Annotated in this window: 53 protein-coding genes and 4 pseudogenes (1 of these 57 cut by a window edge); 37 read left to right on the top strand and 20 right to left on the bottom strand. The window is 66.9% G+C overall.

Going from position 1 to position 56596, the window contains the following annotated elements:
* Positions 1-111: 111 nt before the first annotated feature.
* The 5 genes from E3O62_RS06355 to E3O62_RS06375 all read left to right on the top strand — a co-directional run bounded on the left by E3O62_RS06355 (position 112) and on the right by E3O62_RS06375 (position 4763).
* Positions 112-981, top strand: a complete 870-nt coding sequence (locus E3O62_RS06355; protein WP_134397918.1) for a hypothetical protein — start codon at positions 112-114, stop codon at positions 979-981.
* Between the two features lie 308 nt (positions 982-1289).
* Entirely contained in the window at positions 1290-1904 is a 615-nt protein-coding gene (locus E3O62_RS06360; RefSeq protein WP_134397919.1) for a recombinase family protein, read from the top strand.
* Positions 1905-2078: 174 nt separating this feature from the next.
* Positions 2079-2597: a hypothetical protein gene (locus E3O62_RS06365; RefSeq protein ID WP_134397920.1), complete on the top strand. Its 519-nt coding sequence runs from the start codon at positions 2079-2081 to the stop codon at positions 2595-2597.
* A 353-nt stretch (positions 2598-2950) separates the two neighbouring features.
* Positions 2951-3229, top strand: coding sequence for a hypothetical protein (locus E3O62_RS06370; RefSeq protein ID WP_134397921.1), 279 nt, complete (start codon positions 2951-2953; stop codon positions 3227-3229).
* 1105 nt (positions 3230-4334) lie between these two features.
* A complete protein-coding gene (locus E3O62_RS06375; RefSeq protein WP_134397922.1) occupies positions 4335-4763 on the top strand; it encodes a hypothetical protein in 429 nt (142 codons plus the stop codon).
* A 253-nt stretch (positions 4764-5016) separates the two neighbouring features.
* Here E3O62_RS06375 and E3O62_RS06380 read toward each other — a convergent pair whose 3' ends face one another.
* Positions 5017-6183, bottom strand: coding sequence for a hypothetical protein (locus E3O62_RS06380; protein ID WP_166786431.1), 1167 nt, complete (start codon positions 6181-6183; stop codon positions 5017-5019).
* A 41-nt stretch (positions 6184-6224) separates the two neighbouring features.
* On the opposite strand from E3O62_RS06380, the gene E3O62_RS06385 reads away from it, so the two are divergent.
* Positions 6225-7415, top strand: coding sequence for a hypothetical protein (locus E3O62_RS06385; protein WP_166786432.1), 1191 nt, complete (start codon positions 6225-6227; stop codon positions 7413-7415).
* 336 nt (positions 7416-7751) lie between these two features.
* On the opposite strand, the pseudogene E3O62_RS06390 reads toward E3O62_RS06385, so the two are convergent.
* Positions 7752-7955 (bottom strand): annotated as a pseudogene (locus E3O62_RS06390) (IS256 family transposase); the annotation flags it as partial.
* A gap of 302 nt (positions 7956-8257) precedes the next feature.
* Between E3O62_RS06390 and E3O62_RS06395 the strand changes: the two are divergent.
* The 5 genes and pseudogenes from E3O62_RS06395 to E3O62_RS06415 all read left to right on the top strand — a co-directional run.
* Positions 8258-8893: a recombinase family protein gene (locus tag E3O62_RS06395; RefSeq protein ID WP_370448891.1), complete on the top strand. Its 636-nt coding sequence runs from the start codon at positions 8258-8260 to the stop codon at positions 8891-8893.
* Entirely contained in the window at positions 8796-9368 is a 573-nt protein-coding gene (locus tag E3O62_RS06400) for an ABC transporter permease (RefSeq protein WP_370448892.1), read from the top strand. Before E3O62_RS06395 ends, E3O62_RS06400 begins: the two co-directional genes overlap by 98 nt.
* Entirely contained in the window at positions 9365-10210 is an 846-nt protein-coding gene (locus tag E3O62_RS06405) for an ABC transporter permease (RefSeq protein WP_166786433.1), read from the top strand. The genes E3O62_RS06400 and E3O62_RS06405 overlap by 4 nt, the downstream gene beginning before the upstream one ends.
* Positions 10207-11781, top strand: coding sequence for an ABC transporter ATP-binding protein (locus tag E3O62_RS06410; RefSeq protein ID WP_134397926.1), 1575 nt, complete (start codon positions 10207-10209; stop codon positions 11779-11781). The genes E3O62_RS06405 and E3O62_RS06410 overlap by 4 nt, the downstream gene beginning before the upstream one ends.
* Before the next feature lie 2 nt (positions 11782-11783).
* A pseudogene (locus E3O62_RS06415) lies at positions 11784-11932 on the top strand (ISL3 family transposase); the annotation flags it as partial.
* Positions 11933-11939: 7 nt separating this feature from the next.
* Here the strand turns inward: E3O62_RS06415 and E3O62_RS06420 are convergent.
* Complete coding sequence (locus E3O62_RS06420; RefSeq protein WP_134397927.1) at positions 11940-12209, bottom strand: hypothetical protein; 270 nt, start codon at positions 12207-12209, stop codon at positions 11940-11942.
* 793 nt (positions 12210-13002) lie between these two features.
* Here E3O62_RS06420 and E3O62_RS06425 point away from each other — a divergent pair.
* Positions 13003-13464 (top strand): SRPBCC domain-containing protein, encoded by a 462-nt coding sequence (locus E3O62_RS06425; protein ID WP_166786434.1) that lies wholly within the window; start codon positions 13003-13005, stop codon positions 13462-13464.
* Between the two features lie 368 nt (positions 13465-13832).
* On the opposite strand, the gene E3O62_RS06430 is transcribed toward E3O62_RS06425, so the two are convergent.
* Together E3O62_RS06430 and E3O62_RS06435 are read right to left on the bottom strand one after the other, a co-directional pair.
* Positions 13833-14666: a shikimate 5-dehydrogenase gene (locus tag E3O62_RS06430; protein WP_134397929.1), complete on the bottom strand. Its 834-nt coding sequence runs from the start codon at positions 14664-14666 to the stop codon at positions 13833-13835.
* Between the two features lie 60 nt (positions 14667-14726).
* Positions 14727-15737, bottom strand: a complete 1011-nt coding sequence (locus E3O62_RS06435; protein ID WP_134398089.1) for a LacI family DNA-binding transcriptional regulator — start codon at positions 15735-15737, stop codon at positions 14727-14729.
* A 223-nt stretch (positions 15738-15960) separates the two neighbouring features.
* On the opposite strand from E3O62_RS06435, the gene E3O62_RS06440 reads away from it, so the two are divergent.
* The 10 genes from E3O62_RS06440 (at position 15961) to E3O62_RS06480 (ending at position 27730) form a co-directional block, all read left to right on the top strand.
* Positions 15961-17496 carry a sugar ABC transporter ATP-binding protein gene (locus tag E3O62_RS06440; protein WP_134397930.1) on the top strand — a complete coding sequence of 512 codons (1536 nt, stop codon included), beginning with the start codon at positions 15961-15963 and terminating at the stop codon, positions 17494-17496.
* Positions 17493-18539 carry an ABC transporter permease gene (locus tag E3O62_RS06445; protein WP_134397931.1) on the top strand — a complete coding sequence of 349 codons (1047 nt, stop codon included), beginning with the start codon at positions 17493-17495 and terminating at the stop codon, positions 18537-18539. Before E3O62_RS06440 ends, E3O62_RS06445 begins: the two co-directional genes overlap by 4 nt.
* On the top strand, positions 18532-19695 hold the full coding sequence (locus E3O62_RS06450; RefSeq protein WP_134395327.1) for an ABC transporter permease: 1164 nt from the start codon (positions 18532-18534) through the stop codon (positions 19693-19695). The genes E3O62_RS06445 and E3O62_RS06450 overlap by 8 nt, the downstream gene beginning before the upstream one ends.
* A 2-nt stretch (positions 19696-19697) precedes the next feature.
* On the top strand, positions 19698-20768 hold the full coding sequence (gene rhaS / locus E3O62_RS06455; protein WP_134397932.1) for a rhamnose ABC transporter substrate-binding protein: 1071 nt from the start codon (positions 19698-19700) through the stop codon (positions 20766-20768).
* A gap of 123 nt (positions 20769-20891) precedes the next feature.
* Complete coding sequence (locus E3O62_RS06460; RefSeq protein WP_134397933.1) at positions 20892-22352, top strand: L-fucose/L-arabinose isomerase family protein; 1461 nt, start codon at positions 20892-20894, stop codon at positions 22350-22352.
* Positions 22353-22355: 3 nt separating this feature from the next.
* Entirely contained in the window at positions 22356-22742 is a 387-nt protein-coding gene (locus E3O62_RS06465) for an L-rhamnose mutarotase (RefSeq protein ID WP_134395324.1), read from the top strand.
* A 7-nt stretch (positions 22743-22749) separates the two neighbouring features.
* Complete coding sequence (gene rhaI / locus E3O62_RS06470; RefSeq protein WP_134395323.1) at positions 22750-23916, top strand: L-rhamnose isomerase; 1167 nt, start codon at positions 22750-22752, stop codon at positions 23914-23916.
* A gap of 129 nt (positions 23917-24045) precedes the next feature.
* On the top strand, positions 24046-26082 hold the full coding sequence (locus tag E3O62_RS06475) for a bifunctional aldolase/short-chain dehydrogenase (RefSeq protein WP_134397934.1): 2037 nt from the start codon (positions 24046-24048) through the stop codon (positions 26080-26082).
* A complete protein-coding gene (locus tag E3O62_RS16540) occupies positions 26079-26222 on the top strand; it encodes a hypothetical protein (protein WP_166786435.1) in 144 nt (47 codons plus the stop codon). Before E3O62_RS06475 ends, E3O62_RS16540 begins: the two co-directional genes overlap by 4 nt.
* Positions 26223-26284: 62 nt before the next feature.
* Positions 26285-27730 carry a rhamnulokinase family protein gene (locus E3O62_RS06480; protein ID WP_134398091.1) on the top strand — a complete coding sequence of 482 codons (1446 nt, stop codon included), beginning with the start codon at positions 26285-26287 and terminating at the stop codon, positions 27728-27730.
* A gap of 180 nt (positions 27731-27910) precedes the next feature.
* Here E3O62_RS06480 and E3O62_RS17075 read toward each other — a convergent pair.
* Both E3O62_RS17075 and E3O62_RS06490 read right to left on the bottom strand, forming a co-directional pair.
* A pseudogene (locus E3O62_RS17075) lies at positions 27911-28078 on the bottom strand (MBL fold metallo-hydrolase); the annotation flags it as partial.
* A gap of 16 nt (positions 28079-28094) precedes the next feature.
* Positions 28095-28985, bottom strand: a complete 891-nt coding sequence (locus E3O62_RS06490) for a hypothetical protein (protein WP_134397935.1) — start codon at positions 28983-28985, stop codon at positions 28095-28097.
* Positions 28986-29076: 91 nt separating this feature from the next.
* Here E3O62_RS06490 and E3O62_RS06495 point away from each other — a divergent pair, with 91 nt between their 5' ends.
* The 3 genes from E3O62_RS06495 to E3O62_RS06505 are packed head-to-tail and all read left to right on the top strand — an operon-like array spanning position 29077 to position 32891.
* On the top strand, positions 29077-29694 hold the full coding sequence (locus E3O62_RS06495; protein ID WP_134397936.1) for a hypothetical protein: 618 nt from the start codon (positions 29077-29079) through the stop codon (positions 29692-29694).
* Positions 29695-29741: 47 nt separating this feature from the next.
* Entirely contained in the window at positions 29742-32624 is a 2883-nt protein-coding gene (locus tag E3O62_RS06500) for a bifunctional diguanylate cyclase/phosphodiesterase (protein WP_166786436.1), read from the top strand.
* Positions 32625-32639: 15 nt separating this feature from the next.
* Complete coding sequence (locus E3O62_RS06505; RefSeq protein ID WP_134397937.1) at positions 32640-32891, top strand: hypothetical protein; 252 nt, start codon at positions 32640-32642, stop codon at positions 32889-32891.
* A gap of 15 nt (positions 32892-32906) precedes the next feature.
* Here E3O62_RS06505 and E3O62_RS06510 read toward each other — a convergent pair whose 3' ends face one another.
* The 4 genes from E3O62_RS06510 to E3O62_RS06525 form a co-directional block, all read right to left on the bottom strand.
* Positions 32907-33380: a Dps family protein gene (locus E3O62_RS06510; RefSeq protein WP_104102258.1), complete on the bottom strand. Its 474-nt coding sequence runs from the start codon at positions 33378-33380 to the stop codon at positions 32907-32909.
* A 97-nt stretch (positions 33381-33477) separates the two neighbouring features.
* Positions 33478-33858: a hypothetical protein gene (locus E3O62_RS06515; RefSeq protein ID WP_134397938.1), complete on the bottom strand. Its 381-nt coding sequence runs from the start codon at positions 33856-33858 to the stop codon at positions 33478-33480.
* Positions 33851-34447 (bottom strand): Asp23/Gls24 family envelope stress response protein, encoded by a 597-nt coding sequence (locus E3O62_RS06520; protein ID WP_134397939.1) that lies wholly within the window; start codon positions 34445-34447, stop codon positions 33851-33853. The genes E3O62_RS06515 and E3O62_RS06520 overlap by 8 nt, the downstream gene beginning before the upstream one ends.
* On the bottom strand, positions 34444-35022 hold the full coding sequence (locus tag E3O62_RS06525) for an RNA polymerase sigma factor (RefSeq protein ID WP_134398093.1): 579 nt from the start codon (positions 35020-35022) through the stop codon (positions 34444-34446). The genes E3O62_RS06520 and E3O62_RS06525 overlap by 4 nt, the downstream gene beginning before the upstream one ends.
* A gap of 311 nt (positions 35023-35333) precedes the next feature.
* Between E3O62_RS06525 and E3O62_RS06530 the strand changes: the two genes are divergently transcribed.
* Positions 35334-35507, top strand: a complete 174-nt coding sequence (locus tag E3O62_RS06530) for a CsbD family protein (RefSeq protein WP_134397940.1) — start codon at positions 35334-35336, stop codon at positions 35505-35507.
* Between the two features lie 19 nt (positions 35508-35526).
* On the opposite strand, the gene E3O62_RS06535 is transcribed toward E3O62_RS06530, so the two are convergent.
* The 3 genes from E3O62_RS06535 to E3O62_RS06545 form a co-directional block, all read right to left on the bottom strand.
* Positions 35527-36501: a magnesium transporter CorA family protein gene (locus E3O62_RS06535; protein WP_134397941.1), complete on the bottom strand. Its 975-nt coding sequence runs from the start codon at positions 36499-36501 to the stop codon at positions 35527-35529.
* Positions 36502-36537: 36 nt separating this feature from the next.
* Positions 36538-38028, bottom strand: a complete 1491-nt coding sequence (gene gtfA, locus E3O62_RS06540; RefSeq protein ID WP_134397942.1) for a sucrose phosphorylase — start codon at positions 38026-38028, stop codon at positions 36538-36540.
* Positions 38029-38164: 136 nt separating this feature from the next.
* On the bottom strand, positions 38165-39655 hold the full coding sequence (locus E3O62_RS06545; RefSeq protein ID WP_166786437.1) for an HNH endonuclease signature motif containing protein: 1491 nt from the start codon (positions 39653-39655) through the stop codon (positions 38165-38167).
* A 136-nt stretch (positions 39656-39791) separates the two neighbouring features.
* On the opposite strand from E3O62_RS06545, the pseudogene E3O62_RS06550 reads away from it, so the two are divergent.
* From E3O62_RS06550 to E3O62_RS06590, 9 genes and pseudogenes are all read left to right on the top strand, one after another.
* Positions 39792-40261 (top strand): annotated as a pseudogene (locus E3O62_RS06550) (IS982 family transposase); the annotation flags it as partial.
* A 337-nt stretch (positions 40262-40598) separates the two neighbouring features.
* Positions 40599-41342: a TetR/AcrR family transcriptional regulator gene (locus tag E3O62_RS06555; RefSeq protein WP_134395170.1), complete on the top strand. Its 744-nt coding sequence runs from the start codon at positions 40599-40601 to the stop codon at positions 41340-41342.
* 154 nt (positions 41343-41496) lie between these two features.
* Positions 41497-42678: an acyl-CoA dehydrogenase family protein gene (locus E3O62_RS06560; RefSeq protein WP_134397944.1), complete on the top strand. Its 1182-nt coding sequence runs from the start codon at positions 41497-41499 to the stop codon at positions 42676-42678.
* A gap of 252 nt (positions 42679-42930) precedes the next feature.
* Positions 42931-43134: a hypothetical protein gene (locus tag E3O62_RS06565; protein ID WP_104171714.1), complete on the top strand. Its 204-nt coding sequence runs from the start codon at positions 42931-42933 to the stop codon at positions 43132-43134.
* 228 nt (positions 43135-43362) lie between these two features.
* Positions 43363-45063 carry a chromosome partitioning protein gene (locus E3O62_RS06570; RefSeq protein WP_134397945.1) on the top strand — a complete coding sequence of 567 codons (1701 nt, stop codon included), beginning with the start codon at positions 43363-43365 and terminating at the stop codon, positions 45061-45063.
* Between the two features lie 215 nt (positions 45064-45278).
* On the top strand, positions 45279-46241 hold the full coding sequence (locus E3O62_RS06575; RefSeq protein WP_134397946.1) for an FKBP-type peptidyl-prolyl cis-trans isomerase: 963 nt from the start codon (positions 45279-45281) through the stop codon (positions 46239-46241).
* A 176-nt stretch (positions 46242-46417) separates the two neighbouring features.
* The gene (locus tag E3O62_RS06580; protein WP_134397947.1) at positions 46418-47413 is read left to right on the top strand and encodes an ATP-binding cassette domain-containing protein; all 996 of its coding nucleotides are present in this window, start codon (positions 46418-46420) and stop codon (positions 47411-47413) included.
* Positions 47410-48237 (top strand): ABC transporter permease, encoded by an 828-nt coding sequence (locus tag E3O62_RS06585; RefSeq protein ID WP_134395165.1) that lies wholly within the window; start codon positions 47410-47412, stop codon positions 48235-48237. The genes E3O62_RS06580 and E3O62_RS06585 overlap by 4 nt, the downstream gene beginning before the upstream one ends.
* Before the next feature lie 31 nt (positions 48238-48268).
* Positions 48269-48964 carry a GyrI-like domain-containing protein gene (locus tag E3O62_RS06590; protein ID WP_134397948.1) on the top strand — a complete coding sequence of 232 codons (696 nt, stop codon included), beginning with the start codon at positions 48269-48271 and terminating at the stop codon, positions 48962-48964.
* 24 nt (positions 48965-48988) lie between these two features.
* Here the strand turns inward: E3O62_RS06590 and E3O62_RS06595 are convergent, their stop codons facing one another.
* Together E3O62_RS06595 and E3O62_RS06600 are read right to left on the bottom strand one after the other, a co-directional pair.
* Entirely contained in the window at positions 48989-50230 is a 1242-nt protein-coding gene (locus tag E3O62_RS06595; protein WP_134397949.1) for a GAF domain-containing protein, read from the bottom strand.
* Between the two features lie 6 nt (positions 50231-50236).
* Positions 50237-51031: a LysR substrate-binding domain-containing protein gene (locus E3O62_RS06600; RefSeq protein WP_198410605.1), complete on the bottom strand. Its 795-nt coding sequence runs from the start codon at positions 51029-51031 to the stop codon at positions 50237-50239.
* Positions 51032-51127: 96 nt separating this feature from the next.
* Between E3O62_RS06600 and E3O62_RS06605 the strand changes: the two genes are divergently transcribed.
* On the top strand, positions 51128-51565 hold the full coding sequence (locus tag E3O62_RS06605) for a DUF5997 family protein (protein WP_174720118.1): 438 nt from the start codon (positions 51128-51130) through the stop codon (positions 51563-51565).
* 133 nt (positions 51566-51698) lie between these two features.
* Here the strand turns inward: E3O62_RS06605 and E3O62_RS06610 are convergent, their stop codons facing one another.
* Together E3O62_RS06610 and E3O62_RS06615 are read right to left on the bottom strand one after the other, a co-directional pair.
* On the bottom strand, positions 51699-52439 hold the full coding sequence (locus tag E3O62_RS06610) for an alpha/beta hydrolase (RefSeq protein WP_134397950.1): 741 nt from the start codon (positions 52437-52439) through the stop codon (positions 51699-51701).
* Between the two features lie 406 nt (positions 52440-52845).
* Positions 52846-53199, bottom strand: a complete 354-nt coding sequence (locus E3O62_RS06615; protein WP_134397951.1) for a hypothetical protein — start codon at positions 53197-53199, stop codon at positions 52846-52848.
* Positions 53200-53601: 402 nt separating this feature from the next.
* Here E3O62_RS06615 and E3O62_RS06620 point away from each other — a divergent pair, with 402 nt between their 5' ends.
* Positions 53602-54189, top strand: coding sequence for an NUDIX hydrolase family protein (locus E3O62_RS06620; RefSeq protein ID WP_134395159.1), 588 nt, complete (start codon positions 53602-53604; stop codon positions 54187-54189).
* A 42-nt stretch (positions 54190-54231) separates the two neighbouring features.
* Here the strand turns inward: E3O62_RS06620 and E3O62_RS06625 are convergent, their stop codons facing one another.
* Positions 54232-54765, bottom strand: coding sequence for a GNAT family N-acetyltransferase (locus E3O62_RS06625; protein WP_134397952.1), 534 nt, complete (start codon positions 54763-54765; stop codon positions 54232-54234).
* Between the two features lie 311 nt (positions 54766-55076).
* Positions 55077-56596: the 3' portion of a DEAD/DEAH box helicase gene (locus E3O62_RS06630; RefSeq protein ID WP_134397953.1), read on the bottom strand. Its footprint extends 49 nt past the window's final position; 1520 of the gene's 1569 nt are visible here — the last part of the coding sequence; its start codon lies beyond the right edge, outside the window — the gene reads right to left on this strand; its stop codon occupies positions 55077-55079.

Genomic DNA, 56596 nt, shown 5'->3' on the forward strand with positions numbered 1-56596 from the left:
CCGCCGCGTGACAACGGGCACAAACTTCCGATAACCTAACCCCGCGACCTGGGGAGCTTCGATGAGCAGGACTGGGGAATTTCGCTGAGCGCCGTCACCTTCCATGAACACTTGGTTGAACAGCGGAAATTCGTCACATTCCTGTCGCTGATGTTCGGGACTTCCCTCTCGTTTCGAGGACATCGCGTGAGGGATGACCGCTACACGACCAAAACCACGGGGGGTCAGATAATGGACTATCCCTCCGTTGAGCTCATCAGTCGGCAAACTATCCGCGAATACTCCAAACCTTTGCCGCCCAAGAAGGAACTGGACTACCCACTTGTTCGGATGCCTCAGCTTCAGTCCGAGTCTCTTTCTCGATGGTCTGACAACTACGACCAATGGGAGAGGTTCATTCTGCCTATCTCAGGGGTCTACCGGGTGCCAACGTCTATGTCATTCGTGGAGAACATCGCCCTCAACTCCGCAATGAGCCTCGAGGCGCTCGGCTCTGTCCTCGTCGGCTACGTCGAGGGCGAGGAGGCCACCTATCAAGAGGGCAAGCGGACGGTCGAATTCGCGACGAAGATGAAAGATCCGACGACGCCAAAGAAGGTGTCTTCTCGCTGGAAAACGGTGGCTACAGACATCTACCGTGGCATCAAGCCCCTCGGTCTCAACTGGACACAGATCGCCGCGTCAGAGATTGGCTTGGCACGGGCGGTAGCGAACAACTACAACACCCTCAAGCATCCAAGCAAGGGCTCGTTCCCCGATCCCCTTCATACACGGCTTCTCAGCGATATTTCGTCAGGGATTGTTCGGCTCAATGCTCTCAAGCTAGTAACAGACGATGAGGGTCTCCTTACGGGGTCGCAGTCCTCCCAGCTGTTCCGACGCACACTGAGCATTTTCGCTGATGAGCGGCTGTTCGTTGCGGATAACGGAGAGATCGTCTCGCTCGATCCAGAAGTTCCAACGGCCGATGAGGGGTCGTAACGGCTATGCGCCGCGACTTTGCGGGATACCACGTGCTGGCAAGCGGCCAGAGTCTCACAACTGAAGTGCCTCACATGCCATGGGATACAAGACGCTGAAGCTCGCTCGGGATCGCCGAGGGCCTTAGATTCGATGCGCCAAATAGCGATCACAGAACGCCGCCACAAAGCACAAACAGTCACATTGGACGATTTGGTCGTCGTTTGCAGCACGCAGAATAGATGACTGGTTGTGTGACAATTTTTGAGTGCGTTGAGATGACGATCACGTTGTCACGTAATCGGACGTTTAAATGACAGGGGTTGAGCATGCTCGTCGGATACATGCGCGTGTCAAAAGCTGATGGTTCGCAGAGCACTGATCTACAGCGAGACGCACTCCTGGCCGCCGGCGTCGCGGCAGAGGATCTCTACGAGGACAAGACATCCGGCAAGAAGGACGACCGGCCACACCTGGCGGCCTGCCTGAAGGCGCTGCGTCATGGTGACACGCTCCTGGTTTGGAAGCTGGACCGGCTCGGCCGAGACCTGCGTCATCTGGTCAATACGGTGCATGACCTCACCGACCGTGGCATCGGCCTCAAGGTGCTCACCGGAGAGGGGGCAGCGATCGACACCACGACGGCACCTGGGAAGCTCGTCTTCGGAATCTTTGCTGCTCTCTCCGAGTTCGAGCGGGCGCTCATTTCTGAGCGCACTGTCGCCGGGCTTGCCGCAGCTCGAGCACGGGGGAGGACGGGTGGGCGGCCGTTCAAGATGACGCCGGCCAAGGTCCGCCTGGCCATGGCCGCGATGGGTCAGAAGGAAACGAAGGTTGGCGACCTCTGCAAGGAGCTCGGGATCACCCGGCAGACGCTGTACCGCCATGTCTCACCTACGGGGGAGCTGCGGTCGGACGGTGCGAAGCTCCTATCGAAGAAGTAGTGGCCCCACCTGGTCACTGTCAGAAGGGAAGGCCCACCGCGTCGAGATCGGGCATCACGCCGTGCAGCACGCACGGTGTCGACGCGATGGCCCGCTTCGCTCTTCTCGGACCGCAATGTGACTTGTAAAGTAATCCTCAACATCAGTTCGGCACGCCCAGGTAGAGGACCCTGCATGCAAACACCGCGCGACAGTGAAATGGTAGGTCTCGTCGATCGTTGGGGTGCCCACTTCGGTTGGTTCGACGGCAAGATCGACTTAGGAATTCATGATTTCAGTGCGTTCGCGACATCCGATTGCACCGTCACCGCCCACGCCCCGCTGTGGGGCACCAAGGAGGGCGCGGAACGGGCGATTCCGATCCAAGACGTCCGCCAGCAACTCGCCCGCCTCCTGAAATGGGCGCGTGTCACCCGTCGCGACATGCAGCTGGCCATCCATCCGGATGGTGACGCACTGGGCATCTTCGTCCGAGTCGAGGGCCGCCTCCCGCTCCTGCCAATCACCGTACGCACCATGCGGTTGGCGTTCGTGGTCACGGCCGCCAAGACTGCCGACGGGCTCAGAATCAGCAAGGTCGACGAGTGGTCCGCTGCTGATCCCGAAGCAGCGCGCCGGATACTCGTGGATCACCACGACTGGCCGGCCGACACAGCCTTGCATCCACAGGTGGCCTTCGGAGCAGTGTCATGATGCTGACAATCTAGAGAGTGCCTCAACGACGGGCTACGCAGGCCAGCCCCTCGGAGACGTTGCTGTGCACGGCCTGCGAGGCGAGGTGGCCAGGCACATGGAACTCGCGTTTGGCGCAGAGGGACCACGGCGCCGATGCCCCGGGGGCCAAAGAAGACTTTGCTGGGTGGTGTGTTCTTGCAGGCCTATGCTCCATGCCGGGAGACCATGATCTTCGATTTGTGCCATGTCCGAACGTACGCACGGTGGCGTGCATCCCGTGAGCCTGTCGACCAATCCAGGCTGTTGAACAGAGGTCCCTCTTGAACCGATCGTCCGGCCGCACGACCGTTCGCCTTCTCAACGATGGACCGATGAAGTGGCCACTGTGGTTTGGCAACGCGATTGCTGATGATCGAAGCCGGCAGCCGATCTCTGGTGCTCTTGAGCTGGAGCTTCTGGAATGGACCAGGTTCTACCACGAGCACTATGACGACGAGTGGGACAGCAACGAGAACTCGATGCGCTACAACGAGACGGGGCGTGCTGTCGCACTACGAGTCTCCGCGGAGCTCGGCTCGGAATATCGCCTTCTTGTGCAGCTTCAGCGGACGGCATCAGAACCGCAGAGGTGGATCGAGGTGGGCGTATAGGCTCTGACCCGACGCGCGCCAGGTATCAATCGTCACAGGTGATCCGCCCTCAACTCACCTGGCACGTAGGGATTTGCTGTCCATTGAGGAACCTTCTGCGGGCGTTTGTTGGTAAGTGGCCTGCGAGCTTGGCAGTCTTGTCGAGATGCATCGGAGCCGGAGCCTTGGGTTGGGTATGCAGGGCCGCGGCAATAGGCTGTGGCTAACCGAGGGGGACATCGGGGAATCGCTTTGGGTCCTCCGCTCGCATCCCACCTGTTCAAAACAGTTACGTGATGTGGCCGGGACGGAGCTCAAGAAAGGATCCTCGCAGTGGAGATTGTGACCGCATTCGCTGGGGCCGTGCTCTCACTGGTCGTCCTTGGAATCGCGCTCTATGCGGTGACCCTGGCAACCAAGCTGTTCAGATATTGGCGACTGGCTCGCTCTGCGGAGCGAGAGCGGAGAAGGCACGAGCTTTCCGATGCGGGGATTCGCGATTCGCTTCAGGTGGCTGGATTCAAGGACTCGGAAATCGAAGATGCTCTCCGGAACTCCGGGAGCGTTGGGCCACCGACACCTCAGGAGTGAGACGCTGACGGGAACCTTGACGAGGACAACGCGACTCGCACGTTCGAGACGATAGAGTCGCGAAAACTGATTGGATCATCACATGCGCAGCAGAAGAGGCAGCATTATTGGGTTGGTCGTCGGAGTTCTGATCGCGTTGGGTGCGGCCATCTTCCTTACGAACACGGGAATCCGCGTCGATGAGCTGGGCACTTCCCCGACGCTGGGTGAGCAATTCCTTGGCTGGGGCGGCTTGCTAGTCGGAACAGTCCTAGCCGTTGCATCCATCATCAGGATGCTCGTTTCGAACGAAGGCACGCGCACAGGCTCATAGGCCTGCCCTCCCCGCCAAGGCGGAGGCGCTTGCGAAATCGACGTGCGCGGCTCACTCGCTGGCCCATTCGGTCTCAGGGAAACCCGTTGCGAGTGGTCATCCCAAGACGATCGAGACTCTCACCGGGGGCGGCCGCGCGGCCGGCATCGCGTGGTTGGACCGCGGCCGGCCGACGCGGTCTCAATGAAACGTTTTCGGAACAGTGGCTGCAATGATGTGGAAATGGACAAGCAAAGTCGCTCCATCAGGGCTCTCGCAACGCTGCTGGTCGTTACATCAGCAGCGTTGCTTTCGGCGTGCAGTCAGCAGCCAGGTACTGAGGTCACTGCGCTTGGACGCGCTCAGACTTCAACGGATGAGTTGCCGGCCGGCCTCGACGCCGACGAAGAATTGGGAGTGGCACCCGACTCCTCTCGTCTGCTTTCGGAGCAAACAGGAGTGGACTACTTCGCAGCGCGCTCCGCGTCAGGCAAGGAGGTCTGTTTCATCGTGTTCGCGTCACTCTCTGCATGGACAAGTGCGTGCTCGACTGAGTTGCCGATTGAGCTCTACTTGGCCGGGGTTGGATCTGCGCAGTTGATCTCCGAGTCCAACCTTCCCTCGTCAGATAACTGGACCCAGGTGGCGGACAATCTTGCTATCGGCAAGTGAGCACCGGCGATTCAGGCAACAACGTGTGCTGGGGTGCCCGTAAGCCGGACCCTCATGGGCACAGAGCCAAGGTCCGTGGTGGCGTAAATGAGCGGTGCATGCGAGTGTGGAATTTGTGCTGCCGAGTATGGAAATCGACACGAAACGGCCAGGGAGCTTCTGCTGAAGGGGCCGTCCCGTTTGCTCCGCCCGGGAGAATTCGCAGTCAGGCGCGTCTAAAGGAACGCCGGTCCCGTGAATAGCGTCGGGAACTTCAGGCTCTCCGTCTCCACATCTGGATGACATTGTCCGCGGCCTCCGTCTCGACCACAACCCGCTCCCGTTCTTGCTCTGCGGCCTGGCGTGCTCGGACTTTCCCTGCCACGTCGAGTAGGTCCCACATTTGCTCGCCGGTTACTGACACGCCGCGGGCGCCGGTGCGCCGGGTGCGGCCACGGATGAGGGCGTAGTGGGTGCGGAACACGGGTGCCCCGATCGCAGCTTGGGCGTCGTGGAAGAACACCACGTTGGATACCGGCCCACTGCCGTCGTCGAGGGAGAGGAAGACTACGCGTTTGCCGCTGCGCATTGGGGGTGTGTGGGTGGCGCGTCGGACCCCGGCGACGAGTACCTCGGTGCCGCCCGGCAGGTTGACGAGCTCCGACGCGGGGGTGACTCCGAGTTCTTTGAAGAGTGGGTAGAAGCGGGTCATTTGGTGCTGGCTGACGGGGAGGCCGAGGTCGCGGAGTTCGACGTCTGTTTGGGTGCGGCCGCGGAGGTCGAGGGCGGTGACTGCCCGGTAGAAGTCGGGCAGGGGGAGTTCGATGTCGAAGGCGAGCTGGTCGGGGCCGACGGGCAGGGCCTTGCCGCCGAGGCCTTGGATGTGGGCGAGGAGGTCGCCGCGGCGGGCGCGGTCGTAGCCGATGAACGAGTCGAGGGCGCCGACCCGGGCCAACGCTTCGAACGTGCGCCGGCGCGGCCGCACCCGGTCCCGGAAGTCCTGCAGGGATGAGAACGGTTGATGCTCCGCGATCCGCTGCCGCTCCACCGCACTGGACCCGGCGAGTTCGGGCAGGGCGAGGCGGATGGCGAGCTGCCCGTCGCCCAGCTGCTCGACCCGGTAGTCCAGTGCGGATTTTTGGACGTCGAGGCCGAGGACGGGGACGCCGAGGTTGCGGGCTTCGGCGACGATCAGGTCCTTGGGCCAAATGCCGGGGTCGTGGGTGAGGAGCCCAGCGAAGAACGTGGCTGGGTGGTGCGTTTTCAGCCAGGCGCTCTCATAGGTGGTCCGGGCGAATGCGGCCCCGTGTGCTTTGGCGAACCCGAAACTGCCGAACCCGGACAGAACCTTCCACGCCCGGTCGACGGCAGGCGCCGGAAACCCTGTTGAATCTTTTCCGTCGACCGAGCTTGTTACTCGAGTAGATTGGCCCGAGGACATTACTAGAACAACTAGGGAGAAGTATGAAAAGCACGTGCAGCATGAAAAACGCTGTCGGGGGAGCACTGCTAGGCGTCGCCGTGCTCGCGCTCGCTGCATGCGGCGGGACCACGACCGCCGCGGGTGAGGCAACGACGGACGCGGGCGGCGGGGACGGCGTCGAGATCAAGTTAATCGACGCGCAGCAGGATTTGCTCAGCTTTCCTTCCAACCGCGACCCCCTGAAGTGGCCATTTCGTCAAGACAGCATCTGGAACCTCCCCCTCTCGGACAGCGCCGTCTACCTCCCTGCCGATATAGGGAAGGCCACGGAGTGGGGAATGACCACCGACGAAGACCTGATCATCCTGACGCCGGATGCGCCGCTAACCGACGTCTTTACGAACTATAAGGACTGGTCCCCCAACCCAGACGGCAACCTCCGCTGCGCTGCCGAAGGTCCCCTGCTCACCCAATTGCCCATCCCCGCCGAGTGGACTAACGACCAACCCGCCGGCACCACCCCCAACGCCTCGGCCGCCGTCCTCAAGCAAGACGGCCTCACCCTATTCCAGACCCAGCCCCTCCACCGCTGCACCGCTGGTGGCTACGCCACCTCGCACTACGTTTTCAACGAAATGAACATCAAAACTGGTGACGGCATAGAAGGCTCACACGGTGGCAGCCGGATGAGCTCTATCGGCGGCTCAGTTCGCATGGGTGAACTGGCGCCGGGGGGCGTGATTCGTCACGCCCTGAAAATCAACCTCTTCGGCAAACTCAACCTGTTCTGCGCGTCCGGTGAGAGTGACGGCAAAGATGGCTACCGTTGGCCGGCGCTGGCGTCGGACTCCGGGGCGTGCAGTGGGGTGTACGGGGGCACCAACCCGGCGTTGCAGCAAGGGTCGCTGCTCGCGCTGCGACCCGACTTCGACGCTGGCACACTGGAAACCGAGCCTGCCAGGATCGTGGCAAGTGCGCTGCGCGATTACGGGGCGTACGTGGTGGACGACACGGGCTGGAATGTATATGCGCTGATGACCGAGCGTGGCCCGGCGGGAGATGTGGCGGTGGAATTCAATCAGACGTGGGGGTTTGAGCTGGCTCCGCAGAGCCGAGACAACGCCTGGTCGCGGGATATGGACCGCATCTTCGGGGTGCTGAACGTGGTGGACAACAGCGCGCCGTCTACCCCGGGCGGCGGCCCCCTCAACTCGACTCGTCGTCAGCCCCTCGCCCCAGCGTTCGAATAAGCCGCCCACAAGAGCTGCACGTTGAGACGCTCAATGTCCTTCTACGGAGATCTCATCGCGGTGGCGTGCCGTGACGTAAAACGTGCCTCTGACCTTCAATGGTGTGTCTTGCGACGGACAGATCAGAGGCTCATCGCAATCTGGGGTGTAGTCGGGGTTTGAACCCGCCGGCCTGGAGCCAGGATCTGGCAATGTAGTTGGTGAGGAAGCCGAGGGCAGAGCTACGAAGGTGCTCGAGGCGGCCGTTGATCACCCTTGTTTGCCGGTGCCGGGGGTCCGAGATGGGGCAGCCTGAGTGAGCCTGTCAAGTTGTTTGTGTAAGAGAGTGGGACTCGTTTATAGGTTGGGGTTGATTCGTTCGGGGTAGGCGAGGGCGAGTTGGGCGAGGGCCTGTTTCCAGTTGGTGGTGATTTGGCCTTCGACGAGGCGTCCCTCGGCTTTGCGGTGGGTTGTGCGGGTGCCGCCGCGTACCTTGGCTCGCTCTCTGGCTCGTTTGTCTTCGATGTTGCAGATCGCGAGCCAGAGCAACTCCACGACGGCATGGGACGCGACTAAGCGAGTGAATAGGCCGGGTCAGCCCAGCTGGCCTCGGTCGCCTCGATCAGATGATCGAGGGCGGCCCGCCAGCCGTCGGTAGTCGGCACTGGAGCGGCCTCATCACCGGCGTTCTGCGCGGTGTAATGAGGCCACGGCTCGGCCGGAGCCCTCTCGCCTTGAACGCTTGAGGAGTACTTGGGTCCCCATTAAACATAGATTTCGAGCGAACGGCGCGCGGGGTTGGACAGGTTCGAAGCTTTTCGACTGGCACCCGAAAACGAACGTATAAATGACAGGGGTGGAGCATGCTCGTCGGATACATGCGGGTATCGAAGGCCGACGGGTCGCAAAGCACCAATCTCCAACGAGACGCGCTCCTCGTTGCCAGCGTCGACCAAGCCAACCTTTACGAGGACCAGGCATCCGGCAAGAAAGATGACCGCCCGCACCTGGCGGCCTGTCTAAAGGCGCTGCGGCCGGGCGACACTCTCTTGGTCTGGAAGCTTGATCGGCTCGGCCGAGACCTGCGCCACCTGGTCAATACGGTGCATGACCTCACCGATCGGGGCATCGGCCTCAAAATTCTCATGGGTGAGGGCGCAGCGATCGACACCACGACCGCATCCGGCAAGCTCTTTTTTGGAATCTTCGCCGCCCTCGCAGAGTTCAAGCGGGCGCTCATCTCTGAGCGCACTGTCGCCGGGCTCGCCTCTGCTCGAGCGCGGGGGAGGACCGGTGGGCGGCCGTTTAAGATGACTCCAGCGAAGGTCCGCCTGGCCATGGCCGCGATGGCTGATGGCCCTCGCCGTTGTGTTCGCCCTCCTGCTCGCGCTCGGGTCGGCATTGCTTGGGCGCGGCCGGCGCACAGCACCGCTGGCCGGCCTGCTCGAACTCGTTGCCGTGTCGTCGCCCACGTTTTGGATCGGTCTCGTGCTGATTAGCGTCTTCGGCTTCGGGCTTGGCTGGTTTCCGGTCGTCGCCACGGTGGGGTTCGGCGCTCTCCTCCTGCCAGCAGCGACCCCCGCCATCCCGGTGGCCGGCATCATCAGCCAGGTGCTGCGGCAGGGCCTCGATGACGCAGCAGCGCTGCCCTTCGTCGACACCGTGCGTGCCCGTGGTGCCAGCCACACCCGGCTCGTCGTGCGCCACACCCTGCGCCACGCCGCCGCCAGCAGCATCACGCTCACTGGGTATATGGTCGGCTCGCTGCTCGGCGGGTCGGTGCTGGTCGAGACCGTCTTTGCCCGCCCAGGGCTTGGCCGCGTAGCCCTCAACGCCATCGTTGACCGGGACGTACCCGTGGTGCTCGGCATTATCGTGCTCGCCGCGGTGGCCTTCTCCGTGATCAACCTGCTCGTCGACCTTGTCGCCGACCGCATCGACCCGCGCCTGGAGACTGAGCAGGCCTACGCATGAGCGTCCTCGTCGCCGTCCGGTCACGTCGAGTCAAGCGGATGCCCGCCCCGGCACTCTGGGCCGCCGCCGGGTTCCTCGTGCTCCTCGTGGTTTCGGCCCTTCTGCCCGGGGTGTTCACCGCCGCTGACCCCCTGCGCACCGACATCGGTGAGGCGCTGCTGGCGCCCGGCCCCGGGCATCCGTTTGGAACGGACCAGACTGGCCGCGACGTGTTCGCCCGGGTGATCTACGGTTCGCGGTACTCGCTCGCCATTGGCTTCGGTGCCACGCTGATCGCTCTGGTCGTGGGGCTCATGATCGGCTCATTTGCTGGGCTCATGCGCAGCCTCGGTGACGGTGTGCTGAGCCGCGCCATCGAGATCGTGATGGCCTTCCCGGAGTTTCTGCTGGCCTTGATCGTGATCGCAATCATCGGCCCGGGGGAGGCGAGCCTGCTCGTGGCCGTGGCCCTCGCGGTGATCCCCTCATACGCGCGCGTCGCCCGGGTGCAAACCCTCGTGGTCAAGCGCGCCGGCTACGTGGAGGCCGCGCGCACGCTTGGTGTGTCGCCCGCGGTGACCGTGCTGCGCCACGTGCTACCCAACACCCTCGGCCCGCTGCTGGTCATGGCCACCATGGGAGTCGGCACCGCTATCACTGCCGCAGCCGGCCTGAGCTTTCTCGGCCTCGGGCCGAAGCCGCCAACGCCGGAGTGGGGACTCATCCTCTCGGAAGGCCGCAATTTTCTCGCCAGCGCCTGGTGGATCGCCGTGTTCCCCGGGCTCGTGATCACCGCCACCGTGGTGTCGACAAGCATTCTAGGCCGACACCTGCAGGCCCGATGCGCGCGGCGGCAGCGATGAGCGTCATCACGGTGCGCAACCTGCGCGTGGTTCTGCCGGGCTCGTCGACCGCCGTGGTCGACGGCGTCTCGTTCAGCATTGCCGCCGGGCAATGCCTCGGCATAGTGGGGGAGTCCGGTGCCGGTAAGACGGTGACCGGCCGCAGCCTGATCGGACTCACCCCGGAGGGCGCACGGGTCACCGCCGAGGAACTGACCGTGGCCGGAGTTGACGCTCGAGACCTGACCGAGCCGGCTTGGCGACGCCTGCGCGGTGCCCGCGTTGGCCTCGTGAGCCAGGACGCCCTCGTCTCCCTTGACCCTCTGCGCCGGGTGGGCGCCGAGGTGGCCGAACCCCTCGAGGTGCACGAACCCACACTCGGCCGCGCCGACCGTGCCGGCCGGGTGCTGCAGCTGCTCGATCAGGTGGCCATGCCAGAGCCCGCCATGCGCGTGCGTCAATACCCGCACGAACTTTCCGGTGGCCTGCGCCAGCGCGCACTCATCGCCTCGGCCCTCGCGGCTTCGCCGGCCGTGCTGATCGCTGACGAACCCACTACAGCCCTCGACGTGACCGTTCAGGCCCAGATTGTGGTCCTGCTGCGCCAGCTGAAGGAGTCGGGCCTCGCGCTGCTGCTGATCAGCCACGACCTTACGATTATCCGCCGGCTCGCCGACGACATCGCCGTGATGAAAGACGGGCGGTTCGTCGAGTTGCAGCCTGCGGCCGACCTGTTCGCCGCGCCGCAGCATCCGTATACTCGCGAGCTTTTGGCGGCGGCGTCGCAGAGCCGACCGCCGGCCCCGCCGAACACCGGCCCCGTGGTGCTCGCCGCGCGGGACCTCGCCAAGACCTACGGCCTGGCGGCCGCGCAGCTACACGCTGTGAACGGGGTCTCGTTCGAGCTGCGCGCCGGCCACACCGTGGGCATCGTGGGCGAGTCGGGGTCGGGCAAGAGCACGGTGGCACGGATGCTGCTGGGCACGGAAACCCCGGACCGCGGCGATGTTCTGTTGCACGGTGAGCCCTGGAGCCGAGTGCCGGAATCGACGCGGCGGGCCCGACGCGGCGGCATCCAGATCATCCACCAGGACTCCCTGAGTGCCTTCGACCCGCGGGCGACAGTACTGCAGATCCTGTCGGAGGCAATCGCTCTGGATGGCACCCGGCTCGGGCGGCGTCGACGGCGCGAACGCCGGGCGCGGGCGATCGAGCTACTCGAGCTGGTGGCACTGAACGATTCCCTGCTGGGGCGGCGGGCGCACCAGCTCTCCGGCGGGCAGCGCCAGCGCGTGGCGATCGCCAGAGCGCTGGCCCGGCAGCCGAGTATCTTGGTCTGTGACGAGCCGGTGTCGGCGCTGGACGCGTCTATTCAGGCCCAGGTGCTCAAGCTGCTGGCATCCTTGCAGGAAACGACGGGGCTGGCGATGGTGTTCATCTCGCACGACCTCGCAGTGGTACGCGCGCTCAGCCACGACATCCTCGTGATGAAGGATGGCGTTGTCGTGGAGCAGGGACCGGCTGCGGCGCTATTTCTTGCGCCGCAGCATCCGTTCACCCGGGAACTGCTCGCCGCGCACGCCACGGCTTAGTCGGAACAGCCAACGGCCGGGTCGAATCCATGAAGACCAAGATCCGACTCATCACCCGCATCGCTTTCGGCTTCACATCCCCGACGCCCTGATCGCCCTCACCATGCTCAGCCTCGGCGGCCATAAACCGGTACTCCCGAGCAGGGTTTAACCCACGGTTACGACAGGACAGCTTTGACGTACTTGATCGGCTCGACGCTGGCATTGCGGACGACCTGGAGTGATGTGTTGTGCACTTGCGGCGCGTAGTCGGAGACGTTGCGGTCGCGCCGATTGTTCCACGCCGAGTTGTTCTCAAACGTGGCCAGGTGCGCATACTGACCCGCTGAGGACACTCCCAGCTCAAATGAGCCCTGCGAGCGGATCTCGGCCACGTAGTTCACGACCTCGTTGTGCTCGGCGACAACGACGGCGATCTCGGATCGCAATGTTTGGAACTGGTCGGAACTGGTCGGAACTGAAATAGCGATCCTTGCGGACCTTCCAGATGATCGGGCTGGCGATCAGAACCAGTGCAAGCGCGGCCAAGGCGGCAACTCCGCTTCCGGTGGTTCCGCCAAGGACGAGGGGCGCCGCAATGAGCAGCATGATTTAAAGCGGTTTGGGCATGATGCCATCTTTTCGTGATGTGACGTAGACAAGCTCATTCTGGCGGGCACTTCTGACACAAATGTCTCTTATCCAGCAAAAACGGGTCAACACCTCCAGTGGGAGCGAGGCAGAGGGCAGAGGAAACTCAGGCGGGCTGGCGGCTGCGGATTAAATGACGATGCACGGCCAGGGATGCTCGAACGGCCGCTTTTTGGCGCTGCGAATTGTCCTGGTCGTGCGGTGGAGCGATGAGTGGCGGGTGGGTGCGCGAGGTTATGTTCGGAGCGGCGGGTCGAGTTCTGCGCCGTCTGCGGCGCCGGGTAGCACCTTGAGTGGCCAGTTGGCCTTGTAGTTGGAGTGGCCATCGCGGTCCCGACGTCGAGTCGTTGAACGTAACGGCCCCATGCCCGTTGGGGCAGTCGGTTTGCCTTGCGTTGCCTGCGTGGCACGGTCAGTGAGGAACTTAGACCGACATCTAATGCGTTGCCACTCGCGTTCACGGAGTTCTCCCGCCCGTGAACAGATACGCAATCATGGGTACGCTCGATGGAGTGCGTTTGCGGAACTAGTTGACGTGCCGCTCGGCGGGCAATGTCCCGTCGCGTTCAGCTCGAACGTGAAGGAAAAACCGTGTCTGATCACGCAAGAATCAAGGGCCACACCGTGACCCGCACCGTGCACATCGAGGCCTCGCGCGCGAGCGTCTGGAAGGCGCTGACCGACCCCGAGGTGATGGTCAAGTGGTTCGGCGACGGTGTGGAGTTCGCCGCGCTCGAGCCCGGTGCTAACGGGAGAATCGACTGGGATGATTACGGCAGCTTCCCGATCGAAATCACCGAGGTGGTGCCCGACGGCTCGTTCGGCTTCCGTTGGTCGGGAATCCCCGCTGAAGAGCTCGACGAGTACTCGACGCACGTGCGATTTACCATCGGCGATGCTGGTACCGGGACGGATGTCACGGTGATCGAATCGGGCTTCGACACACTCCCCGGCGGCACCCGCTACCGTCGCGAACGTCTTGAGCAGAACCGAGAGGGCTGGGACGTCGAACTCGACGAGCTTGCGATCTTACTCGAGGGTGTCACCCAGTAGTTCACGAATACGGGAGAGTCGCTCGACGAGTTGGCCACGTTGCTCGGCCGGTCGAGGATTATTTGGCAGAGCGCAGAGGATGTGCGCGAAAGTGCCGAAAAATTGTCCACTGATTCAGCGGCCTCCGAGTTATAGGAACAGCCCGCCACAGGGTCGTGCTCAGAACTGGTTGATTCTGGTCTTAGAACAAGTCTTAAAACGAATGGCCTCCGAGATTTCGGAGGCCATTCGTCGTTACCGGGGTGGATTGTCCTCGTGGGGAGGCGTTTCCTGACGAGGATCCCCTGGAGGCGACGAGGGCCCCGGTCACGTCACGTGAACGCCGACTGAAGCAACCTGCTTCGGCGTCGACTTGGTTCAGGCGCGCGCTACCGTGCGTGAGTGCGGGCGAAGGCGGATGCCGCGGCGACCTGCTCCGGTGCCGGCCGCACCCCGGTGTAGCGCTCGAACTGCTCCGCTGCCTGCAGCGCGATGACCTCGGCCCCCGTGATCACGGTCTTGCCTGCCGCGCGCGCGGCCCGGATGAGCGGAGTCTCCGCGGGCAACGCCACCACGTCGAACACGCAGGTCGCGTCGGCGACCACCTCGGCGGAATAGGACAGGTCGTTCGCCTCGGCACCGCCGGTCATGCCGATTGGGGTAACGTTCACGAGCAGCGGTGCGGTGAGGCCGGTCGGCTCGGCCGTCCAGCGGTAGCCGAGCTCGGTGGCGAGAGTCCGGCCTCGAGCCTCGTTCCGGGCGATCAGGGTGCCGTGCTCGAACCCGGAATCGCGGAAGGCCGCTGCGACGGCCTTCGCCATTCCGCCGCTGCCGCGGAGCAGGAACGGGGTGGTCGGGTCGATGGCGCTCGCGCGGATCAGATCGGCGGCGGCGATGTAGTCCGTGTTCGAGGCCCGCAGGCAGCCGTTGTCGTTGACGATCGTATTGATCGACGCGATGGCGCTCGCCGAGTCATCCAACTCGTCGACCAGGGCGATGACGTCCTCCTTGAAGGGCATCGACACGGAGCAGCCACGGATGCCCAACGCCCGCACGCCGCCGATCGCGGCGGCAAGATTCGTCGTGGTGAACGCCTTGTAGATGAAATCGAGCCCCAGCTCGGCGTACAGGTAATTGTGGAAACGCGTGCCGAAATTGCTGGGCCGGGTGGCCAGGGAGATGCACAGGCGGGTGTCTTTGGTGAGCAGGGGCTGCAGTGTCATGCGGTCAAGTTTAGGAGCGGAAGCGCCGGCGCAAGCCCGGGCGGGAGGAGCGGGACCCAGTCAGCCGGCGGTGGACTCCCGCACGATCAGCTCCGGTTGGAACTCGATCTGCTCGTGCACGAAATCGTCGCCGCCGGCGGCTTCGCGCAGCAGCAGGTCGACGGCCGTGTGGCCGATCAGGGCGCTCGGCTGGCGGATCGAGGAGAGCGGCACGATGGCTGCCGCCGCGAAAGCGATGTCGTCGTAGCCGATGAGCGCCACGTCTTCGGGGACCCGCACATCGCCCAGCATGCTCAGGGCCTGCAGCACGCCGATGGCGAGCAGGTCGTTCGCCGCGAACACGGCGTCCGGCCGGTCGACCGGGTCGCGGGCGCGCAACTGCTCGCCCACGAAACGCCCCTGCAGCACCGAGAGGGACTCCGTGCTGATCACCTCGAGCGACACGTTCGGATGCTCCCGCACGGCCTGGCGCGCGCCCTCCAGCCGGTCGGCAACCTGACGGATGCTCTGCGGCCCACCCACGAACGCGATCCGGGTGCGCCCAATCGAGGCCAGGTGCTCCGCGGCGAGGTGCCCGCCGGCCACGTCGTCGACGGCCACGGAGGAGAAGCTGTGGTCGGCCGTCTGCCGGTCGACGAGAACGGTGGGAGTGCCGCGGGCGCGCAGCCGCACGAGCCGGTCCCCGACCTCGCCGAGCGGGGAGATCAAGACTCCGTGCACACGCTGCTCTTCGAACAGGTCGAGGTAGGCACTCTCCCGGTCGATGTTCTCGTCGCTGTTGCCGAGAAGCAGGGTGAGACCCTCTTCGGCGGCCCGGTCCTCGGCGCCCCGCGCGACATCCGTGAAGAACGGGTTGGCGACGTCGAGCACGACGAGCCCGATGCTGCGGCTGCGGCCGGCCCGCAGTTGCCGGGCAGCGTCGTTGCGCACGAAGCCGAGGTCGGAGATTGCCGTCTGCACCCGTTCCACGGTTGCCGGGGAAACCTTGTCCGGCCGGTTGAGCACATTGGAGACGGTGCCGACCGACACCCCGGCGCGAGCCGCGACTTCGCGCACACTCACCGTTGCCATCGTCACCCTTTCGCCTCGCGCGTTGCTGCCTCTAGGTGAAGTGTAGATCACCGCACCGCAGATTGAAACGAATCAATACGCGAGACCCATTCGAGGTCTCGGTTGAATCTCATTGCGGGAATTGCACTTTTTCTGCTGTTGACGGATGCCCCAACCTCACCCTATATTCGCTGATACACGATCTCTGAAACGATTCACCCTCAATGTGGAGGCACTCGACGCCATGCAAACTGAATCCCTGCCCGCAGGCGATCGGCCACCCGAACCTCGCTTGACCCTCTCCGGTGCCGTCAAGGCATTCGGACCGGTCGTCGCCCTCGCAGACGGGAACATCGAAATCCTCCCGGGTGAGATCCACGCCCTGGTCGGGGAGAATGGGGCCGGCAAGTCCACCCTCGTGAAAATCCTGGCCGGGCTCTACCGCCTCGACGCCGGTGAGTTCCAGGTTGAAGGGCAGCCGGTGTCGTTCCGCACCGTGGCCGACAGCAAGGGCGCCGGCATCTCCGTGATCTATCAGGAACCCACCCTGTTCCCCGACCTCACGGTGGCCGAGAATATCTTCATCGGGCGCCAGCCGAAAGGCAGGCTGGGCCTGATCAGTCGGGCCGCCATGCGCACCGCCTCCCGCGACCTGTTCGACCAGCTCGGCGTGCGCATCGACCCCAACCGGGTGGCCGAGGGCCTGTCGATTGCCGACCAGCAGATCATCGAGATCGCCAAGGCCATCTCCCAGGGCGCCACGGTGCTCGTCATGGACGAGCCGACCGCCGCGCTGTCGGGCATCGAGGTGGAGCGCCTGTTCCAAGTTGCCCGCAACCTGCGGGGCCAGGGCGCGGGCATCCTCTTCATCTCGCACCGGTTCGACGAGGTGTTCGCCCTCTGCGACCGCATCACCGTGATGCGGGACGGCCGCTACATCGCGACTCACGTCACCAGCACGGTGACCGTCGACGCCATCGTGCACGAGATGGTGGGACGCGATGTCGGGGCGCTGTTCCCCAAGGAGGTCGCCCCGGTGGGCGACACCGTGCTCTCCGTGAAGGGGCTCGGCCGCGCCGGCCTCTTCGCAGACGTGACCTTCGACGTCAAGGCCGGCGAGGTCGTGGCCCTCGCCGGACTCGTCGGGGCCGGGCGCACGGAGGTCGCCCGGGCCGTCTTCGGCATCGACCCCTACGACCGCGGCACGGTCGAGTTCCTCGGACAGCGCCTCAAAGCGCACAGCCCCAAGGCCGCGATCGACGCCGGCATGGGTTTCGTGCCCGAGGACCGCCGCAAGCAGGGACTCGTGATGGACCTGTCCGTGGGCCGCAACACCGCGCTGACCCTGCGCGACCGGGTCGCCCGCTTCGGCATCATCAACGGCCGCGCCGAACGCGCCGCCGCCGTCGAGTGGAGCCGGCGGCTGCAGGTCAAGACCTCCTCGCAGGAATACGCCGCATCCACCCTCTCCGGCGGAAACCAGCAGAAGGTCGTGCTCGCCAAGTGGTTGGCCACCGACCCGAAGTTTCTGATCGTCGACGAACCCACTCGCGGCATCGATGTAGGTACCAAGAGCGAGGTGCACCGGCTCATCTCCGACCTCGCCAATCGGGGAATCGCCATCCTGATGATCTCGAGCGAACTGCCCGAGGTGCTCGGCATGGCCGACCGGGTGCTCGTCATGCACGAGGGGCGCATCACCGCCGAGCTGAGCCGCGCCGAAGCCACTCCCGAATCGATCATGCACGCGGCCACCGCGTCACTGGAGCGTACACAATGACCACTGCCCCGACCCGGCCGCCCGGCACGGGTGAGCACACCCCCGCCGCCCTGCCGTCCCGACTGGGAGCCCTCCTCCGCCTTCGGGAACTGCCCGTCACCGTGGCGCTGATCGCCCTGGTGATCATCACCACCGTGGTGAACCCGCTATTCCTCAGTCCCCAGGGGGTCAAGGACCTGCTGCTGAACGCGACCATCGTGATCATCCTCGCCGTCGGCCAGGCCCTCGTGATCATCACCCGCAACGTCGACCTCTCGGTCGGCTCCATCCTCGGCCTGGTCGCGTTCGGCACCGGCACCCTCTTCGCGACCGTTCCGGGCCTCCCGATCATCGTCGTGTTCCTGGCCGGGATGCTGCTGGGCGCCGTCCTCGGCGCGATCAACGGCCTCCTGGTGACGGTCGCCAAGGTTCCCGCGCTCGTGATCACCCTCGGCACGCTCTATATCTATCGCGGGCTCAACAACGCCTGGGCCGGCGGCACGCAGTACTTCGCCGGGGACCGGCCCGACGCCTTCGGTTCACTCTCGGTCGACACCGTGCTCGGCTTTCCGCTGATCACCCTGATCGCCATCGTCGTCGTCGTGATCGTGGCCGTCTACCTGGCGGGCACACGCCCCGGCCGCGACCTCTACGCGATCGGCTCGGACCCGGATGCCGCGACACTGTTCGGCATCCCGGTCAGCCGCCGCGTGTTCCTGGCCTTCCTGACCAACGGGGTGCTCGCCGGCCTCGCCGGGGTGCTCTACGCCAGCCGCTTCAACTCGGTCGGAGCCACCACCGGCAGCGGACTCGAGCTTGCCGTCGTCGCCGCGGCGGTCGTCGGCGGTGTGGCCATCTTCGGCGGCAGTGGCTCGGTCGTCGGCGCGGCCATGGGGGCCTTGCTCCTCACCACCATCACCAGCGCTCTCACGGCCCTGCGGGTCGACAAGTTCTGGCAAGAGGCCATCGTCGGCGTGCTGATCCTCAGCGCCATCATCATCGACCGGATCGCCAGCGTGCGAACGGCCCGCAAGCTCCGAACCAGTGAGGCCCGCAATGTCTGAGCCCAGCTCTTCCGCCATCCGCAGCGCGCCGGTGCCGCCGGCGGACAAGATCTCCTCCCTCGACACCCGGCTCATCGACACCACCAAGACCCTGCCGACCGAGCCGAAGGGCCGCACCGGGGCCGCCCGCATCCTGCTCGGCCGCGACGCGATCATGATCTACCTGCTGCTCGCCTTCGTGCTCTACGCGAGCATCGCGATTCCTCGCTTCGCCTCCCCGGTCACGGTCGGCTTCCTGCTGCTCGACGTGATCCCGGTGCTCCTGATCGCCATGCCGATGACCCTGGTCATCATCACCGGCGAGATCGACCTGTCCGTGGCAAGCATCGCCGGGCTGACCAGCGCGCTGATGGGCGTGCTCTGGGCCTCCGGCCTCGACATCGAGCTGGTCCTGGCGATCAGCCTCTTCGCCGGGGTGGTGGCCGGAGCCTTCAACGGGTTTCTGATCGCGGTGGTCGGGTTGCCGTCGCTGGCGGTCACCATCGGTACCCTTGCGCTCTACCGGGGGCTGGCGCTCGTGGTGATCGGCGACAATGCCGTCGCCAACTTCCCGCCCGAGCTCACGTCCTTCTTCACCTCGAAGATCGGCGGCACGGGCATCCCGACCGTGATGATCGGCGTCGCCGCCGTGGCCCTGTTCTTCGGGGTGTTGCTGCACCTGACCCCGTTCGGTCGCGGCCTTTACGCCCTCGGCTTCAGCGCGGAGGCCGCCACCTTCGTCGGCATCCGGGTGGCACGGGCCAAGTTCTGGCTCTACGTGGGCACCGGGTCGGTGTCGGCGCTCGCCGGGATCTACTGGACCCTGCGTTACTCCAGCGCCCGCAGTGACAACGCCAGCGGCCTCGAGCTCACGGTGATCGCGGCCGTTCTGCTCGGCGGGGTCTCGATCTTCGGCGGCAAGGGGTCGATCCCCGGGGTCATCGCGGGCGTGCTCCTGATCGGCACCATCAACTTCTCCCTTCGGCTCGAGCGGATCTCCGACGTGGTGCTCATCATCGTCACCGGATCCCTTTTGATCGCATCCGTTGTCGCACCGAGTGTTTTCGAGGCGCTCCAACGCTGGCGGCACGGCCGCCGGATGCACAAAACACTTCCCCAGGTACCTGCCTCGGGATCAATCAGCGCCACCGCACCTGGCGTCCAGGAAAGGAAATGACAATGGAGTTCATTCGCAATCACACCCGGAAAGGGGCGGCAGCCCGGCGGCTCGCGACGGTGACCGCGGTCGTCGCCGCCGTCGCACTGCTTGCCGGCTGCGCCTCCGACACCGGCACCGACTCCGCCGGCGGCGGCGGCGGAACCGACGGCGACCTCAGCATCACCTTCATCCCCAAGCAGCTCAACAACCCGTACACCGACGTGGTGCTCGGCGGCGGGGAGGCCGGCGCCGAAGAGGCCGGGTTCGCCGCGACCGAGGTCGTCGGCCCGCTCGAGGCCAGCGCGTCCAGCCAGGTGTCCTTCATCAATGCGGAGACCCAGGCCGGCACGAAAGTCATCGTGATCGCCGCCAACGACCCGGATGCCGTGGGTCCGGCCCTCGAGGAAGCCCGGGCCGCGGGCGCCAAGATCGTCGCCTTCGACTCGGACACCAACCCAAAGTACCGCGACGTGTTCATCAGCCAGGTCGTCGCCAAGGACGTCGCCCTGATCCAGGTCGAGCTGATCGCAGAACAGATCGGCGGCTCCGGTGAAATCGCGATCCTGTCGGCCACCGCGAACGCCACCAACCAGAACGAGTGGATCAAGTTCATGGAGGAGGAGCTCGCCTCCAACCCCGCGTACAAGGACATCACCCTGGTGGCGAAGGTCTACGGCGACGACGACGACACGAAGTCGTTCCAGGAGGCCCAGGGTCTGATGCAGGCCTACCCGAACCTCAAGGGAATCGTCTCGCCCACGACGGTCGGCATCGCCGCCACGGCCCGCTACCTCTCGACCTCGGAGTACAAGGGCAAGGTCGCGCTGACCGGGCTCGGCCTGCCGAACGAGATGCGACCGTTCGTCAAGGACGAAACCGTCACCGCGTTCGCCCTCTGGGACCCGGCCCAGCTCGGCTACGTCGCCGCGTTCGCCGGCAAGGCGCTCGCCGACGGCGACATCACCGGCGCCGAGGGTGACACCTTCGAGGCCGGCGAATTGGGCGAGCGCGAGGTCGGCGCCGACGGCATCGTCATCGTCGGCCCGCCGACGGTCTTCGATGCCGACAACATCGACGAGTACGACTTCTAAATCGCACGCGCGCCGCACTGAATCGCGGCACCCGGTGGGGCGGATGCCCAGGCATCCGCCCCACCGTCCCTACTCATGCAGTCCCGCGGCGAGCGCCGCGGTGCTCTCCGACAGGAGCCAGCCATGAACGAGAATCTTCGCCGCTCGGCCAGCGAACTGCTGGAGCCGAAGAAACGCAGACCCACCCGGATCGGGTTGGTCTCCGGGGGACTTGGCGCCTACTGGCCACAGTTCCCCGACCTGCTGCCGCAGCTGCAGGCATCCTCCCGCTATTTCACCGAACGCTTCGACCAGCTCGATTCCGAGGTGGTCGACGTCGGGTTCATCTCCGACGCGCAGGAAGCCGGCATTGCCGCCGAGAAGCTGCGGCTGGCCGACTGCGACCTGATCGTGGTGTTCCTCGCCACCTACCTGACCTCGTCGATGGTGCTGCCGATCGCGCAGCGGGCTAAGACGCCCGTGCTGGTGATCGACCTGCAGCCGACCGAGGCCATGGACCATGCCACCTTCGACACCGGACAGTGGCTCGCCTACTGCGGCCAGTGCCCGGTGCCGGAGGTCGCCAACGTGTTCCGGCGGGCCGGCATCCCGTTTCGCTCGGTGTCCGGTTACCTCCGCCAGGAGAGCGCCTGGGACCGCATCATCTCGTGGGTGCACGCGGCCGGCGTGCGCGCCACGCTCCGGACCGCGCGGCACGGCCTGATGGGCCACCTCTACCCGGGCATGCTCGACGTGTCCACCGACCTCAGCAGCGTCTCGACCACCTTCGGCTCGCATGTCGAGGTGCTCGAATTCGACGACCTCCGCGAGCGCGTGAACCAGGTGACGGATACCCAGATCGCCGACCGCATGCTCCTCGCCGAGCAGCTGTTCCAGGTCGACGCCTCCGTCAATGACGAGGACTTCGCCTGGGGCGCGAAGGTCTCCGTGGGCCTGGACCGGCTCGTGGCGGACTTCGACCTCGACTCGCTCGCCTACTACCACCGCGGCCTCGCCGGTGAGCAGCACGAACGGCTGGGCGCCGGCATGATCCTCGGCGCCTCGATCCTGACCGCCCGGGGCATCCCGATGGCCGGGGAATACGAGCTTCGCACCTCGATCGCGATGCTCGCCAGCCACGCGATCGGCGCCGGCGGCTCGTTCACCGAGATCCAGGCGCTCAACTTCTTCGACGGCGTGGTCGAGATGGGCCACGACGGCCCCGCTCACCTGGCGGTCAGCGCCCGGGACCCACTGCTGCGCGGTCTCGGCGTCTACCACGGCAAACGCGGCTGGGGGGTCTCCGTGGAGTTCGACGTCACGGCCGGGCCGGTCACCACCTTCGGCATCGGGCAGGATCCCGACGGCCGCTACGTGTTCATCACCGCCGAGGGCGAGGTCGTTCCCGGGCCGCTGCTCGCCATCGGCAACACGACTTCCCGCGTCGATTTCGGCGGCGACCCCGGAGTCTGGGTGGACGAATGGAGCCAGACCGGCATCGGCCACCACTGGGCTCTCTGCCTCGGGCACCGCGCCGTCGACATCAAGGCCGCCGCGAGCCTGCTCGGCCTGGAACACCGGCACGTCACGCTCGGGGGGCGGTAGTCCGTGCAGCGCGTGTGCTTCCAACTTCAGGTCAAGCCCGACCGGATCGAGGAATATACCCGGCGGCACGCCGCCGTCTGGCCGGAGATGTTGCGGGCCCTGCACGAAACCGGTTGGCAGAACTACTCCCTGTTCCTCCGGCCCGACGGCCTCTTGATCGGGTACTTCGAGACGGAGTCCCTCGCGGCGGCGCAGGCGGGAATGGCGGCCACCGAGGTGAACGCCCGCTGGCAGGCCGAGATGGCTGAGTTCTTCGAGAACCTCGAGGGCGCTCCGGACGAGGACTTCCTTCGGCTTGCCGAGGTGTTCCACCTCGAGGACCGGCTTGACTCGATTGATGCAGTTGAAACGATTCATCTAGAATTCAAACCGACCCCCACAGAGAAGTGAAACGACGATGACGACATTCGACTCCATCACCGCCCAGCTCGCGGCGCAGGCCATCGAGCTGCCCTCCTGGGCCTTCGGCAACTCCGGCACCCGGTTCAAGGTGTTCTCCACCCCCGGCACGCCGCGTACCATCCAGGAGAAGATCGCCGACGCCGCCCAGGTGAACGAATACACCGGGCTGGCGCCGACGGTCGCGCTGCACATCCCCTGGGACAAGGTCGACGATTACCCGGCACTGTGCGACTACGCCGGCGAGCGCGGGCTGACGCTCGGAACGGTCAACTCGAACACGTTCCAGGATGACGCCTACAAATTCGGCAGCCTTACCCACACGGATGCCGCGGTGCGCCAGAAGGCCATCGATCACCACTTCGAGTGCATCGACATCATGCACTCAACCGGGTCCGTCGACCTCAAGATCTGGCTCGCCGACGGCACCAACTATCCCGGCCAGGGCGATATCCGCGGCCGTCAGGACCGCCTCGCGGACTCCCTTGCCACGATCTACGCCCGCCTCGGGAAGAGCCAGCGACTCGTGTTGGAGTACAAGTTCTTCGAGCCCGCTTTCTACCACACGGATGTCCCCGACTGGGGAACCAGCTACGCCCAGGTCGCGGCCCTCGGCGACCGGGCACTGGTCTGCCTCGACACCGGCCACCACGCCCCCGGCACCAACATCGAGTTCATCGTCGCGCAGCTGCTCCGCCTCGGAAAGCTCGGCTCCTTCGACTTCAACTCCCGCTTCTACGCCGACGACGACCTGATCGTGGGCGCGGCCGACCCGTTCCAGCTGTTCCGCATCCTCTACGAGGTGATCCGCGGTGGCGGCCTCGGCTCGAACTCGACCGTGGCGTTCATGCTCGACCAGTGCCACAACGTGGAGGACAAGATCCCCGGCCAGATCCGCTCGGTGCTGAACGTGCAGGAGATGACGGCGCGCGCGCTACTCGTCGACCGCGAGGCGCTCACCGCGGCGCAGGAGTCCGGGGACGTGCTCGTCGCCAACGGCCTGCTGATGGACGCCTTCTACACGGATGTCCGCCCCGACCTGGCAGCCTGGCGTGAGTCTCGCGGACTCGCGGCCGACCCCATGGTCGCCTACGCGGCATCCGGTTACCAGCAAACGATCGCGGCCGACCGCGTCGGCGGCATCCAGGCCGGCTGGGGTGCCTAGCCTCGTCCCGCAAGCAACTGTTGCCGCAGCGGACAACTGTGGCCGCCACGCCGGCATCAGTTGTCCGAAACGGCGACAGTCGTTGCTCCCAGAGTCTCACCGAACCGATTTTCGAAAGAAAGTGTCGCAATGACAAACCCCACCGCTGCCGAACTCATCGCCCGGTCCAACCGGCTCGGCTCCGACCCTCGCAACACGAATTATGCCGGCGGTAACACCTCCGCCAAGGGCACCGAGATCGACCCCGTCACGGGCGAGAGGATCGAGCTGCTCTGGGTGAAGGGGTCAGGGGGAGACCTGGGCACGCTGACCGAGTCGGGCCTGGCCGTGCTGCGCCTCGACCGGATGCGCGCCCTCGCCGGTGTCTATCCCGGGCTCGACCGGGAGGACGAGATGGTCGCGGCCCTCGACTACACCCTGCACGGCAAGGGCGGCGCGGCCCCCTCCATCGACACGCCCATGCATGGGCTCGTCGATGCGGCGCACGTCGACCACCTGCACCCCGACTCCGGCATCGCGATCGCGACCGCTTCCGACGGCGAGGCTCTCACGTCTACGATCTTCGGCGACCGGGTGGCGTGGGTGCCATGGCGCCGGCCGGGCTTCCAGCTCGGCCTCGACATCGCGGCGATCAAGGATGCCAACCCGCAGGCCGTCGGCTGCATCCTCGGCGGCCACGGCATCACCGCCTGGGGAGAGACCAGCGATGAGGCCGAGGCCAACTCGCTCTGGATCATCCAGACCGCCGCCGCGTACATCGCCGATCACTCCACGGCCGAGCCTTTCGGCCCGGAACTGGCCGGCTTCACCCCGCTCGCGCCCGAAGAGCGCCGCGCCAGGGCGGCGGCCCTCGCCCCGACGATTCGCGGTCTGGTGTCCACGGATGCCGCCAAGGTCGGCCACTTCACGGATGCCCCCGAGGTGCTCGACTTCCTGTCCCGTGCCGAGCACCCCCGACTGGCGGCCCTCGGCACGAGCTGCCCCGACCACTTTCTCCGCACGAAGGTCAAGCCGCTGCTGCTCGACCTGCCGGCCACGGCATCCGCCGCCGACTCCCTCGCTCGCCTTCTGGAGTTGCACGAGCAGTACCGGACCGACTACCAGGCGTATTACGACCGGAACGCGGCGGCCGAGTCGCCCGCGATCCGCGGCGTGGACCCGCTGATCGTGCTCATCCCGGGCGTCGGCATGTTCAGCTACGGCGCGAACAAGCAGACCGCTCGGGTCGCCGGCGAGTTCTACCTCAATGCCATCAACGTGATGCGCGGCGCCGAAGGGCTCTCCAGCTACGCGCCGATCGACGAGGCCGAGAAGTTCAGGATCGAGTACTGGGCGCTCGAAGAGGCCAAGCTGGCGCGGATGCCCGCGTCCAAGCCGCTCACCGGCCGGGTCGCCCTGGTGACCGGGGCGGCATCCGGCATCGGCAAGGCCATCGCCACCCGCCTCGCGGCGGAGGGCGCCTGCGTCGTGATCGCCGACCTCGACCTTACGAAGGCGCAAGGCGCGGCAGCCGAAATCGGTGGGACGGATGTCGCGATCGGGGTGCAGGCCGACGTCACCGACGAGGGCCAGGTGCAGGCATCCGTCGACGCTGCCCTGCTCGGGTTCGGCGGGCTCGACCTCGTGGTCAACAACGCGGGCCTCTCGCTCTCGAAGTCGCTGTTGGAGACCACCGTCGCCGACTGGGACCTGCAGCACAACGTGATGGCCAAGGGGTCCTTCCTCGTTTCCCGGGCGGCGGCCCGCGTGCTGATCGACCAGAAGCTCGGCGGCGACATCGTTTATATCTCCTCGAAGAACTCGGTCTTTGCCGGCCCGAACAACATCGCCTACTCCGCGACCAAGGCCGACCAGGCGCACCAGGTGCGGCTGCTGGCGGCCGAGCTCGGCGAGTACGGCGTGAAGGTCAACGGCATCAACCCCGACGGGGTCGTCCGCGGCTCGGGCATCTTCGCCGGCGGCTGGGGCGCCAAGCGCGCCGCCGTCTACGGCGTACCGGAGGAGGAGCTCGGCACGTACTACGCGCAGCGCACGCTGCTCAAGCGCGAGGTGCTGCCCGAGAACGTCGCCAACGCGGTTTTCGTGCTCTGCACGAGCGACCTCAGCCACACAACCGGACTGCACATCCCGGTCGACGCCGGCGTCGCCGCCGCCTTCCTGCGATGAGCACCGCCGAGCCCGACCCTTCCGGTCGAGCCCTACCGTTGCGTCTGGCCAACTCGACCGCATCCGTCGAACTCGGCGAACTCGTCGAACTCGGCCGGGCCGGCGCCGGCCTGCTGAGAGCAGGGCTCAACTCGTGGTGAGATCACGGTACAGCGCGGGCACGGTCGCCGCGATCGACCTCGGCGCATCGAGCGGCCGGGTCATGCTCGGCCGTGTCGGCCACAACGAGCTGCGCCTGCGGCCGGTGGCACGCTTTCCGAACAACCCGGTCCGCACCATCGACGGGCTGCACTGGAACATTCTCGAGCTCTACCGCAACGTGCTCGTCGGCCTCCACGCCGCCGTTCGGGAGGAGCCGAGGCTGACCAGCGCGGGGATCGATTCCTGGGCGGTTGATTACGCGCTCCTGCGCGGCCGGCGGATGCTTGGCAACCCTTACCATTACCGCGACGAACGCACCGGGGGAGGAGTGCACGCTACCCACGACCTCGTCGCTCCGGCCGACCTCTACGCCGGCAACGGCCTCCAATTCCTGCCGTTCAACACGCTCTACCAGCTCGCCGCCGACCGTCTGGCCGGCAGCCTCGACGACGTCGACACGATGCTGCTGATCCCGGACCTGCTCGGCTTCTGGCTGACGGGGGAGCAGGTCGCCGAGCGCACGAACGCGTCGACGACCGGGCTGCTGCGGATCGGGGGCGGGTCGCGCGCAGCGGCCGGGCGAACCGTCGCGGCAGCTGCCATCTCGGCGGCCACGGTAACGGCCGCCTCGGCCGCCGCGGACTGGGACGATGCTCTCATCGAGCGGCTGGGCCTGCCCCGGTCGATCTTCCCCCGACTGGTCAGCGCGGGGGAGCGGATCGGGTCCCTGCTGCCCGATGTCGCTGCCGAGATCGGATCGGCCACGCGCCTGGATCTCCTCGCCGTCGGGTCGCACGACACAGCATCCGCCATCGTGGCCGTGCCCATGACCGGCGACACTGACGCCTTCATCTCCTCGGGCACCTGGTCGCTCGTCGGAGTCGAACTGGCCTCGCCGGTGCTGACCGAGGCGAGCCGCGCCGCCAACTTCACCAACGAGGGCGGCGTCGACGGCCGGGTGCGCTACCTGCGCAATGTCATGGGTTTGTGGCTGCTCAGCGAGTCGCTGCGCACCTGGGAGGCGCAGGGCAGCACGTTCGAGCTGCCGTTCCTGCTGGCCCAGGCCGCGCAGGTGACCGGCCCGGTCACGGTCTTCGCCGTGGACGACCCCCGTTTCCTGGCACCCGGAGACATGCCGGCGCGCATCCGTTCCTACTGCGCCGAGCACGGCTTGCCGGTGCCGGGCACCCCGGTCGAACTCGTGCGCAGCATCGTCGAGAGCCTCGCGGCTGCCTATGCCGAGACCCTCCGGGCCGCGAGCGAGCTGTCGGGAATGAGTATCCGTGCGGTGCATATCGTCGGCGGTGGGTCGCAGAACGACCTGCTCTGCCAGCTCACCGCGAACCGAACGGGGCTGACCGTGCTGGCCGGCCCCGTCGAGGCCACCGCGATCGGGAACGTGCTCGTGCAGGCCCGTGCCCAGGGTCTTGTGACCGGAAGCCTCGACAGCCTGCGCGCCCTGGTCGCCCAGGCGTATGCCCCGCGGCGCTACCGGCCCGCGGCCTGACGTGTGCCGGTGCTGCCTGCCTCGGGGCGGAGCCGCCCCGACTGCCCGCCGCGGTCGAGAAGGGGCCAGGGTGGATGGCGCACAGGGGCGCCTATGTCCCGGGCCCCGGGGTGTCGGTGCGCGAGGTACGCGTCGCTGAACGCCCAAATTCAGTCGTCGTCACGGTGAACGATGATCGCGCGTCCCGCGCCCGGGAATTGTGTCGCCGGTGAGCACCGACCCGTACGGTCCGTCAGTGGGCAGCGGCAACCACACGGAATCCGCGGCGTGCTCCGGCGTGAGCCGAGCGAACCGTTCACTCGCCGCGCTGAGGTCCGCGTGGTGATGCGTGATCAGGATCGGCTCGATCGCGCGAGGCGGCCGCTCAGGCCCAGAGGCCGATGCTGAGCTGGAGGTGCGCGTCGCTGCCGAGCACCGCCTGCCCCATCGGGGCGATGGGAACCGGCAGTTGCCATTGCCCCTCGCTGGACTTGCCCGGTGCCCAGTCGAGCTGGTGGGGCAGCTCTGCCTGTTCGGCGATTCGACCGGCGAGGGTGCTATTCCACTCCCAGGTCACGCTTCTGGCCGCGCCCTTGTCGTTCACCTCGACGTCGACGATGAGCGTGTCCTGCCAGTCCGCGATCGGCTCAAGGTGTGCCCCGAAACCGTGGATGCCGCCCGTCTCCTTGAGTGAGATGACCTTGAGGTCGAGGGCGTAGCGGCACTTACGCACGTTCTTCGGCTGCAGGAAGATTGTCATCAGCGGGACCGGTGACAGCGGCCCGGCGATGCCCTTCTTCGTGGCGTTCAGATCGATCGGGCAATAATGATCGGCCGTCTGCTCATGAATAAGCGCAGGCACGCCACGGATGTCCAGCCTCGCCTCGCCCTGCCAGATGCGGTCCTTGCGATCGAGCTCCACCCCGTGCAGGGCGACCTCCACCCGCAACCCGCCGAATAGGAAGCGGGAAAGGTTCTGGTACGTTTCCCCGGAGTTGACCAAGCCGTATCGACCCGAGTGGGAGCGATGGATGTAGGCCCGCGCGCCCCCGTAAACGTAGGCGTTGCGGATCGCGACGAGACCATCGTTCTGCACGCCCATGACCGCGGACGACAGCCCGGCGGCCACGGAATAGTCCCGCGAATTCGTGCCGACGATGCTGAGGATGCGGGAGGGAGGGAAGGAGCCCACCATGCGCCGGGGGTCCCACCGGCCCGTTTTCGGGTCGGTTTCCCGGGCAGGGTCGTGGGTGGCCGGCAGCATGTACTCCTGCATCTGCCGGGGGAGAAGATATCGCTCCCCAGCGGCACGAACCGGTCCATGAGCCAGCCCCGATCGGGCCGCCGAGCTCGGGGGAGATTCCTCCATGCGGGGTCCCGATCGTGCAGAGTTTCGACACCGCTTCGGCGGGGTCGGCCAGTTCGCGCTGCAGGACGGTGCGGCAGATCAGCCCGCTCATGAAGTGGGCCACGAGGTAGACAGGTGGTTCGCCGCGCGTCTTGGCACGCACCAGATCGATGAAATCGACGAGACCCCTGGCCGCGCGGCCGATGTCAAACGATTGCGGCTCGACCCCGAATGTGCCCGATGCGGTGTCGTAGAACCGGTGGATCCAGACGGAGTCCGGTTCCAGCGTGCCGGGATCGGCATTGATCAGGACGTTCTGCTGGCTGCCGGCCACTTCGATCCGGTACTGCTGGTCCTTGACAAGTCGCAGCAGCGGACCCTCGTATCGATAGAATCGGGGCTGCCCGCTGGCCCCCACCCGCACATGAGTCGAGCCCTCGTTGAAACCGTAAAACGGGCTATCCGCCGCATCGTCCATGGCATTCTGGCCGCCGGCAAAGCCCCGCACATAAATGATGGGGTAGCGTTCGCTCATCGCGTCTCCATTCGCAGGTCACGTGTCACGGCAGGAATCACGGTGACACGACTGGACGTGTTCGGCAAGCGGGTGGCGGTCCTGAACCGATCTCCCCGCTAACCCCGCACCGAAACCCGTCGATAGAGAAAACTGAGAGGTGCGACACGATGGATGCAGAGCCGCGCGAGACCGCGAGCACGACGATCGGACTGCTTCTGCGCCATGTCCGTGAGCGCGGTGGGGAGGGAGCCGTCACCGAGGTGCTCGCCCGGGCGGGCGTGCAGCACGATGCAAAGACTCTCCTGAACACGTCCGCGTGGGTCAGCTACGCCACCCGCATCCGGCTGTTCGAGGCCGCAACCGCGGTGCTCGGTGACCCGAACACCATGTTCACCGTGGGCACCGGTGCGGTCCGCGGTGACGTCCAGCCGGTGCTGGTGCAGCTCCTAAGTGTGTTCGCCTCACCCGGAGCAATTTTTCGCCAGCTGCCACGCATGGTGCCGAAGTTCACCACAACGTCGACGATGGATGCAGTGCGGGTCGGAAAGACCAGCGCGACCGTGCGCTATCGCCTCCACGACGGCTATCGTCCATCCCGACTCGACTGCCAATACGCCCAGGGACTGTTTTCGTCCGTTCCGGTCATCTTCGGCCTCGCCCTCGCCCACATCAGCCACCCGCAGTGCCAGTCGGACGGCTACCCGGCGTGCGAATACGTGCTGACCTGGTCAACGCGGGTGCGTTGGTGGTCGTGGCGCACGCGGAGTCGCTGGGTCGACGCATCCCTCGGCGTACTGCGCGACAAGGTGCGGGAGGTGCAACTGGCCGCGGCTGACCTCGTTAGCAGCGACGATGTCGACGAGGTGCTCGCCCGAATCGTCGATCGCGCCGCCTCCGCCGTGCTCGCGCCGTCGTACCTCCTCATCGTCGAACCTGCCGGGGGCGGCGCGCCGCTGGTCCGCCACCGAGGGCTTGGCGACGAACGTGGCGCCGATCTCGTGGCACGGATGCTGCGCGGCGAGCAACTGGGCGAGCGCGCGCTGGTCGTCGACATCGCCTCCAATCGCAGGATCCACGGGCATCTGGCCGCCGTGTTCACGGAAGGACACACCGCGATGCTAGGAGATCGGGCCCTGCTCGAGGCCTACGCCGGACACGCGGCCGCGGCCCTGGACCTGTTCACGGCGCTCGAGGAATCCCGCCGGGAGGGAGTTCGCACGGCCGCACTGCTCAACCTCGCCCACCAACTGGCGATCAGCGACAGCGTCGAGGCGATCGCGGAAGTCATCGCGTCGGCACTGGCGGCGATCGTCGGCAGTGACGCGGCATCCGTTCTCCTCTGGGACGCCGACCTTGGTGAGCTTCGCCCTGCCTCAGCCGTCGGTTTCGAGCCTGCCGATCGCGAATTCTTCATGCGTACGACGCTGACTGTGGAGCAGACGCCGGAGCTTCTCGGCCTTCTCAGGCGGCAGGAACGCGTTCTGATCACGGCTGACGACGCCAGCCCGGCCCTGGCGGAGCTGCTCCGTGCCATCGGTTCACACAACGTTGTCGCCGTCCCCCTTCTCGCCGGGGATATGTTGATGGGCGTCGCGACGGCCAGCTGGGTTGCCCCCGTCGCGGCCGAGGTCCTGGCGGAGGCCATCACCCTGATCGAAGGTGTCAGCCACCAGGGAGAAACGGCCATGCAAAGGGCCCGGCTGCTTGAGACTGTGAGGCACCAATCCCAGCACGATGCCCTGACGGGCTTGCCCAACCGAGCGCTGTTCGCGCTGCTGCTCGACACCGCGCTGGCAGAGTGCCAGCCTCACAGCCGAACGGCGGTGCTGTTCTGCGACCTCGACAACTTCAAACGCGTCAATGACCGGCTGGGCCATCGCGTCGGGGACGAGCTGCTGCGGCAGGTCGCGGCTCGCCTGCGCGCCGAGGTTCGAACCAATGACATTGTCGGCCGCCTCGGCGGCGACGAGTTCGCGGTGCTGGTCACCGATCTCGACGGGGAAGATTCGGCCATCGAGCTGGCCCACCGCGTCGTCGGCTGCCTGAATCCGCCTTTCCACCTGGCCGGCCAGCACGTGCGCATCTCCGCCAGCGTGGGTGTGGCCTCGCACAGAGGGACGGGAGGTCGCGGCGAGCAGCTCCTCGACGCGGCCGACGCCGGGATGTACGACGCAAAGAGAACGGGACGAAATCAGATCGCCGTCGCCCGCACCGAGGTGCCGGGCAGCGCATCATCGAACCTGGAATCACCGGGGGACACCGACACGTCACTGCTGGTGGAGTTGACCCGCGCCGTGGCGGCCAACGAGATGAGACTGTTTTACCAGCCTGTTGTGGACATCTCCCGTTTCGGCGAGGAGACGGTGGTGGGCGCGGAAGCCCTCATCCGCTGGGCGCACCCGCGACTGGGCATTTTGGCCCCGGGCGCGTTCCTGCCGCTGGCGCAGGAACGCGGCCTCATCACCGAGATGGACCTGTGGGTGATCTCGACCGCCTGCCGGGACGTCGTCGAGTGGCCGCAGCTGGGCGCTCGTCCTCTGGGCGTCGCGGTCAACCTCGACGCCGCCACGCTCCTGGATCGTAGGCTCGTGTCGACGGTTCGCACGGCTCTCAACCGCAACGACCTCGCACCGGAGAGACTCACCCTCGAGGTGGTGGAGAGCAGATCACTGGTCGACCTCCCCGGCATCGTCGAGCGCCTGGTGGAACTGCGCCGCCTGGGCATCCGCATTTCCCTGGACGATTTCGGTACCGGCTTCTCGACCCTGGCCTGGCTCAACACCCTTCCCGTCGACCAGATCAAGATCGACCGCAGCTTCATTCAGGATCTTCCCGACGCCTCTTCCGTCTCCCTCGTGCAGGGAATCCTGGCGCTGGCGTCGAAGCTCGACGTGGAGGTGATCGCCGAGGGGGTGGAGACCACGGAACAGCTCGATAGTCTCCGCACCAGCGGCGCCATTCTCGCCCAGGGCTACCTGTTGGGCCGCCCGAGCGCGACCTGGGACCCGATGGCTGGAAGCGCGGTTGCGGCGGCCCGACGCGGGGCATAGCGCACGAATCGAGGCGTGCTCGCCTCAGACCGCAGCCTGGCCGCCGTCGACCGGCAGGACGATCAACTGGTTCAGTCGTTCGGGGACACATCGCTCGCGATGACCCTGGCACCCTCGATGATGCCGCTCTTCCCAGAGCGCGAATTCGATGCCTGCAGCAGGGCGGCCGACGCGGCCCCGCTCTGGTGGGCCGAATTCGGCGCTGGCGAACAGCAGCCGCTCGTCGGCCAGGTGATCGATCGGATCGGCCGTGCTCTGGGCGGCTGAATGCAGTGGACAGGCTCAGGCCAGCATGCTGCGCAGCATCCACGCCGTCTTTTCGTGAACGTCGAGGCGACGCACGAGCAGATCGGTGGAGACCTGGTCGGGCGCGCCCTCGGCGAGGGGCAGCACCTCCCGGATGGTGCGGGCCGTGGCCTCGTGGGCGGCGACTAGGCGACGGAGCATCTCCGGGGCATCCGGCAGGTCGGTGTCCTCGCGCACGACGGCGAGCTCGGTGAACTCGCGGTAGGTGCCCGGCGCCGGAGTGCCCAGTGCACGGATGCGCTCGGCGATGTCGTCGACGGCCAGGGCCAGCTCGGTGTACTCGTCCATGAACATGGTGTGCAGAGAGTGGAACATGGGGCCCACGACGTTCCAGTGGTAGCTGTGAGTCTTGAGGTACAGGGTGTACGAGTCCGCCAGCACCCGGGACAGGCCGTGAACGATCTTCTCGAGCTGCTGATCCGGGATACCGATGTCGATTATCTGACTCACTGGTGACTCCTTAGGTCGTGTGGGTCTTCACGCTACACACCCGGGGTGTGACGCCCCCGTGAGGACCGGTGGCCAACCGCAGTGACCGCGAAACAGGTCAGTCGATCCGGGCCACGGTGACCGCGATCTCGGTCACGGCCGGGTTGCCGTTCTGGTCGAGCTGATCCGTGATCGCATTGTGCACGCGGCGGCTCACGTCGGTGGCCGCGAAGGGTGCGGCGACGCCGATCTTGACCGCGATCTTCAGGCCGCCCCTTTTCTCGGAGACGGAGACGGAGCTGGTCGATTGCGGCTTGCCGGTCACGGCTTCGACGGTGGTGGCGATCACCGAGGCGACCACGGTTGCCACGAGTGGGGCTGCCGAATACACCGCATCCACGCCGGGGACTGCCCGTACCGCCTCGTCGAGTTGAGCGGTCAGCTGGGCCGGCGTCCCGGGGTCGGGCGCCGGCGCTTCAGGTGCACGGGCGTCACTCATCGCTGCTCGCTTTCGCCGGCGGGGGTACGGGTTGGTACAGGTCGCCGATGGTGATGTCGACGGCCTCGACGGCGAGTTCCGTGTGCTGGCGAAGTGCGGTGTAAAGCGCCTCCCGGAGCTGCTCGGCGAGCGGTGGGATGTTCCTGCCCTCCAGAACCGTGGCATCTACGCGCACGGTGACGGGTGCGCCGGGCTCGCTGACCTCGCCGTCGAGGCGGCACCGGCCGACGATGATGTTCGGCACACTGTCACCGGCGGCACGCAGGATGCCGCGCACTGCACCTTCGCTCACGCTCAGGCGAGCGGTGGAGGAGGGGTGGCTGATCGGGATGTCCCGGCCCGCGCGCGCCTCCAGATTGATGTGCTGCAGAATCGAGTTGACCCAGCTGTCCTCGCGTTCGGCTTCGCGCTCCACGTCCTTCCGGAACAGGGCGCGCTGCGTGCGCCGGAGCCGCTGCATGCCGCGAAGGGCGATCTTGCACTCGGGGGAGCCGTCGATGCTCGGGTCAGCCGGGGTGCGGTCCCGGTCGAGGTAGTCGCTCAGCTCCTCGAAGGTGTGGCCCGCGAGCTCGTCGGAGAGGTTCATCATCGCCATTCCTCCATCTCTTGGAGCAGAGTCTTCCGAGCTCGGGCGAGAAGCCCACGAACCGTTGAAACGGGAAGGTCCAGTTCCTCCGCGATCTCGCCGTAGCTGCATTCCGCGAGTTCCCGCAGCATCCAGCAGCGGCGCTGGTCCTCCGGCAGATCGCCGAGGACACGCGTCAGAGCCTCAGTTTGAGACTCCGCCTCTGCCAGTCTATGGGGGGAGTGCCTCTCCGGTGCCGGGGCGTCGGTGAGATCGATGTTGAGGTGCGGACGCCGGGCACGCAGCCGGTCGACGCTTTTCCGGCTCACGATCCGCATCAACCAGCTCCTGACGGCGGCGCCGTTGTCGAGGGTGGGCAGCTGCTGCCAGGCGGTGATGAATGACTCCTGAACGACGTCGTCCATCTCGTCACTTGATCCGAGGACCCGGCTGGCATACACCCGCATCAGCGGGCCGTAGCGACGCACGAGCACCTCAAACGCCCGAATGTCCCCGTCGGCGGCGCGATCGGCCAGGGTCTGGTCGGTGAATGACTCAAGCGGAGATGCGAGCGGTGCCCGGGTCGGGGTCGTTGTCATCATTCCTCCACCCTTTCACCCGCCGTGTCCAAAAGTTATTTGACAAATCCGTGTGACAAATATGCCACAACCCACGTCGTATTACTGACAGCCTTTGTCAGCCGCAGACCGGAAGGACTCCCGATGTTCCACTCACCCGCCGTCGACGACAGCATATCCGCCGGCGCCGTTATGCCCACGTTCGATGCGTTGCTCGTCGGTCCGGCCGATGATGATGGTGACGCCGGGGACTCGACGGCTGCGACCGCATACGTCTGGGGCACACGCGCCTGGCTGCCACCGACGCAACACCACTGGAAAGGGAAGACGCTATGAGTGCATCCGACAAGATCGAGAACGCCGCCCAAGACCTCAAGGGCAAGGCCACTGAGGCCGTGGGCAAGGCCACCAGGGATGATTCCAAGGTTGCCGACGGCAAGGCAGAGCAGTCTTCGGCGAGTGTGAAGAAGGCTGGCGAAAACGTCAAGGACGCGTTCAAGCACTGAGTTCTTCATGCAAAGAGCGTCAGATCCAGTCGTTGCGCTTGAACAGCACGTAGAGCAGCGCCGATAGCCCCACGATCAGCGCGGCAGAGCTGTAATAGCCCAACGGCTGGGCGAAGCCGGGGTAGGGCACGTTCTGGCCGTAGAAGCCCGTGATGGCTGTGGGCACGGCGATGATGGCCGCATAACCGGTCACCTTCTTCGTGATCACGTTGAGCCGGTTGCCCTGAATCGCCAGATTCGCCTCAAGGATGGCGGTGGCCTGGTCACGCAGGCTCTCCGTCCATTCCATGACGCGCAGCACATGGTCGTACACGTCTTGGAAATACGGACCCATCTCGTCCCGCAGCAGGTGCAGATCGCGCCGCAGCAGCGTGTTCACGACCTCGCGCATGGGAAGGATGACCCTGCGTAACGTCAGGAGACTCTTGCGCAGTTCGAAGGAGGCCCGCTGCACCGCTTCCTGCTTGGTTCCCGGCAGGAAGAGTTGGTCCTCGAGTTCTTCGATTTGGTCGTCCAGTACTTCGACGGCGTCGAAATAGCCGTCGACGAGGTGGTCGAGCAGGCCGTGCAGGAGGAAGGCCACTCCGTTCCGGGCCAGATCGGACGCCGAATCCCAGCGGGCCACGACGGCCTCCAGGTCGAAGGCTCCAGTGTGCACGGTCACCAGGGCCCGGTCGGTGATGAACGCCGCGATTTCGTGCGTGGTGACCTGAGCGGTCGCCACACCGAATTCGACCGAGTACGCGGACAGGAACAGGTGGTCAGGGTAGCGGTCGAGCTTGGGTCTCTGTTGCAGCGTCAGGGCGTCTTCGACCGCCAGTTCGTGCAGGCCCAGCTCGCCCGCGAGGTGGGCGAGATCTTCTTCGCCGGGATCGGATAGGTCCACCCAGACGACGGCGCCGGACAGGGCGAGGTGCTCAGACACCTCGCTGAGCGGGAAATCCTCGTCGACGAGAGAGCCGTCGCGGTAGCAGCGGGTACGGGGTGTGGGCACACTCCAGTCAAGCCCGATCTCGACCGATCTAATAGGTCAGCGCGCGGGGGGCTCCCAGGCGGCGATGGATGTGACGGTGTCGAGCACCTGCGTGCGTCCGGCATCCGTCAGCTCGATGCGGAGGCTCGGTGAGTCCAGCGTCATCGCCACGGTGAGTCGCGCGACGGCGTCCGCACCGGTCCAGAGGAGTTCGAGTCGGTCGTCACCGATGGCCGTCCAGGAGAAGTCGCCGTCGAAGGCCGGGTGCGTGCTGCGGATGCGGGTCAGGCCGAGCTGGGCCCGGGTCACGTCGGTCGCGAGGGCCCGTTCGACCTCCTCCGCCGTGTAAACGTGGCGGTTGACGTCGCGGCCGTTGCCGGTGCGCTCGAAGAGTTCCGTGTCGTCGAGGCCGCCGAGCAGTCCCACGTAGTACACCTGCGGTCGGCCGGGCAGGAAGTGCTGCACGGCGCGGGCCAGAAGGTAGGGCACTTCCTCGCCGCCGAGGACGCTGTAGAACGTCGCGTTGATCTGGTGCGGCAGCGTGAACCACTCGGGCACGACGGATGCGATGGAGGAGTGGCCGTGTGTGGCACGCTCCGCCCGCGCGAAGATGTCGATCATCTCGGCCTGGGTCAGCAGGCCCGGCTTGTCGCCGATCGGCCCCGCGTCGATTATGCCGATACCGTCGTGAGTGTCGAGCACGGTGATGGCGTTCGCGGGGCGGATCTTGAACCAGTCGGCGAGGCGGTCAACGGTTCCGGTGCCGAGCGAATGAAGAAGCAGAGGCGCCAGCGCGAAGTCGTAGACGCGGTCGACCAGCGGGGCGATCGCGAGCTGCTGACTGTAATGCGCGTGCACCTCGACCAGCACCTCGAGGCTCTCCTCGTGGGCCATGGCCACGACCGTGCGGGCGAACTCGAGGGTCTGCTCGGTCATGAAGCTATCGGTTCCGGGGGTCTTCACGGCGTAGCCGACGGCGTCGAGGCGCACCGTTGTGACGCCGCCGGCGGCCAGCGTCTGCAACACCCGACGCAGATAGGCGAGGGCCGCGGGGTGGTTCACGTCCAGGTCGACCTGGGTGGGCATGAAGGTCGTCCAGACTAGGTGACGGCTACCGTCGGCGCCCTGGAAGGCGGTGAAGGGGAGTCCGGGTCGCGGCCGGTAGAACGCCGTGATGTCCTTCTCGGTGCCGCCGTTCGGGAACACGGTGTCGAAGGTGAGGAACATGCCCTCGGAGGTGGAGGCGGTGCCGCGGGCCAGCCAGTCGATGAACTCGACCGACGAGGAGGAGACGTGGTTGACGATGAGGTCCGCGGTGAGCCCGCGCGTGCCGGCGAGGCTGCGCATGTCGTCCCAGGTGCCCAGGCGGGCATCGACCGCGGCGTGGTCGATCGGGTCGAAGCCGGCATCCGCGCCGTCGAAGGGAACGTAGAACGGCAGCACGTGCACGCTGCCGAAGGCCCTCAGCGGGCCGTCGAGGAGCGCCTGCAGATTGTGGATGGTGCCGCCCAGGCGGTCGGCGTAGACGAGCAGCTCGATTGTGGTCATGTTCAACTCCGGTTCGACTCGGCGCGGCAACGAACAGCACCGATTCAGAAGTTACGGCACCCGGTGGACCAGAGCAATTCCGGTGGCGGTCCTGGGGCCGCCGAGCTTTCGGTGGTCGAGCCTGTCGAGAACGCGGTCATTCCTCGTCCGCAGTGACGGTCTTCCGTTCGACCGCGTCGGTCATCCGGGGGCGGGACTTGGTCACGTTCCGCCATTTGCGGGCCCCGGTCTCCAGCCAGGGTGGTGCCATGATCTGCACGGCGCCGCGGAGCATCCGGATCACCCAGCCGGAGGCGGCGAGGTAGCGGTGGTGCCACCAGCAGAGACAGACGCCGTTGTCGGTGTGCGTCGGTCCGCCCTCGGAGTGCGGGATCGCGTGGTGGATCTCGGTCATCCCGGCCGGGGTTTTGCAGCCGGGGATGATGCAGGTGCCGTCGCGGAGTTGGATCGTCCGGCGTTGCGCGGCGGTGAAGCACCGTTCGGGTGAGCCGAGGGCGATGATGCGTCCCTCGTCGGTGATGACGACTTTCTGTTGTCCGCCGTTGCTGATCAGGTCTGTGACGGCGCTGATCGAGATCGGGGTGTCGACGCCGTCGATCCAGCCGACGCCGCGGCCCTGACTGAAGTCTGCGTTCAGGTCCTGTTCCCGCACACTGACCAGGACCGTGGCCGGGGCGCCGCCGATGGTCGGGGCCTCCCCGGCCCGGGAGGCAACGTCGAGGATCACGGCGAGCACGTCGTGGCGCCGCTGGTCGGGCGTACGGTCGTCGCGTTCGAGCGGCGCCTGCTCCCGCTCGGCGTCGGCTTCTTCCGCGGTGTGGAAGGCGACCGGGGCGCTCTTCGGCGACAGGTACGCGTCGAAGAGGCGGCGTAGCCTGCCCGCGATCTCGGGCATCAACGCCCCCGAGACCGGCACGATGCCGTCGCGTTCGCGGCCGAGCCGGATCCCGCGCACCATCAGGGCGTGGTCGTCGGGCCGGGACCCGTCGGGCGCGAGCACGGCCCTCCAGACCGCACCCTGCAACCGGATCTCATCCGCCGACGCCGGCACCGGGGTTTCAGAGCTGGTGCCGGTGGCCGAGGCGACCAGCTCGCTCTCCGCGGCCTGCACCGATTCCAGGTCGGTGCACCGCAGCGTCGGCGTCAACGCGGTGAGGATCGCGTCGGCCGTGTCGACGCCGATCGCCCCGGTGGCCAGGCCGATGGCCGTGGCGGGGAAGGTGGGCGGCAGCGCTTCGCCACCCAGGGAGCGGCCGGTGCGCAGCTGCGTGCCCAACCGCATCCGTCGCCCCGCGGCCGGCCCGGAGACGAGCGTCAGGCGCTCGAGTAGTTCTCCGGCGGTGCGGCAGCCCCGCTTCGCCGAGAGCTGCCCGGTGCCGAGCTCGGGCCGGCACCGGTCCGTGACCTCGCCCGCGGCCGCCACCCGCAACGAGTCGACCTGCCGGCCGAGGACCTCGACCGCCGTGGTCACCTGCAGGAGGCCGTCGTCGTCGAAGCCGCGCACCGCCGAGCACCGCAGGAACTCCCCGAGTTCCGCCGCGAAATCGTGCACCAGTGTGACCGCCCGCGCCGCGCCGGACGGGCCGGGCGCGGCATCCGGTGCGAGGGTTTTGGTGAAGTTGTTCACAAGACCGAGTTTATCAGGAATCAGACACAGAGATGAGACTATATCAGGTTGTGGAGAAGTAGAATTCGAAAGTATATACCACCAAATCCGACCTGTTCGGCGCTTCCAGAGTCGCGGGCGCCCGAGATGAGTGAGTCCTAACCTCTCCGCAATGATCACCGAACTGGCCCGGGATACCCCGTCCTGGGGCGAGATCATGCGGCTAATCGACACCACCCCGGTGCCCTGCGGCAAGTCCCTGCCCACGCCATGCTCCGCCATGACCGACACCTGATCCAGCAGGGCCAAGTCATCATCGGCGATAAAGGGTTCGCCGGCCGCGAGTTCGAGGGGTTCACCACCAACGAACTCGGCGCGCACCTGATCCGACCCGACCGCAAGGACGAGAAGAAACGCTTCGGCAAACTCGGCGGAATGCGCCAGTGGGTCGAGTTGGACTTCGACACCCGCAAAGGCCAACTCGCCCTAGAAGTCCACGGCGCACGCACCATCCCGGGCCTTTACTCCCGCGTCGCCGGCCGACCAATCGCCCACGCAGACAGAAACTGGCACACCTGGCTCCTCGGAAGCCCCAACAAACGACCCCTCATCGCCTACGACCATTGAGACTCACTCAGTCCCTGAGGTTAGTCAAGTGCTTCTCGCAGCCGCACACGTCGCACTGGAACCAGATCTCTTCATCGGCCAGGGTGTCGGTTGTGACGGCCCGAGTTCGCATGTGTCCGGCGCACGCGCGCTGGCGGCATTCGGGATTGAAGTCCATCTATGGAGCGCTCTCTTTCGTGGGGACGACAGGCCCTCATTGACCGTGACGGCGACATTACTCCGATTTGGTTGCCGCGACCAGAACCGAGATGACGGAGGCGCTGCCGATCCGGACACGAAATGACCGGCCCGCGCGGGGCATCCGGTCCTGCGTGTTCCATGATAATTTCGCCTGACCATGTCAGACCTGCCTGCCGCATCCGCCGAATCCTCCCGGCCTGCCGAGCCGCCCGGGCCCCAGCGACCGCTCTCGCGGGTCGAGGTTGCCGACATCGCGGTTCGCCTGTTCCAGGAGCACGGTTATGAGGCCACGAGCACCGTGGACATCGCCGAGGCGGCCGGGGTCTCGCGCAGCACCTTCTTCCGGCAGTTCCGGTCCAAGGACGACGTGATCTTCGCCGACCACGACGAGCTGGTCGCCCGCATCGACGAGCACTTCGCTGCGACGCATTCGGATCCCTGGCTGGCCGTGTGCGAGGCCGCCGCCATGGTCTTCGAGCGGTTCCGCGAGCGTCTGGAGATCGTGCGCATCCGGGACCGGGTCCTGCGGGAGACCCCCGTGCTCCGGGACCGGGAGACCATCATGGCGATCCGGTATGAACGGATGTTCGCCAGCTACCTGCGCAGCACCGTGCCGGGTGTGCCGCCCCTGACTGCCATCCGCTTCGCGGCCGCCGTGACGGCCACCCACAACTTCGTGCTGCGGCGCTTGATCCGGGCGACGGACAGCGTCGGCCCGTATTCGCTGGCCGCCGAACTCACCGAGGTGCGACGGCTATTCCATCTGGATGCCGCGGCGCCAGGTCCCGAGGCGCGACCCGCGGGCGACGTGGTCGTCGCCGTATTCCCGGCCGCCACGGATCCCACCGAACTGGCCCGCGCCATCGAGGAGCGGCTGCGCGCCCAGACGCACTCCTGCTGAGACTCAGTATCACTTGACCTGGGACTGAGTGTCAGATAGAACTTGTACCTGGGCATTTTTCTGACCGGCGCACGAGGGAATTCATTCCCTGGTGCCGGACGACATCAGCCGATCAGGCCTGCCCGACTTCGCTGTCCTCCACGAAAGGGAAACCGTGCCCGACTACGACGTATCCAGGCCCCTCGACACCGATTACTACGGCGTATTCGCCGACGTACCTGAAGCTGACCGGGCCTTCTGGGACCGCGCCCGCAATTTCGCCACCGAGTCGCTGGACGAGTTGACGACCGCGTGGGACAAAGCCGACTACCCGCTGCACCTGGCCCGAAGACTCGGCGAGCTCGACCTCCTCACCGACGGTGTCGTCGGCCCCGGACTGAGCCCCATGTCGCCGCTCGCGGCCGGGCTCGTCAACATGGAGATCTCCCGCGGCGATGGCTCTATGGGTACCGTGGTCGCCGTGCAGGGCGGGCTGGCCCTGCGCAGCATCGCCCTGTTCGGCAGCCCGGAGCAGCAGGAACGCTGGCTGGTGCCGCTGGCCCGCGCCGAGAAACTTGGTGCCTTCGCCCTGACCGAACCCGACCATGGCTCGGACTCGGTCGGCCTGGAGACCACCGCACAGCGCGACGGCGACGAATGGGTGCTCAACGGCGAGAAGAAGTGGATCGGCAACGGCTCGGTCGGCGACGTGACGGTGGTCTGGGCTCGTGACGACGACGGCAATGTGCGCGGCTTCCTGGTGGACCAGGACACCCCCGGATATCACGGAGTGACGATCACCGGGAAGGGGTCCCTGCGCGCCATCCACCAGGCCCGGATCACCCTCACGGATGTGCGGATCCCGCTGGACGCCGTGCTGCCGGGCACCCACACGTTCAAGGACGCCTCCACGGTGCTCTTCGCGACCCGGCTCGGAGTGGCCTGGTCGGCCCTCGGCCACGCCACGGCGGTGTTCGAGGCGGCTCTGAACTACTCGACCCAGCGCATCCAGTTCGGTAAGCCGCTCGCCGGTTTCCAGCTCGTGCAGGAGCGCCTGACCATGATGCTGTCCCGGCTCACGTCAATGCAGCTGCACTGCGTGCGCCTGGCTGAGCTCGACGGCGCCGGTACGCTGCGCCCGATCCAGGCGTCGCTGGCGAAGTATCACAACACCAGGGCGGCGCGGGAGATCGCGTCGATGGCCCGTGACATGCTCGGTGGCAACGGCATCCTGCTCGAAAACCACATCATCCAGCACCTCGCCGACATCGAGTCGCTGCACACCTACGAGGGCACCGAAAGCGTGCAGTCGCTCCTGATCGGGCGGGACCTCACCGGGATCAGCGCCTTCCGCTGACCCGATTGCTCGGCTCAGGACTTGGTCGACCTGTGGTCGACGGATGTCGCCGTCGCGGCTCGGGCGGGTGTGGGTCAGGTGAGCAAAATGACCAATACTCGACAGTGTGGAGACATTCGGCGTCTGCCAACGTACGCTGTGACACAATCACTCAGCCCGGCTGCACCGGAACGAGCCAGAGAACACGGGCAGCACTGCGCGCAACCGTCGTGGGGGACTCGGCCCGTGCGCCTGAACCAGGAACGCAGATCGATGACCGACAAACATCTCACCGACGATCAGCTGTTGCTCGAAACGGATTACACCAGCTACGCGAGCTCGTGCCGCGACCCGCACATCACCCCGACGAATGACCTCGTGGAATGCCGACGGCAGAGCGGCCACGACGACACGCACGCCACCAGGTCCGGCCTACGCGCCATCCGCTGGGCCGTGCCCGAGCCACACGCGGCCTAGCCGAGCACGCCTGACCCCGGCCCGCCCTGTCACACGCCCGTGCCCCGAACGAATTCGACGGAGATCATTCCCGAATCAATGCCAGAAACTCCGAAAAGTTCGTTTATATGCGTCACCCGGCCAAACGAGGGGTGGACGCCGCTACCCCGTAGGCTGAACGGGGCACGCTTAACCGAAATTCGACGTGCTCACGCTTGCTGAGCTGAGCTCGACGAAAAAAGGCCGAATATGACGCAGAACATTTCCGAACTTCCCCGCATCCGCGCGATGATCCGAAGCGACGGAACGGGAGAGCTCGTCATCGACGGTGTCAGCTCGCGCATCACCGCCGCCGACGAGGCCGGCGTGCGCGAGGAAATCATCAACCGGGTCACGGATGCCGCGCGCGCGATCGATCGCGCGGTGCGCCTGACCGCGGAAGACGAGCAGGGCAAGTCGCCGTTGATCGTTCACCCGAACGGGGACGTGGAAGACGATGGGGCCTTCATCCCGACCTCCTCGGAACCAGGACCGGCATCGGAGCCGGTATCGACCGCGCCTGCTGCCGTCTCCGCCGCCGTCTCCGCAAGCGAGGACGTCGAACTGATCGCGCTGGTCGTGCCCGCCGAACAGCAGAAATCGGTTTTCGACACCGCCGAACTCCAGGCCGCCGGGCTCGATGACGCTGGGCTCGGCACGGCTGCGCTTGACACGGCAACGCTGAAGGAAGCCATGCGCGATGCCGACATGCTCGAAGCCGATGTCATCCAGCAGATCGAACCGGCCCCGTCGGCACGGGCCCATGTCCCGCCCCTCACCGCGTTCGATGGCCTCGTCCTCGATCTCGACGCCGACACCGACGATGAGGACGACCAGGAGCAGGACCTCGCGGCCTCGCCCTTCTCCGCTCCCCGGGCCGCCACGAACCTCGTCGGCCCGGCACCGGTGCCGGGCGGCACGTTCGCCGAGGTGCCCGCCGACGACCCCTCGATCGCCCCCGCAGCGCTCGCCGGTGGTGGTCCGAACCTCGCGGACTTCATGAATTCCCGTCCGCCGCTCGTGGCAGGGCCTGCCCTTCTGGGCTGGCAGGGCACGGTGCGACGCCTCACCGGCGGACTCGTCTCCCCGGCCCCCGGAACCGGCGAGATGTCGCACCGCGCGGCGGTCGCGTCCGTGCAGCGCAGCCTGGTCGGCCCGCGCACCATCGTCGTGCTCAACCCGAAGGGCGGCGCGCACAAGACCACCGCGACCCTGCTCATCGCCGCGACCTTCGGCATCCATCGCGGCGGGTACACCCTCGCCTGGGACAACAACGAGACCATGGGCACCCTCGGCGTGCGGGCGCAGACCGCCGCCCACACCAACACCGCGGTCGACCTGCTGCGCGACCTCGACAACTTCGCCTATTCAAGCTCCGCCCGGGTCGGCGACCTCGACAACTACGTGCGCAACCAGGGTGACGCCCGGTTCGACGCGCTTGCCTCCGACCTCGACCCTGCCGGGGCCGCCAGTATCGACGACGTGGCCTTCGGCAAACTGCATGCCGCGCTCAGCCGGTTCTACCGGGTGCTGATCATCGACACCGGCAACAATATGCGGGCGTCCAACTGGGAGGCGGCCGTCGACGCGGCCGACCAGCTCGTCGTCGTCTCCACCATCCGCGAAGACACCGCGTATGGCGCGGCCTCGCTGCTCGACGGCCTGCGTCAGAAGGGCCACGCCGACAAGGTCGCGCAGGCGGTCACAATCCTGGCGTCACCGGCCAAGACGGCCGATCGTCACCTCTCCGTGCGGCTCCACGACCACTTCAGCAAGCTGACCCGCACCGTCGTGGACGTGCCGTATGACTCCGCCCTCGTGGCCGGGGGATCGCTGAACTACGACGCGCTCGCACCGCGCACCCGTGAAGCGTGGCTCGTTGCCACGGCCGCGATCGCCGAAGGTCTCTGACCCGGCGGCGTCCCGGTGTTGAGCCCGCCCGGCCGACAGTGTGCCAGCCGGGAGTCAGGCGGCACTGATGTCGGTCGGGCATACTGGCGAAGGCCCGAACGAATGCCCATCGACTCAGATGCCCCGCAAATCAGTGTGTGCATCGAATCCTGCCGAACAGATCAGTGGTCGAAACGATCATTGTGAATAGATCACTGTCGAGAAGAAAGATCAGCGTGCGTAAACTTCCTGCCCTCATCTCCATAGCCACGGTTGCCGTGCTCGCCCTCGCCGGGTGCAGCGGGTCTCCCTCCGACAACACCGGAGCGGCGGGAATCGCCTGCGTCGATTCCGGCACGGCGTCGGAGGCCGTGAAGGTCTCCGGCAAGGCCGGCGCCGAGCCCAAAGTGAAATTCGAGTCGCCGCTGACCACGAAGGCCACCGAGGTCTCCGTCGTGACCGAGGGCAAGGGTGACGCCGTCAAGACCGACGACATCGTCGAACTGGGGTTCTCCGTCTACAACGCGAACACTGGCGAGAAGATGAACGCCGGCGGCTTCGGTGACGACCTCGGCGCTCCCATCACCCTGGCCAAGGACTCGAGTGTATTCCCGGCGCTGATGAAGGGTGTCGCGTGCGCGAACTACGGATCGCGCGTCGCGGTCGTGGCCCCGCCGGCTGACGCGTTCGGCGAGACCGGCAACGAGGAGCTTAAAGTCGGGGCCGAAGACAACATCATCTTCGTCATCGACGTTAAAAGCGAAATCCTCCCTCGCGCGAACGGCGAGGACCAGAAGCCGGAGGATGGCTTCCCGACTGTCAAGCTGGCCGAGGATGGCGCTCCGACCGTGACGATCCCGGAAACCGACGCTCCGACCGAGTTGAAGACCTCGGTTCTCAAGAAGGGTGACGGTGCCACAGTCGCCGAAGCGGACACCGTGGTCATGCACTACTCGGGCGTCGTCTGGTCCACTGGTGAGGTGTTCGACCAGACCTGGGGCAAGAGCGGTCCGACCCCGATCTCCCTGGCCGCCGTCGTTCCCGGCTTCGCCCAGGGTCTCGTCGGCCAGACGGTCGGCTCCCAGGTGATGATCGCGATTCCGCCGGAACTCGGCTACGGTGCCGAGGGCCAGCCCGACGCCGGCATCTCGGGTACCGACACGATCGTCTTCGTCGTCGACATCCTCGCCGCCGGTTAGCAGGCCGTTCGGCTGCGCTCGAACCGGCCGGTTATTTGGGACGGACGGCCGTCGTGCCGGGCGCATCCGTGCGTTCAGGTGTGGCGCTTGTCCGAGCCGGTCAACGCCCATAAAATGTTGATTTCGTGGCGCCGCTCGTTTCCCTCGTTTTTCCCCCGACCAGGCAGGGATGTCCCATGACCATCATTGAGGCCAGAGGTCTGACCAAGATGTACCGCTCCAAATCCGGACCGGTGCATGCGCTCGCCGGGCTGGACCTGTCCGTGCCGCGCGGGACCGTCAAGGCGCTGCTCGGCCCGAACGGTGCCGGTAAGACGACCGTCGTCAAGATGCTGACCACGCTGATCCGGCCGGACTCCGGCACCGCGTTCGTCGACGGCATCGACGTCGTCGCCGACCCCAAGGGCGTACGGCGCATTATCGGCGTTTCGGGACAGTACGCGGCCGTCGACGAGAACCTGACCGGTTTCGAGAACCTCGAGATGGTCGGTCGGCTGTACCACCTGGGCGGCGCCGAATCCCGGCGCCGGGCCAAGGAGCTGATCGACCTCTTCGAGCTGACCGCGGCCGGCAACCGCCCGGTCAAGGGCTTCTCCGGCGGGATGCGCCGCCGAATCGACCTGGCCGGGGCGCTGGTGATCAACCCGAAGGTGCTGTTCCTCGACGAGCCCACCACAGGGCTGGACCCGCGCAGCCGGATCGCGCTCTGGGCCGTCATCAAGCGCCTGGTCGCCGACGGCACCACCGTGCTCCTCACCACCCAGTACCTCGAGGAGGCCGACCAGCTCGCGGACGACATCGTCGTCATCGACGACGGCCGGGTGATCGCAGAGGGCACGTCCGACCAGCTCAAGGCGCAGATCGGCGGCCACCGCCTCGAGGTGGCCCTGGTCGAGGCCGGCGACGGCGTGGCGGCCCGAGATATCCTCGCTCGTTACGGCTCGGGAGAACCGGCGATCACCAGCGACGGCCGCGGCCTCGAGGTCGCGGTGGTCGACGGGCCGCGGGCGCTGCAGCACGTGCTGGCGGCGCTGGGTGACGCGGACATCCGTCTGCACGACGCCGGCATGCGCCGGCCCACGCTCGACGACGTGTTCCTGAAACTCACCGGGCATAAGGCGGACAAGGCCGCCGGCCAGGCGGACGACGTGGAATTGGAGAAGTCGAAATGAGCTCCGCTGCCACCCTCCCCACCTGGAACCCGCTTTCGCTCTGGTACTCCGACGGCTGGACCGTCACCAAGCGCAACCTGATCAAGATCAAGCGCTCACCCGACATGCTCGTGTTCGCGGTGATCCAGCCGATCATGTTCGTGCTGCTGTTCAGCCAGGTTTACGCCGGGTCGATCTCCGTGGAAGGCACCGACTACGTCCAGTTCCTCATGGCGGGGATCTTCGCTCAAACCGTCGTGTTCGGGTCGACCTTCTCCGGCGCGGCGATGGCGCAGGACCTCAAGGAAGGGATCATCGACCGCTTCCGCAGCCTGCCCATGACCTCCTCCGCCGTGCTGATCGGACGCACCAACAGTGACCTGGTGTTGAACACGATCTCCATGGTGATCATGATGCTGACCGGGCTGCTCGTGGGCTGGCGGGTGAACTCTTCGGTGCCGGAATTCCTCGCCGGCGTGGGACTGCTACTGCTGTTCAGCTACTCTTTCAGCTGGGTGATGGCGCTGCTCGGCATGAGCGTGAAGACTCCCGAGGTCATCAACAACGCCTCCTTCCTGATCCTCTTCCCGCTGACCTTCATCTCGAACGCCTTCGTGCCCAGCGACACCTTGCCGACCCCGCTGCGCGTCTTCGCGGAGTGGAACCCGGTTTCGTCGCTGGTGCAGGCGGCACGGGAGCTGTTCGGCAACGAGGGCACAGCTCCGGTGCCCGACATCTGGACCATGCAGAACCCGATTGCCACGGTGCTGATCGGCACCACGGTCATGCTGGTCGTGTTCGTTCCGCTTTGCGTGCGCAAGTTCGCGTCCATCAGCTCCCGCTAGCAGGAGTCAGTGAATCCCCTGGAGAGTGCCCATGAGTGACCCCGTGCCGTTCCGCACCGATCGGCGCACCGGAGAGTTGCGCGCGCCCCGCAACACCGCGCCCGGCGGGGCCGGCCCCTGGGACGTGAAGCGCGTTCATCCGTCGCTCTACGGGCCTGCCAACGGGGACTGGGAGCTGATCGAGGTTCCGGCCCAGCGGTTCGTCGCCCTCGACGGGGCCGGCGACCCGGACACGGCGCCGGCCTACACCGAGGCCGTCGAGGCCCTCTACGCCATCGCCTACGCGGTCAAGTTCGCGGCCAAGCGTGCGCTCGGTCGCGAGATGGTCATCGCACCGCTCGAAGGCCTCTGGTACGCCGACGATGCCTCCGTCTTCACCGCCGGCGCGAAGGCGGAGTGGAAATGGACGCTGCTGATGAGCCAGCCGGACTGGGTGACGGATGCCTTCATCGCCGAGGCCACCACCGGCGCGCTCGCGAAGAAGAAGCTGTCCGCGCTCGCCCGGGCGCGGGTGGAGAGGCTCGACGAGGGGCTGTCGGCGCAGCTGCTGCATGTCGGGCCCTACGCCGCCGAGGCACCCGCGCTCGCCCGCCTGCACGGGGAGTTCCTGGCAAGCAACGGGCTGCGGGTGAATGGCCGGCACCACGAGATCTATCTCGGCGACCCGCGCCGCGCCGCGTCCGCGAAGCTGAAGACGGTGTTGAGACAGCCGGTCGCGCCGGTCTGACCCGCGCCGGCCGGGCGGCGCCGCCTACTCCTGACGCTGGCCGAGGTCGGCCTGGATCAGGAGGGCGAACTCCCGCAACAGCACGGGGTCGACCTCGGCGGCGCGCCGGGGTTCCGAGTCGAACACGCACAGGACGCCGATCCGCTCGCCGGAGTCGGCCTCGATCGGGAAACCCGCGTAGAAGCGGGTCTGCTCCTGACCCAGACGGGGCGGACGCGCGGTGAGCCGGTCGTCCAGGAGCACGTCGGAAACCACGAACGCTCCGGCCCCGCTCACGGCGAGGGCCGTGATCGACCCGGCCAACGAGTAGACGCGTGGAGTGAAGCCCACGCTCACCAGGTCCCAGAGCCGGTCGCCGTCGATGAGCGTCAGGGCGGCCGACCGGGTGCCGTAGGCGCTTCTGGCCAGGGCGACGATGTGGTCGCAGCGCATCTCGGTGTCGGCGGTGAGGATGCCCAGCCTGGCGACCGCCCGGCGGGGGGCAGGCGAGAGCGGCTCGGCACCCCACGCCTCCGCGGGGCCCTCGGCCGTTCCTCGGGAAGTTCCTCGGGCAGCAGCCAGGTACTCGGCATCGAGCGGTGGCGCCATATTGTCGGCGAGGAGATTGGCCCACTGCACGTACTGCGCGGCCGTGCGCACCCGCCCCGGCGTTGAGGCGAGGGTTGCGGCCATGGGCACAAAGCAGCTCCGCTCCTGCCCCGCGCAGATCGCCGCGCTGGCCTCGTTTAGGCTGCGGGCGTGCTTCTCGGCCACGGAGCCCAGCCCGGAGTCGAAGGCTGCGATGGACCGGATCGGCTGCATGCCGAGCACGAAGATCCTGGTGCTGAGCGAGGACTCGTGCCGGATCCGGTCGAGCAGGGCGGACAGCTCGCGCTGCCAGACCAGGGCTGACAGGAGGGTGACGGCGTCGGTCGTACCGAGACTCACGACGACCGCGTCATAGCGCCAGAGTCCCAGCCCGTCGAGTTCGGCCTGCGATGTGCGGATGGTGACCAACGGGTTCGGGATGACGTCGACATCCGTGCCCCGCCCGGTGCGAGACGACAACGCCCGCGCCAGAGATCCGGGCAGGGCCACGTTGTGGCTGAGCACACCCCAGCCGACGGCCGGTCCGCTGCCGAAGAGGAGCACGCGGTCGCTGTCGGTTCCCGGGGAATGCGACTGAGGAGTGTCCCGGGGCCGCGGGATGTCGTCGTAGTCGCGCGTCACGGCGGCCGACCAGGCTCGCATCAGGGGTACCAGCACCCACCGCAGGAGTTGCGGCACGGAGGGCTACCGGCCGCCGCGGCGCTTGCCCGCCCGGGGGCTGGGGGTGTTGCGGGTGCGGCCCGGGGCGCTCGTCGCCTTCTTCGCCACGGCCGGCTTGGATTTCGCCGCCGCGACCCGCACGGCCTTCGCCGCTGCTTTGGCCTTGTCGGTCTTCTTCTCCTTTTTGACCTTTTCGGTGCCGGCGGGCAGCGAGTCGACCCGCGAACTGTCCTTCGTGCGGCCGCGCACGATGCCGATGAACTCCTCGACGTCTTCCGTGGTCTCACGGGAGAGCCAGGCCAGGGACACCTGGCTTTCGGCGACATCCTCGACCGGGCGCGAGACGACATCCTTTCGGCCGTATAGTCGGGCGATCGAATGGGGGACGATCAGGATGCCGACCCCGGCCGCGACCTGCGCCATCGCGTCGTCGAGGTCGCGCATGGCCGGGAGCGGGCGGCGGGTGCCGTTCTTGATCTCGGTGGCCACGAGGCGCCACTCGGGCACATCGTCGGGGTCCTGCAGCAGGTGTTCTTCGGCCAGGTCGGCGACCAGCACGCTGTCGGCGTCGGCGATGAAGTGGTCTTTGGCCGCGACGACCACCGGGATCTCCCGGTAGAGGGCGATCAGGCTGAGATCGGTCTCATCGACGGGTAGGCGGACCAGGCTGACCTGGGCGCGGCCGTCGCGCAGCACCTCGTCCTGTTCGGACGGGTCGGTGCGGAAGACCTCGAGTGGCTGGTCGGGGCGTCGATCGGCCCAGGTGCGGGTCCACTTGGTGGGGGTCACACCGGCGACGAAGGCAAGGGAAAAGGTCACCGGCATCCTTTCTCGTGATGGCACTGCGAACGGAGATCCGTGGGGAGCGGCTGTCTCTCAGGCTATGCGGGTGCTCTCAGGCTATACGCTTGACTGATGAGCGAGAAGAAGACCCAGACCATGAAGCCCGCCACGGCGGCCCAGAAGCTCGGGATTCTGCTCGAAGCAGCCCCGGAAGAATTCCAGAGCGCGCCCGTGTCGCGTACCGAACTGGCCGCGCTCGAAGCGAAACCGCCGGCCTGGCTGGTCGAACTGCGGGCGAACGGCCCGCATCCCAAGCAGGTCGTCGCCGCCAAGCTCGGCGTCTCGATCTCCGGCCTCGTGCGCGGCGCCGTGACGGAGCCGCTCACCTCCGCCGAGATTCAGGCTCTGCTGCAGCAGCCGCCAGCCTGGCTCGTGACCGAGCGCGCCACCCAGTATGAGGTGCGCGAGGAGCAGATCCGGGTCAAAGACCGCGACGCCGAGCGCGCCCGCAAGATCGCTCACGTCGCCCGCCAGGCAGCCCAGAACGAGAAGGCCGGTCGCGGCCGCTAGCGCCGCCGGCCCGCAAGCACGTCGCTCCCTCCCCGTCGTCTCACCAATTCGACGGAGGTTTTGCTCGTAGGACGTCGATTCCGGCTGCGGGAGACGCTGCTGTGTCGGGTGTCGGGTGTCGGGTGCGGGGTACCTAGGCGTCGTACTGCGCGCGCAGGAACGTGACGATCTCGCCCAGTTCGGCCTGCGAAATGGAATGGCCCATGCCTTCGTAGATGCGCTCGGTGAGTGTGGAGTGTTCGGGAAGCCAGGCCCGGGTGCGGTCGACGGCATCCTGCGGGATGACCGGGTCGGCCGTGCCGCGACCCCAGAAGACCGGCAGGCGCCGCTCCCGCAGGCGCTCGTCACCAGTGTGCTCGCTGCGCCCCACAAAACCGGACAGTTGCACCGCGAACGCGAACCGGTCGGGTGCCTGCCGCAGCAGCTGCAGCGCCATCGCCCCGCCCTGCGAAAAGCCGAGTAGTCCGACGGACCCGGGCTGCTCGGGAAGGCCGTCCAGCCATTCGAGCACCCCGGCGGCGGCGGCATCCAGAGCGTCGGCGCTCGGCGAGCCCGGGTTGACCTTGGCGCCGGCGGCCCCGATCGGGAACCAGGCCCAGCCCGGACCGGCCGGGAGCGGGGCCCGCAGCGCGGCGATCACCGGATGCAGCGGCAGGTGCGGCGCCAGCGAGAAGAGATCCCCCTCGTGCGAACCGTAGCCGTGCAGAATCAGCAGAAGCGGTCGCCCGGCGCGGTCAGCGCCAGACGCGCTCCACAGCACGGCATCCGGGTCGATGGGCTCGGCGCACGCGGCGGCGCCGACGATGCTGCTCTCGGTGGTGTCGTCGCTCCCGGTGGAGGCGTCGCCGCCGGGATTGGTGTCGTTCGGGCCCATGGTGGTCCTCCTGTTCGAGGTCGACACCGGGAAACGCCGACGGGTCAATCTTTCCACTTCCGGGGACGCGGCAAAATCGGTCGGCATCCGTCGTACCCCGGCACAACTCCGGCGATCCGCTGCGAGAAGCCGGAAGGATGCCCGTACTTCCGGGAACCGTGCCACCGCTCCGCCGAGTTGCAGGAGTCATGCACACCACCGGCTGGTACTTCCCCCGTGGCGGCGGCATCCGCGGGCCCCCCCGTGGCCAACTCAGGAGATTCCGGGAGCGGCGGGCGCACCCCCCGCAGACTTCCGCGTGGTGCCGCGTAGTTCCGCGAGGCGGCCGCGCCAGTCACCCGTTTCTCCTGAGTTAGCCTCACCGCACTCGCACCGCCTGGCCTGCCCCGGCCGGCCCGGGCATCCGTCACCCTGCTCGACCGGCGGCGGATGTCCCGGTCGGCTGGTCCGCCGTCTCGCCCCGCGCCGCCGGAGTGAGCCCCGCGAGGTGGCTGGTCGCCCGACAGAGACGGCCGGCGAACCCCAGTCCGATGTTGTGGGGGACTGCGCCGGCCCGGGCCACCCGGTCGATGAACCCGGCGAAGAGAGCGAGGCCGAAGGAGATCCCCGCGGGGGTGAGGCGCATGGCCGCGCCGTTGGTCGTGCCGTCGGTCGTGCCGAAGCACCCGGCCTCGAAGGATGACTCACCGGATCGCAGGCGCTCGAGCGTCGTCGAGGGTCCGAGCAGATCGAGTGAGCCGCGCGCCCGCGCCCGCACCACTTAGTCGAGAAGCCGCTTCGCGAAGACGACGGGGTCGCCCTGGCCGTGACAATCGATCAGGAGCGGGCCAGCAGACTGGCCCGCTCCGTGTCATCCGTGATCGACCCGGCGGGCCACCCGACGGCGATCGGCGGGTGCGGTCCGGGGTCCCGAAAACCCCTCAGTGGCACCGTAGTCGGCCTCGATCTGGGTCCGGGACAGGTCCTGCGTCGGCATCCCGAGTGCATCGCCGAGGTCTAGCCGGTGACGGCGCCCAGTGCGCGGACGTGGCCCGCCGCCGCAGTTCTCTGCCCCACCACGCGCAGGCCGTCGCCGCACGCGCTCCGGGCCACGCCCGTTCCGTCCGATCCGCAGCGGGGCGCCCATGGCGTATCCGGGCGCAGGGTACGACAGAATAGCCTCATGAGCGTGCGCACCCCTGACCCCGATCCGGACTGGACGCCTGGCCCCGAGGGCGCGGGGCCGCCCCACACCAACCCGGGCTGGCTGAGCGACGTCGAGCTGGCCGAAGTCCGGCGCCGACTTCCGATCCTTTACATCGAGGCGGTGCCCGTGCGCGTCGACGGCCTCGGTCAGGTCGTGGAGGTCGGCGTGCTCCTGCGCGCCCGGTCGACCGGCGAGATGACCCGGATGCTCGTGTCCGGCCGCGTTCTCTACGGCGAGACCCTGCGCGACGCCCTCTTCCGGCATCTCGAGAAGGATCTCGGCCCGATGGCCTTCCCACAGCTGCCGATGAGCCCGGTGCCGTTCACGGTGGCCGAATACTTCCCGATGCCGGGCATCACCGCGTTCACGGATGACCGCCAGCACGCCGTCTCGATGGCCTACGTCGTTCCCGTCACCGGCACCTGCGACCCGCGCCAGGACGCCCTCGAACTGACCTGGATGACCCCCAAGGAGGCTGCCTCCGACGCGGTGGCAGCCGAGATGGAGGGTGGGCGCGGGGCGCTGCTGCGCATGGCGCTCGCCTCGGTCGGCCAGCTGCGCTAAGCCGCCTGATGGCGGCCCGATCCTGCGGGCCGCCGCTGCGAGCTACTCGGTCGTGACGAGTGACAGCCGACGTGCGAGCGAGCGCGGTCGCACCAGGCGCACTTCGTGGAGCTGTTCGCCGAGCACTTCCTGATCCTGCTCGTGGCCGTCGGGGGCGTAGCCGTTGCGCTTGTAGAACGAGTGCGCGCGGGGGTTGTTTTCGGCGACCCACAGGTAGGACGGGCCCTCGTCGACGACCGCGTCGAAGAGCTGCTGGCCGATGCCGGTGCCGTGGTAGGCGTCGAGCAGGTAGATGAAGTAGAGCTCCATCGGGGCCGGCTTGTCGGCGTCGCGGGACGGCCCGCTGCCGGCGAATCCGACGATCTCGCCGTTGACGAGGGCCGCAACCTGGCGGTGGTTCGGTCCCTGGGCGCTGAACCGGCGCCACATGGCGGCCAGTCGTGCGGGCTGCAGCTGCTCGAGGGCGGCCTCGCTGAGCAACTGGTCGTAGGTTTCGTGCCAGCAGGTGGCATGCACGCGGCCGAGGCTGTCGGCATCCGCTTCTGCGACGGGACGAAGTACTGCTGTGGTGGCCATGACCCGAGACTAGCTCAGCCGCAGGCACCCGGTTGACGCTGCCGGGTTCTGCCCGTGGTCGCTGCGCCGACGGCTCCCGTCCGACCCGCGACTTCCCGGTCTATGGCTGCTCCAGACCCCGCCGATGAGTCGGATAACAAGTGGTTAACTCCTGAGATCTGGTGGCGCCATGGCACGGCGCCACGTGATTCCGGGGCCGAGCATCCGTCACGGGCATGTTTCTCCTGAGTTGGCCACAACGCAGAACGGGCCGGCCTCGGGAGAGGCCGGCCCGTTCACCGGGGAACTAACGTGCAGATGCTGCCGAGCGACTAGCCCTGCGCGCGGCGCGGGGCCGAGCGACGAGCGCCGCCGGTGGCACCGGCGCCGCGCACGAGGCCCCCGACCTGGAGGCCGCCGGAGCGACCACCCTGGGCCGGACGGCTCTGGGCGTTGCCCGATCCCTGGCCGCGACCGGATGCCGCGGGGCGGCCCGAACGCTCCTGGCGCGCTCCGCCGGCGGGTGCCACTGCGTCGCTGCCGCGGTGTCCGCGGTTGCCGCGTGCTCCACTGGCGCGGGCGCCGGAGTCACGGGCGCCGGAGTCACGGGCGCCGGAGTCGCGCTCATCGCGGTTGACGCGCTTGCGCTGGGCGTTGGCGCCCTGTGAGCGGCCGCCCTGGGACTGGCCGTGCGGCTGCTCCACGCGGGGGAGCGGCTTGACGTACGCTGCGACGTCGCCGACGAGGGCGTCCACGGCGGGGGAGGACGCGGTCACGCGCTGCGGGGTCACCTTGATGGCGGCCTTGCGCAGCAGCGCGTCGGTGTCGCGGCGCTGTTCGGGGAGAACCAGAGTCACGACGTCACCGGCGCTGCCGGCGCGGGCCGTCCGGCCCGAGCGGTGCAGGTACGCCTTGTGCTCGGCCGGCGGGTCGACGTGGATGACGAGTTCGATGTCGTCGACGTGCACGCCGCGGGCCGCGACATCCGTGGCGACGAGAACCTTCACGTCGCCGGCGCTGAACGCGGCGAGGTTACGGTCACGGGCCACCTGTGAGAGGTTGCCGTGCAGATCGACGGAAGGGATCCCGGCGTCGGTGAGCGATTTGGCGAGCTTCTTGGCCTGGTGCTTGGTGCGCATGAAGAGGATGCGCCGGCCGGAACCGCTCGCGAGCTTCTCGACAAGCGCCTTCTTCGATTCGACGCCGTCGATCTCGAAGACGTGGTGCGTCATCGCGGAGACGTGGCTGTTGGCCTCGTCGACCGAGTGCATGACCTCGTTGTGCAGGAAACGGCGCACGATCTTGTCCACCCCGTTGTCGAGCGTGGCCGAGAACAGCAGGCGCTGGCCGCTGCTGGGCGTCTTGTCCATGATGCGCGTGACGACGGGCAGGAAGCCCAGGTCCGCCATGTGGTCTGCCTCGTCGAGCACGGTGATCTCAACGGCGTCCAGGCTGATGAAGCCCTGCTTCATGAGGTCCTCGAGGCGACCCGGGCAGGCCACGACGATGTCGACGCCGGCCTTGAGTGCGGAGACCTGACGGCCCTGCGAGACGCCACCGAAGATTGTGGTGGTGTTGAGACCGTACGCCTCGGCCAGCGGCGTGAGCGCGTTGGTGATCTGCGTGGCCAGTTCGCGGGTCGGGGCGAGAATGAGGCCGAGCGGGCGGCCCGGACGACGTCGGCCGCCGGCGAGCTTGCCGCCGAGGCGCGACACCATGGGCAGTGCGAACGCGAGGGTCTTGCCGGAGCCGGTTTTGCCGCGGCCGAGCACGTCGCGGCCGTTGAGGGTGTCGGGCAGCGTGTCCACCTGGATCGGGAACGGGCTGTCGATGCCCTGCTCGGTCAGGATGG

Source organism: Cryobacterium sp. TMT2-15-1 (assembly GCF_004402345.1).
GTDB lineage: Bacteria > Actinomycetota > Actinomycetes > Actinomycetales > Microbacteriaceae > Cryobacterium > Cryobacterium sandaracinum.

What these genes read in the sequence shown, in the direction of transcription:
- E3O62_RS06360 (WP_134397919.1), top strand. Translation starts at nt 1,290, where the DNA reads ATGCTCGTCGGATACATGCGCGTGTCAAAAGCTGATGGTTCGCAGAGC.
- E3O62_RS06365 (WP_134397920.1), top strand. Translation starts at nt 2,079, where the DNA reads ATGCAAACACCGCGCGACAGTGAAATGGTAGGTCTCGTCGATCGTTGG.
- E3O62_RS06370 (WP_134397921.1), top strand. Translation starts at nt 2,951, where the DNA reads ATGAAGTGGCCACTGTGGTTTGGCAACGCGATTGCTGATGATCGAAGC.
- E3O62_RS06375 (WP_134397922.1), top strand. Translation starts at nt 4,335, where the DNA reads ATGGACAAGCAAAGTCGCTCCATCAGGGCTCTCGCAACGCTGCTGGTC.
- E3O62_RS06380 (WP_166786431.1), bottom strand. Translation starts at nt 6,183, where the DNA reads ATGTCCTCGGGCCAATCTACTCGAGTAACAAGCTCGGTCGACGGAAAA.
- E3O62_RS06385 (WP_166786432.1), top strand. Translation starts at nt 6,225, where the DNA reads ATGAAAAACGCTGTCGGGGGAGCACTGCTAGGCGTCGCCGTGCTCGCG.
- E3O62_RS06395 (WP_370448891.1), top strand. Translation starts at nt 8,258, where the DNA reads ATGCTCGTCGGATACATGCGGGTATCGAAGGCCGACGGGTCGCAAAGC.
- E3O62_RS06405 (WP_166786433.1), top strand. Translation starts at nt 9,365, where the DNA reads ATGAGCGTCCTCGTCGCCGTCCGGTCACGTCGAGTCAAGCGGATGCCC.
- E3O62_RS06410 (WP_134397926.1), top strand. Translation starts at nt 10,207, where the DNA reads ATGAGCGTCATCACGGTGCGCAACCTGCGCGTGGTTCTGCCGGGCTCG.
- E3O62_RS06430 (WP_134397929.1), bottom strand. Translation starts at nt 14,666, where the DNA reads ATGACACTGCAGCCCCTGCTCACCAAAGACACCCGCCTGTGCATCTCC.
- E3O62_RS06435 (WP_134398089.1), bottom strand. Translation starts at nt 15,737, where the DNA reads ATGGCAACGGTGAGTGTGCGCGAAGTCGCGGCTCGCGCCGGGGTGTCG.
- E3O62_RS06440 (WP_134397930.1), top strand. Translation starts at nt 15,961, where the DNA reads ATGCAAACTGAATCCCTGCCCGCAGGCGATCGGCCACCCGAACCTCGC.
- E3O62_RS06445 (WP_134397931.1), top strand. Translation starts at nt 17,493, where the DNA reads ATGACCACTGCCCCGACCCGGCCGCCCGGCACGGGTGAGCACACCCCC.
- E3O62_RS06450 (WP_134395327.1), top strand. Translation starts at nt 18,532, where the DNA reads ATGTCTGAGCCCAGCTCTTCCGCCATCCGCAGCGCGCCGGTGCCGCCG.
- rhaS (WP_134397932.1), top strand. Translation starts at nt 19,698, where the DNA reads ATGGAGTTCATTCGCAATCACACCCGGAAAGGGGCGGCAGCCCGGCGG.
- E3O62_RS06460 (WP_134397933.1), top strand. Translation starts at nt 20,892, where the DNA reads ATGAACGAGAATCTTCGCCGCTCGGCCAGCGAACTGCTGGAGCCGAAG.
- rhaI (WP_134395323.1), top strand. Translation starts at nt 22,750, where the DNA reads ATGACGACATTCGACTCCATCACCGCCCAGCTCGCGGCGCAGGCCATC.
- E3O62_RS06475 (WP_134397934.1), top strand. Translation starts at nt 24,046, where the DNA reads ATGACAAACCCCACCGCTGCCGAACTCATCGCCCGGTCCAACCGGCTC.
- E3O62_RS16540 (WP_166786435.1), top strand. Translation starts at nt 26,079, where the DNA reads ATGAGCACCGCCGAGCCCGACCCTTCCGGTCGAGCCCTACCGTTGCGT.
- E3O62_RS06480 (WP_134398091.1), top strand. Translation starts at nt 26,285, where the DNA reads ATGCTCGGCCGTGTCGGCCACAACGAGCTGCGCCTGCGGCCGGTGGCA.
- E3O62_RS06490 (WP_134397935.1), bottom strand. Translation starts at nt 28,985, where the DNA reads ATGCAGGAGTACATGCTGCCGGCCACCCACGACCCTGCCCGGGAAACC.
- E3O62_RS06495 (WP_134397936.1), top strand. Translation starts at nt 29,077, where the DNA reads ATGCGGGGTCCCGATCGTGCAGAGTTTCGACACCGCTTCGGCGGGGTC.
- E3O62_RS06500 (WP_166786436.1), top strand. Translation starts at nt 29,742, where the DNA reads ATGGATGCAGAGCCGCGCGAGACCGCGAGCACGACGATCGGACTGCTT.
- E3O62_RS06515 (WP_134397938.1), bottom strand. Translation starts at nt 33,858, where the DNA reads ATGAGTGACGCCCGTGCACCTGAAGCGCCGGCGCCCGACCCCGGGACG.
- E3O62_RS06520 (WP_134397939.1), bottom strand. Translation starts at nt 34,447, where the DNA reads ATGATGAACCTCTCCGACGAGCTCGCGGGCCACACCTTCGAGGAGCTG.
- E3O62_RS06525 (WP_134398093.1), bottom strand. Translation starts at nt 35,022, where the DNA reads ATGACAACGACCCCGACCCGGGCACCGCTCGCATCTCCGCTTGAGTCA.
- E3O62_RS06530 (WP_134397940.1), top strand. Translation starts at nt 35,334, where the DNA reads ATGAGTGCATCCGACAAGATCGAGAACGCCGCCCAAGACCTCAAGGGC.
- gtfA (WP_134397942.1), bottom strand. Translation starts at nt 38,028, where the DNA reads ATGACCACAATCGAGCTGCTCGTCTACGCCGACCGCCTGGGCGGCACC.
- E3O62_RS06555 (WP_134395170.1), top strand. Translation starts at nt 40,599, where the DNA reads ATGTCAGACCTGCCTGCCGCATCCGCCGAATCCTCCCGGCCTGCCGAG.
- E3O62_RS06565 (WP_104171714.1), top strand. Translation starts at nt 42,931, where the DNA reads ATGACCGACAAACATCTCACCGACGATCAGCTGTTGCTCGAAACGGAT.
- E3O62_RS06570 (WP_134397945.1), top strand. Translation starts at nt 43,363, where the DNA reads ATGACGCAGAACATTTCCGAACTTCCCCGCATCCGCGCGATGATCCGA.
- E3O62_RS06580 (WP_134397947.1), top strand. Translation starts at nt 46,418, where the DNA reads ATGACCATCATTGAGGCCAGAGGTCTGACCAAGATGTACCGCTCCAAA.
- E3O62_RS06585 (WP_134395165.1), top strand. Translation starts at nt 47,410, where the DNA reads ATGAGCTCCGCTGCCACCCTCCCCACCTGGAACCCGCTTTCGCTCTGG.
- E3O62_RS06590 (WP_134397948.1), top strand. Translation starts at nt 48,269, where the DNA reads ATGAGTGACCCCGTGCCGTTCCGCACCGATCGGCGCACCGGAGAGTTG.
- E3O62_RS06605 (WP_174720118.1), top strand. Translation starts at nt 51,128, where the DNA reads ATGAGCGAGAAGAAGACCCAGACCATGAAGCCCGCCACGGCGGCCCAG.
- E3O62_RS06610 (WP_134397950.1), bottom strand. Translation starts at nt 52,439, where the DNA reads ATGGGCCCGAACGACACCAATCCCGGCGGCGACGCCTCCACCGGGAGC.
- E3O62_RS06620 (WP_134395159.1), top strand. Translation starts at nt 53,602, where the DNA reads ATGAGCGTGCGCACCCCTGACCCCGATCCGGACTGGACGCCTGGCCCC.
- E3O62_RS06625 (WP_134397952.1), bottom strand. Translation starts at nt 54,765, where the DNA reads ATGGCCACCACAGCAGTACTTCGTCCCGTCGCAGAAGCGGATGCCGAC.